Here is a 57,671-nt window from a genome sequence, read left to right as displayed (position 1 = left end):
CCTTCGAAACGAATGGCACGGTTCGTGAGGCACGCGGATTGACCTCCAGAACGAAGACCTCGTCGCCTTTAATGGCGAACTGGGCGTTCATCAGGCCGACAACCCCCAGCCGCAAAGCCATCTCGCGCATCTGCTCACGCAGCCGGTCACTCACCTGCGGCGCAAGGCTGTAAGGCGGCAGCGAGCAGGCCGAGTCACCCGAATGCACGCCGGCCTGCTCGATATGCTCCATGATCCCGCCAATCAGGACGTCCTGGCCATCGCAGATGGCATCCACATCAACCTCGATGGCATCGTCCAGGAAGCGGTCTAGCAAGACCGGTGAGTCATTGGAGACCTTGACCGCCTCGCGCATGTACTGCGCGAGCTCGGACTCTTGATACACGATTTCCATCGCCCGACCACCCAGAACATAAGAGGGACGCACGACGAGCGGGTACCCGATCTCCTCAGCCAGGCGAAAGGCCTCATCCGCACTGGTGGCGGTTCGGTTCGGCGGCTGCTGCAGGGCGGCTGCGTTGATCAGACCCTGAAAGCGCTCGCGATCCTCCGCCAGGTCGATGGAATCGGGCGTCGTCCCGATAATCGGCGCACCGAAGGCCTCGAGATCCCGCGCCAGTTTCAGTGGGGTCTGGCCGCCGTACTGAATGACAATGCCCTCGGGCTGCTCGGTCTCGACGATCTCGAGCACGTCCTCCAGCGTGAGTGGTTCGAAATACAGGCGATCCGAGGTGTCGTAATCGGTCGAAACTGTCTCGGGGTTACAGTTGACCATGATCGTCTCGTAACCGTCCTCGCGCAGCGCAAGCGCCGCGTGGACGCAACAATAGTCGAACTCGATGCCCTGGCCGATCCGGTTAGGGCCGCCCCCGAGGATCATGATCTTGCGCCGGTCGGTCGGCGCGGCCTCGTCCTCTTCTTCGTAAGTGGAGTACATGTAGGCGGTTGCCGTTGCGAACTCGGCCGCACAAGAGTCAACGCGCTTGTAAACCGGGCGCACGCCAAGTCCGCGGCGATGCGCTCGCACGGCATGCTCGTCTTCATCAATGAGTCGCGCAATACGCGCATCCGAAAAGCCTCGGCGCTTCAGCGACCGCATCGCCGCCTCATCGAGATTGGCAAGCGCGCAGCCTGCCAGCGCCTGCTCACGGCTGACCAGGTCCTCAACTTGCGCAAGAAACCAGCGATCAATCCACGTGTGGCCAAAGACGGTGTCCAGCTCGAGGCCCGCGCGAAAACCATCGGCCACCCAGAGCAAGCGCTCGGGTCCCGGCAATCTGAGCTCGCGCGTCACCGTGTCGACGAAGTCGCTATCCGTCGCCGGCAGCCGCGGATCAAGCCCCTCCAGTCCGTTCTCAAGCCCACGCAGCGCCTTTTGCAAAGACTCCTGAAAAGTCCGCCCGATGGCCATGACCTCGCCCACTGATTTCATCTGCGTGGTCAGCACCGGCTTGGTGCGCATGAACTTCTCGAAGGTAAAACGCGGGATCTTGGTGACGACGTAGTCAATGCTGGGCTCAAAAGAGGCGGGCGTCAGGCCACCCGTGATCTCGTTCCGCAGCTCATCGAGGGTATAGCCCACAGCCAGTTTTGCGGCGACCTTGGCAATTGGGAAACCCGTGGCCTTGGATGCCAGCGCTGAGGAGCGGGAGACGCGCGGGTTCATCTCGATCACCACCAGCCGGCCGTTATCCGGGTTGATGGCAAACTGCACATTCGACCCGCCGGTCTCCACGCCAATTTCACGCAGGACAGCCAGCGAGGCATCCCGCATCAACTGATATTCCTTATCGGTGAGCGTCTGCGCTGGCGCCACCGTAATGGAATCGCCCGTGTGCACGCCCATGGGATCGAGATTTTCGATGGCGCAGATAATGATGCCGTTGTCCGCGCGGTCCCTGACCACCTCCATCTCAAACTCTTTCCAACCCAGCACGGACTCTTCAATCAGGAGTTCGTTGGTCGGTGAAAGATCCAGACCCCGTTCGCAAATGTCATTGAATTCTTCTGCGTTATACGCAATGCCGCCACCACTCCCTCCCAGCGTGAATGACGGGCGAATGATCGTGGGAAAGCCAATGTCGCGCTGAGCCTCGGCGGCCTGCTCCATGCTGTGGGCGACATGTGCGCGTGGCGTATCCAATCCGATCCGCGCCATGGCCTGCCGGAACGCCTCCCGATCCTCGGCCATATCGATTGCCGCTTTCGTGGCGCCAATCATCTCAACACCGAACTGTGCCAGCACGCCGTGGCGGTCGAGATCCAGTGCGCAATTCAGTGCGGTCTGCCCACCCATCGTGGGGAGAACCACATCCGGGCGCTCTCGCTCGATGATGTTGGCCACGACCTGCCATTGAATCGGCTCGACATAGACCGCGTCCGCCATCTCGGGGTCGGTCATAATCGTGGCCGGGTTCGAGTTGACGAGGATGACCCGATACCCCTCCTCGCGCAGCGCCTTGCAGGCCTGGGCGCCGGAATAGTCGAATTCACAGGCCTGACCGATGACGATCGGCCCGGCCCCGATGATCAGAATGCTCTGGATGTCAGTGCGCTTGGGCATGTGCAGTTAACCAGTCAGTGCGTCAGGCCGCCGTGCGACGGGCAGCCATCAGATCGACAAAATGGGCGAAAAGGGGTGAGACATCGTGCGGCCCCGGGCTTGCCTCCGGATGGCCCTGAAAACTGAAAGCCGGCCGATCCGTTAACCGAACCCCCTGAAGTGACCCATCGAACAGCGAACGATTCATGACTTCAACATTGTCAGGAAGGCTATCGGCATCGATGGCAAAGCCATGATTCTGGCTTGAAATCATCACCTGCCCACCGGCCATATCAACAACCGGGTGGTTAGCGCCGTGATGACCGAACTTCATCTTCAGACTGTCCGCACCAGCCGCCAACCCCAGTAACTGATGGCCCAGACAAATGCCGAACACCGGCATGTGCCCGTCGAGAAACCGCCGCGTTGCGTTAATCGCATAGTCGAGGGGCTCAGGGTCGCCCGGACCGTTGGAGAGAAAGACCCCATCCGGGTTGAGCGCAAGCACCTCCTCGGCTGAGGTTTTTGCCGGCACGACGGTCACCCGACAACCATGATCCACCAGCTTGCGCAGAATATTGCGCTTGATGCCAAAGTCATACGCGACCACATGCCACGGCAAATCAGCTGATGCCCGCGGCGCAGGCTCCTGCTCCTCATGATCCAGCGACCACGTTCCGAGGTACCACTCATAGGTGCGCTGGGTTGTGACATGCGAGACCAGATCACGGCCCGTGAGCTCGGGATGCGCCCGCGCCGCCTGGATCGCTGCCTCAGGTGCCGGGCTGTTCCCCGAGACAATACAACCGCGTTGAGCACCTTTTTCCCGGAGCAAGCGGGTCAGGCGGCGCGTATCGATATCGCTGATTCCGACCACGCCATTTCGGGCCAGGTAGCCAGGCAGATCTTCTGTAGCACGCCAGCTGCTCATGCGCACGGGCGTATCGCGAATAATGAGCCCGGAGAGCTGAGCCCCTTCCGCCTCTTCATCGAGCGCATTCGCCCCGGTATTACCAATGTGCGGGTAGGTCAGCGTGACCATCTGCCCGTAATAAGAGGGGTCCGTACAGATTTCCTGATAACCGGTCATGGCCGTGTTGAAACACACCTCACCGGTCGTTTGCCCTCGTGCGCCAAGGGCGCTGCCAAGGAATACCGACCCGTCTTCAAGTGCCAGAATTGCGCTATCGGTCAAGCTTGTGATCCCCGTCTGCTCGCAAAAACGGGAGGGATCAAGAGAACCCTCCCGTCGATGACATCAACCTGAAAAGTTTACGCCGGGGCCCGCCCTTGCGCCACCCCCGCGCCAGGGGCTACCTTACCGCTCTTTGGTCGCGATTCGGCGACCGCTCAACCCGGTTTGACCAGAACATGAATGCGCTCTCGCTGCGCCACCTCAACAAGACTTACCCTGGCGGTGTAACCGCGCTCCAAGATATCGACCTTGAGGTCGCTCCCGGCGACTTTTTCGGCCTGCTTGGGCCCAATGGCGCCGGGAAGACGACCATTATCGGGACGGTGGCCTCACTGGTGACCCCGACCAGCGGGACAGTGGAAGTATTCGGCCACGACATCATCAAGAACCCGTGGGAGGCCAAATCCAACATCGGCCTTGTTCCCCAGGAGTTCAACTTCAATCAGTTCGAGACCGTCAATCAGATCGTCACGAATCAGGCCGGTTATTACGGCATTGATCGGCGAACCGCCCAGGATCGGGCCGAGCGATATCTGCGAGAGCTTGATTTATGGGGTAAGCGTGATGCCAGCTCCCGATCACTCTCCGGTGGGATGAAACGCCGGCTCATGATTGCCCGGGCCCTCGTGCACGAGCCCCAGTTGCTTATCCTCGACGAGCCGACGGCCGGTGTCGACATTGAGCTGCGTCGGTCGATGTGGACGTTCCTTCGACAGATGAACGAGCGTGGCACCACCATTATCCTGACGACCCATTATCTGGAAGAGGCGGAGTCACTGTGCCGCAACATCGGCATCATTGACGGCGGCCGCATTGTTGAGAACACGAATGTGCGCGACCTGCTGGCCAAGCTGAAAAGCCAGAGTTTTCTGCTGGACATCAGCACACCGGTCAATCAACTTCCGGAATTACCCGACTTTCATGTTGTCCCGGTAGATGAGCGCACAGTGGAAATTGAAATCCGGGGCGACCAGACGCTCAGCCATCTCTTTGCCGAGCTCAGCGGCAGCGGTGTCGAGGTAACCAGCATGAAAAACAAATCGAATCGCCTTGAAGAGCTTTTCGTGCGGATGCTCGGGAAAAGCGCAACGGCCGCCACCGACGGAGGGCCCTGACATGGCCTCTCTCTACCCGGCCTATCCGCGACAAACCCTGGTCGCCCTTCAAACGCTGGTCTGGAAAGAGACTCAGCGCTACCTGCGCATCTGGGTCCAGACCCTCGTACCACCGGCGATAACCATGTCGCTGTATTTCGTCATCTTTGGCAGCCTCATCGGCTCCCGCGTAGGGCCCATGGACGGCTACAGCTTTATGGAGTTTATTGCCCCTGGCATCATCATGATGTCAGTCATTACCAACTCCTATACCAACGTCGTTTCCTCATTCTTTGGTGCGAAGTTCCAGCGTCATATTGAAGAGCTGCTGGTTTCGCCCACGCCCAATTACGTCATCCTGGCCGGTTACGTCGCCGGCGGTGTGGGACGGGGTCTGTTTACCGGGTTGATCGTAACGATCATTGCGAGCTTTTTTGCTGACCTGAGCATTCACAGCATTCCCGTGACCATCTCCGTCGTTTTCCTGACTGCCGTGCTGTTCTCGATTGGTGGCTTCCTGAATGGCGTATTTGCCAAGAAGTTTGACGACATCGCGATCGTGCCAACCTTTATTCTCACGCCCCTGACTTATCTCGGCGGCGTCTTTTACTCCGTGTCGCTCTTGCCCGACTTCTGGCAGGTCATGTCACTCGCTAACCCGATCCTGTATATGGTGAACGCCTTTCGCTACGGGATCCTGGGCAGTTCAGACATTCCGCTGACGATTGCCTATGCCCTGATTCTTGGTTTCATTGCCCTGGGCACCTGGCTGAGCTTGTGGCTACTGCAGCATGGCACCGGGTTACGCAGCTAATGAATCTGGAGCGCACGCCACTGCTGACGGATCTGTACGAGCTCACCATGCTCCAGACCTACTACGAGCACGACATGACGGGCGACGCCGTGTTCGAGTTGTTCATGCGCCGCACACCCCGACGTGGATTTTTTGTGGCCGCCGGTCTGCAGCAGGCGCTGGAATGGCTGGAGCAGCTGCAGTTCAAGCCCCATGAGCTGGATTGGATGCGCCGCTGCGGCTTCTTCTCGGACGCATTCGTGCAGCGGATGGCGGATTTTCGATTTACCGGGCATGTCTCGGCGTTGCCCGAGGGCACGGTCTTTTTTGCCGAAGAACCGCTGGTTCAGATTGTTGCGCCGCTGCCCGAAGCGCAATTTATCGAGTCTCGCCTAATGAACATCCTGCACTATCAAACGCTGATCGCCAGCAAGGCGGCTCGCTGCCAGATTGCCGCTCGCGACCTGCCTGTCATCGACTTTGGCATGCGCCGGGCCCATGGCGGCGAGGCAGGCACATGGGCTGCGCGCGCCTGCTACATCGCGGGCTTTTCTGCCACGGCGACCTGTCTGGCCAGTGCGCGCTACGACATACCAGCGACAGGCACGATGGCGCACGCGTTTGTCCTGGCCCATGACAGCGAGAGCGAGGCCTTCGAGCGCTTCGCCCGCAGCCACCCGGACAACGTCGTATTGTTGATTGACACCTATGATGTCGCGCGGGGCGCTCGACGGGTCGTCGAACTTGCCGAACGGCTGCAGCCCGAAGGCATCCAGGTACAGGGGGTTCGAATTGACAGCGGCGACCTCGTGGCCAATGCCCGCATGACCCGCGAAATACTCGACGCTGGGGGCCTTACCTCAACCCGCATTCTGGTGAGCGGTGGCCTTGACGAATACCGAATTGCCGACTTAGTGGCGGCCGGTGCGCCCATTGATGGCGTCGGCGTCGGCTCAAGCGTCGATACCTCCGCCGATGTGCCGTTTCTTGATTCGGCTTACAAGCTGCACCAATACGAGGGCAAGCCCCGCGGCAAGCATGCCGAGGGTAAAACCGATCTCCCCGGTCGCAAACAAATCGTTCGCCAGGTTGACCCGAACGGATCACTTTCACGGGATATCCTGTGTCTTACCGACGAGGCAGTCGAGGGAACCGCGCTGCTCAAGCCGGTGATGGATGGCGGTAAGCAACTACCAGGCGTCGATGAAGGGCTGAGCGCCGCCCGGCAACGCTGTGCCGACAGCTTAGGCCAACTCCCAGCGGCATTGAGAGCGCTCAATGAACCAGGGGATCATCCGGTAACACTCAGCGAAGGACTGGTTGCTCTACGCGAGACCCTCATCGCGCGCACTCGCACTGCTGACCATCCCGATCATTGAATAAGCCGGCTCCTAATTTACGAGGCCGGCCAAGCGATCATCTAGTCGACGCGGAGCTCGTCGAGGGAACGGCCACTGCCTTCCCATTCTTTAACCCAGCCGGGCTTGCGGCCGCGACCAGACCAGGTCTTGCTGGCATCGGCGGGATGCTGGAAACGTACTTTACCTTTTGCGCGGGGCCGACTGGGCTGCCCACCCATCAGGTCCGTCAGACTGAAACCATAGCGCTCAGCAACCTGTTTCAGCTCCTGCTGCGCTTTTCTCGCATCCTCCTTGCGGCGACCGTTGATTTCCTTATCGATGTCTTTTTTCAGCTGATTAAGCTGCTCGGTCGTGTAATTGGAGAGATCCATACTAGCCTCGTTTATCGTGCTAAAAAGAGAGTTTTCAACTAATCAAAGTATAGGCGATATCCACCGAATAAAACAAATACCATTGAGCGTAAATTCATTCTTTTTAAGGCCACTTTGATGGAGATTTTCGATGCAGGCAGCGCTTTCCGCAACACCCGGCGTGCTCACAGTGGAGCTCGAGCCATCGGCGATTCTTTCTACACGTCCTCCTGAGCCGCTAAGTCGTGATAATGCCGAATTACTTGCCGGTCCGATTGCCGATGATCTACGTCGAATCATTGGTGACGAGATTGTCGACGCCGGCCTGATCCTGCCAGCGGCCCTGTACGACCTGACAGAAATCCTTCGGCCGGGCTTACCCATGGTGGAAGCGCTGCTCGACATTTACCGCGGCAGCCTGCGCGGCGGCCCATTTATCCCACAGCTACTGGCCCTTGGAAGCTCAGGTGGGCGATTTCCGGAATCAGCGGTGGCACCGGCGCGGCGACCTGGCTCTGGCCCCCTGCTTGTCCTCCCTTTTGCGCTAGTCGCTCCCGGACCCCAATTGGATGCATTGCGAAGTCAACTCGAGCAGGTTCTGCTGGAAAAAGGCCGGGCTGGTCTCCCCACTGACCGAGCGCTCCGCCAGCTGCTGGGCGTTGAACCCGTGCATTTGAGTTATGTCACCTTTCATGACCTGTCCGCTCTTTTGAAAGTGCAGCTAGAGCACGCTGAATTTAGCGGTCTTTGGCAGTTACTCGAGGGCGCCCTCTATCGCCCGGATCAAATTGAGCGCGTAAGCCTTGAAACCCATAATCAATTCATCGGAATGGGCGGTACCGTATGGACTCCGTGGCTAACCTACGATGTCTGGGCTGCTCGCCATCAAGCCAATAACCGGGACGCTGAGGCTGGCTATGTGCAATGGATGCAAATTCAGCGGCAGTATATGGCGGGGCTCGAGAGCCACGGTATCGAAGTGCGTGTGGTGGAGCCAAAGCCCGGCTTGGATGCTGATGACCCCGAGGTCGCACTCGGCATTGCCCAAGCGCATAGCCTCGATAGCGAAGCGAGTTGGTTTCGGGAAACCATTGCCCGAAAAACCGATGCTGGCCCCGTTAGCGTCGTCAGCCTGACCGAGCAGTCAAGCCCACTACTTGGGCCGATCGCCTATACAGCCCTCCTCCAGGCCGAGAATGGAACGCTGATTGAGCTAAGCCATGACTACCCTATCCAGGAGTCCGGTATTCGTGACCTGCAAGCTGACTGGGAGGCTAGAGCTCAGGCGCTGGGCGCGACCTACCACCTGGAGCGCCCAGGCGTTGTGACGGCCAGCGGCGAGCCGGCCAGTCTTCAGCCCTGGCTTGAATTTGGGGGGCGTGCCTAATCTAGCCGATGGAGTCGCATGGGATGTATACGGAATTAGGGATTAAGCAGTACCCAATCCCAATCACCGCTTTCCGCGCGATAAGCCCGCTCGCGATCGTGCAGCCGGCCTTCGCGCCCCTGCCAGAACTCCAGCATGTCAGGACGAAGGCGATAACCGCCCCAGTGGGGTGGGCGGGTCACCGGCTGTCCCTCAAAGCGAGCCTCAATCGCCTCCACTTGGGCATCAAACGCCGCCCGACTCTCCAGCACCTCAGACTGCTGCGAGGCCCAGGCGCCGATCTGGCTCAAGCGAGGGCGACTCGCGAAGTACGCATCAGACTCGGCATCACTGACCGGCTGCACAGCGCCCTCAATCATTACCTGACGCTGCAGCGGCTCCCAGTGGAAGGTCAGGGCCGCACGCGGATTAGCAGCAAGCTGCCGCCCTTTACGACTGCGCCCGTTCGAATAAAAAACGAACCCCGCTTCGTCAAACTGCTTGAGCAGAACCGTGCGCGCGCTCGGGCGACCATCCGCCGTCGCGGTCGCCAGATTCATTGCCGTGGCATCGACAATGCCTTCTGTCTCATGGGCCTCGTCTAACCACTCTCTGAACCGCTGGATCGCGGCCTCATAATTACTCATGCCGTTTGTTATCCCGCTTGTCTGTTGGCTCAACCGTGAGGGTGAGCCCGTCAATATCAGTGACTTTGACCCGATCACCAATCGCGAGATCGTAGTCACTCTGAGCGCGCCAGCGCTCACTCTCAGTCACCACGCGAAGCGCCGGCTCCGTGGCAACCACCTCGGCTTCGGTATCCAGCAGGTGAGAGACACCGGCAACACCGCGTCGTTGGAAGGCCCGCATGGCCAGGGTGGCCGTGCCCATAAAGATAACCAAACTCGCCGCGGTCACGCCGCCCACGAGCATGATCGAGAGCTCAAAACCCGGGCCTTCTGCTTCGAACAACAGCACGGATCCCAACCCGAAGGCGAGGACACCGCCAATACCGAGCGCACCAAAAGAGGGTGCCAGAGCCTCACCGATCATGAACAGCACACCCAGTGCAAGCAAGCCGAGTCCGGCGAAGTTGACCGGCAGCGCCTGGAGCGCAAAAAGCGCCAGCAAAAGCGAAATGCCACCGATCACCCCAGGGACCAGCGCGCCCGGATTGGCGAGCTCAAAGATCAGCCCATAGATCCCCACCAGCAGGAGAATGTAGGCCACGTTGGGGTTGGTGATCGTGGCAAGTAGCTGATCTCGCCAATCAGGCGCCTGATCCTCGATCTGAGCGCCCTGCAGTTCCAGCGTGAGGTCCTCGCCGTTGATTTCGATACCGCGCCCTTCAGCTTGCGCTAAGAGATCTGCGGTGTCGCTCGCGACCAGATCGGCCACATTCTCGTCAACCGCTGCCTGGGCAGAGAGGCTTACCGCGTCTCTAACCGCACGCTCGGCCCAATCCGCATTACGACCGCGCAACTCCGCGAGCGAGCGGATATAGGCCACGGCATCGTTGATCATCTTGCGTTCACTGGCGGACTCTGGGGCGTCGTCAGACGCCTCTTCATCCTCACCCTCATTTGCTGGTCCGGGCAGGCCCCCGCCCCCCACGCGCACGGGCGTTGCCGCGCCCAGATTAGTGCCTGGGGCCATGGCAGCCACATGGGTGGCATACAAGATATACGTCCCAGCGCTCGCTGCCCGCGCCCCGGATGGCGCGACGTGGCCCAATACAGGGATGGGGCTATCAAGGATGGCGCTAATGATGTCGCGCATGGCCGGATCGAGGCCACCTGGCGTGTCCATCCTCAGAACGACCGCATCGACATTCGCTGCTTGCGCTTCCTCCAGCCCATCCACGACGTAATCAGCTGTAGCCGGTCCAATTGGCCCATCAATGATGAGGACATGCACGGTCTGGCCGACAACCGGTCCAGCGAACAGGAGAGCAATCAAGGCGATGAGGCTACGCATGCCTGCTCTGATCACAGGCGCTGAGGGAGGTTCCCGTCAGCGCTCCAGTGCATCGACGATGCGCTGGCGAACGGCCTCGATCGCACCGCGGCCGTCGACCGAGACGTACCGCGGGGCGGTCTCGCCACCCGCGGCGGCACGCTGCTGATAATACTCAACCAACGGCCGTGTCTGCTCATGGTAGACGGCCAGACGCTGGCGAACCGTTTCTTCTCGGTCATCTTCTCGCTGTACCAGCGGCTCGCCGGTGACATCGTCCTTCCCAGCCTCTGCAGGCGGCGCATTGTCGATGTGATATACGCGCCCGGATCCTGGATGACACCGGCGGCCAGCCATTCGAGCCACAATGTCCTCATCGTCGACCTGAATTTCGACCACGGCATCAATCATGACGCCCGCGTCCTGCAGGGCGTCGGCCTGCGCAATCGTCCGCGGGAAGCCATCAAACAAGAATCCATCAGCGCAGTCAGGCTCCGCAATCCGTTCACGCACGAGGCCAATAATGATGTCGTCTGACACTAATTCGCCAGCATCCATGACAGCTTTGGCGGCGCGGCCTAACTCCGTGCCGGCTTTCACCGCAGCCCGGAGCATGTCACCAGTGGAAATCTGCGGAATCCCGTAGGTCTCACAAAGGGCTGCTGCCTGCGTGCCCTTACCCGCGCCTGGTGGACCCAAAAGTATGATGCGCATGCCCCACTCTCCTCTCTTTCCTTTATTGATCGATCTCTACCGCATGGAGTCTACCGTCGAGATCGAGCACGTAAAGCCGGCCTGCGTGCTCAAGAGGTGCTGCGGCAATTTTTGCTCCGCCTACTTGATGTCGGGCAAGCAGTCGCCCATCGTCGGGGCCCAGCCAGGTCACATACCCATCAGAACCCGCCACAGCGATGGTTTCCGCGTGCAAAGCGGGGGCGGTCAGCATCGTTCCCGACAGATCATCCGCCCGCCACACCGAGGCGCCATTCCGGCGGTCTAACGCCCACACCCGCCCTTCGGCATCGGTGGCATACAGGTTGGATGAGTCCACGGCGAGGCCGCCCAGCAAGGAGAGCTCCCTGGCCCACGCAATGTCCCCGCTACCCAGGGAGATACCCGTGAGTCGGCCCTGGTAGGCCCCAGCAAACAGATCGCCGCGCGCCACGAGGGGATCGGCGTCTATATCAATCATGCGCTCTAGATCGGTCCGTCCCTCTGGGACGGCGACGGTGGCTTCCCAGGCTGGGTCGCCATCGGTTAATGCCAACGCGCTCAAACGACCATTATCAAACCCGCTCACAACACCGTTACGCACCAGCACCGGCGCCGAGTGCCCCCGCAGACTGAGCGAGGGCACGCTGCGGCTGTATAGCCACCGCTGCGAGCCATCGCTGGCCTCAAGGGCGAAGACTCGTCCATCTCCGGTGCGGGCAACCACCGTATCCTGACCAACCGCTGGGGGTGCCAGTACTTCACTGCTCACCCGGCTTCTCCAGCGTACTGAACCATCAGACTCAGATAGCAACAGGATCCCGCCATCAGCCGTGCCAAGCGCGATGCCCTCCTCGCCTGCACCCGGACCGCCCGAGATTTGCACGTCGAGGGAGACCTGCCACTGCACTTCACCTGAGGCAGCATCGAACGCTGTAACTTGGCCATCAGCCGCCGCTGCAACAATCAGATCCTCTTGCAGCGCCAGTTCCAGTCGATGATGAGGTGTCCGGGCATCACCGACGTTCGCCGACCACACTACCCGCACCATCGGCCCGTCATCTGCCAGTTCTACCGCCGGGGCATCATCCGCCCGCATTGGGCCGCTGCTTCCACAACCCGCGATCAGAATCGACAGACTAGCGAAAACGGTCCACTTCCACATTGCAGCGTTCATGATGCCGGCTGTCCTCCCAGATCGAGAAGTTTCACCTCGACCAGAGATCGCCGTTGCCCGCCAGCCTCCGACAGAGCACGCTCATAGGCCTCGATGGCACCCTGCCGATCACCGGACTCGGCCAGGAGATCGCCCCGAAGCTCGAAATAGCGAGCGCGCAACGGACCGTCCACGACCGGCTCCAGTGCGGCTAGCGCTGCATCACGCTTGGCAGCGGCAGCCAGTGCCTCTGCCTGGCGTAATCGAGCCAGGTTGGCCAACGGACTCTCTGGCCGCTCCTCACCGACCCAGCCCAGGAAATCGGCTGCTGCCTGCGCACGGCCCTCGGCCATCTCGGCGGTAGCAACGGCCAGGGTTGCCATCACGGCGTAAGGCGTATCGCCATGGGAATCGCGGAGCGCACCGAGCCGATTGGCCGCCGCCTCGGGCTCCCGCTCGTTAATCGCCTGCAGGACGGCGGCATAATCATCAGCGGCCGCGGCGCTCTGGCGGCCCTGCCAGGCCTGCCATTGCTGCCAGCCTACGACCAGCACCAGGGCAGCAACCACACCGATCACCACCCCACGGCCGTGACGCCGCCACCAATCACGCAATGCTTCAAGCTGTTCATCGTCCTCGTATGCCACGCGCCGACTCCTGTGCGTTTACTGTGCGCAAAGTGGACTGAGTGTGTCCTCGAGCGCATCGATGCGGACCCGCCGTTGCGCGGCATCGCCACGCAGATCTTTGATGCTTGCCTCTCCAGCTGCAATCTCATCGCTGCCCCGGATGATGGCGAATGCCGCTCCGCTGCGGTCCGCCCGGCGCAGCTGACTTTTCAGCGATCCACCGCCCATGTGCACTTGCAAACGCAGGGCCGGCAGGCCGTTGCGCAAGCGCTCCGCAAGCGCGATCGCTTGCTGGATGTCCTCGGGGTCTTCAACGACCATGTAGGCGTGTGGCGCTGCTGCCATCGGCGCACTCGCCGCGGCTTCGACCAAAGCGACCAGGCGCTCGATCCCAGCGGCAAACCCAATCGCCGGCGTGGGCTTGCCACCGATCATCTCCACGAGCGTATCGTAACGCCCTCCCGCCAAAACCGTTCCTTGAGCGCCCAATTCGTCACTGACCCACTCGAAAACCGTACCGCCGTAATAATCCAGCCCACGGACCAAGCGGCTGTTGATCGTATACGGCTGTCCAGCGGCATCCAGCATCCCCCGCAGTGCCTCGAAATGCGCCCTTGACGCCTCATCCAGGTAGTCCAGCAGATCAGGGGCGGCTTCGATCACCTGGCGCATGGCAGGGTTCTTACTGTCGAGCACGCGCAGCGGGTTGCTTTCTAGTCTTCTCTGCGCATCAGCATCCAGGCGTGAGGCGTGAGACTGCAAGTGGGTAACCAGTGCATCGCGATAGCTCGCACGAGCGGCAGACGTGCCGAGATTGTTCAATTCCAGGCGCAAATTGGACAGTCCCAATCCAGTGAGAATCCGACCCGAAAGCAGAATCATCTCAGCATCAAGATCCGGACCTTCCAGACCGAAGGCTTCAGCGCCCACCTGGTGGAACTGCCGATAACGGCCTTTCTGAGGCCGCTCATGCCGAAACATCGGCCCGGCATACCATAGACGCGGGCGCGCATTGTGCAGCAAGCCGCGCTGGATGGCCGCACGGACACAGCCTGCCGTACCTTCCGGCCGGAGGGTGAGGCTGTCACCATTCCGATCCGTAAAGGTGTACATCTCTTTCTCGACAATATCGGTCACCTCGCCGATCGAGCGCGCAAAAAGCTCGGTCTTCTCGACAATCGGCAACCGGATTTCGTCGTAGCCGTAGCGTGTCAACTCACGTCGAAACACGGACTCGACAAACTGCCAGCCGGGCGCTTCCTCCGGCAAAACATCACCAAAACCACGGATATTCTGTATCGATTGACTCAAGGCTTCCTCAGGACTCGCCAAGCGTAAAGCGCGCTACATTACCTCGGGCATAGGCATCGAGATCAACCGACTCGCCTTCGAACTCAACAACAACGCTATTGACGTCACCGACCACGACCTCGAACGGTGGCTGACCCCACAGCTGCTCCTCACCCTCACTTTGGAGACCGAATAACAGCCGATCACCATTAGCATCGGAGATCTCCATCCAGGACTCGCCTGTGAAGACGAGCGCAAGGCTTGCGTCATCGGCACGCGGTTCCCGCGTTGCTTGTGGCTCAGGCTGGGTGACCACCGGTGCATCACTCGGTATGACCTCCTCATCGGCATCGGAAGCTGCAGCTGCAGCAGCCGTACCGGCGAGCTCACTATCCGAGGCCAGTGCTGAAGACGGTACCGCCTCAGTCGGCTCTGGCGAGTCGGTCCGCTGCTCGGGTACCTGTGGCTCGGGATCCTGTGACTCGGTGGGCTCATTGACGGGCTCTTCGGTAGGCTCTTTAGTGCGCTCATCAACCTCGGGCTCTGCGAGTGCAGGCGCTGACTCACTCTGTTGAGTAAACCACCAGGCCCCGCCCCCGACCGCAGCGATCACGATGACGAGCGTCACCGCGATAGCGACCAGCATCTTCGCCTCCCGTAAACGGGAGGGCTTACCGGGAGGTGGCGCCGAAGCACCCCCAACCCATCCGTATAGCGGCTCGCTATCGGCCTTCGCCCCCGCGTCCGATAAACTGGCCACCACAGCGTCGGCGTCCAACTCCAGGAGCTGGCTGTAGGCTCGCACGTACCCCCGTACAAACGTCATGGGGGGCAAAGCATCGAAGTCGTTTTGTTCAAGCGAATCGATGGTTGCCCGATTCAAATGCAGACGTTGCGCCACTTGGTCGATAGTCAAATCACGACGAAGCCGCTCGTCTCGTAGCAGCGAGCCGGGAGCCGCCTGACGGTCCACTCCGCGGTCACTCGCTTTCGTCTCTTTACCGGCCATAGCCTTTTCACTCAATCAGTCGTGCGGACTGCTCGGATTCCGGATACCGCTCCCTCAGGCGCTGAGCCAACTGCTCGACCCGCCCGGTATCTCCCTCTGCTTTGGCGATCCGCACCCCAAGCCAAAGCAAAGACGGAGTCTCCGCTGAGGCGGCAGTGTAGCGCGAAAAAAGGACCCATGCGGAATCCGTGTCACCGCGGCTCAAGGCGGTTTCCGCTAGCCCGTGAAGCGCCGGGGGATAATCCGGTCTCCGCTCGAGGGCGCTTCGCCAATACCCCACTGCTTCATCCTGTCGGCCCACGCGAGCAAGACAACGCCCAGCATTGGCGAGCGCCAGCGCCCGCTCGTCATAGAGACGATTGTCTGCGGCCAGGTCGTAAAGCAGTAGCGCTTGTTCGGTGCGCCTCTGTTCACACAAAAAGCTCGCATAATTATTGAGGGCCGCCCCATGAGTTTCATCAATCGCCAACGCAGCCTGGTAATGCGCCTCGGCCCGTTGCGCATCGTCCAGCCTTAGCTCGAGCTCCGCAGCAACGAGATGGGAGTCGATCAACTCAGGATCCTGCTTTAACGCCCGATCGATCTTCTCGCGGGCTGCGCTCAATGCACCCTGGCGAAGATGATGGATGGCGATATTGGTATTGGCCTTCGCAGCCTGATGCGACTGGCTGTCTGTTATCGGCCCGGTTGCCTGCACCGCACAGCCAGCAAGCAGCGCCAGCGCGAAAACGCCGGCGATAAGACGGATCATGATGACGCCTGCGCCTCACTCCGCTTGCCACGGTTACGGCGATTAATGACCTGGCCCACTAACTGACCACAGGCGCCGTCAATATCCTGACCGCGGGTGCGACGGATCGTGGTAATAAAACCCGCCTTCTGCAGATGATCCGCGAATCGCATGATCCGATCCCGCGGGGAGGCGCTGTAGCGCGTGCCCGGGAAGGGATTGAACGGAATCAGGTTGATCTTGGATGGGATACCTCGCAGCAAGTGAGCAAGCTCCTGAGCATTGGCCAGGCTGTCATTTACCCCGTCGAGCATCACGTATTCCCAGTAGATACAGTGATGCGGCGTCTGATCGAGATAATGTTCACAGGCTGGCATCAATTCGCGCAGCGGATATTTACGATTGATCGGAACAATCTCGTCGCGGAGAGCATCATTGGGCGCATGGAGAGAAACCGCCAGACTGATGTTGCTGTGGTCAGCCAAGCGATAGAGCGCGGGCACGACACCAACAGTTGAGAGCGTCACGCGGCGCCGCGAAAGCCCCCATGCGTAGGGGTCAACCATCAGGTTGGTCGCCGCGACGACGTTTTTAAAGTTGGCAAGTGGCTCGCCCATGCCCATCATCACCACATTGGTAATGCGCCGACCTCGGCCCTCCTGTTCCAATGCCCGCGTGGCAAAATGGAGCTGACCAATGATTTCGGCGGCACTCAGATTGCGGTTAAAGCCCTGTTTGCCTGTCGAGCAAAATCCGCAATCAAGCGCACAGCCTACCTGCGAGGACACACATAGGGTCCCGCGATCACGCTCGGGAATGTAAACCGTTTCCACCGCGTTTCCTGACTCAAGCCCGACGAGCCATTTGCGCGTGCCATCGGAGGACTCGCGATCAAAAACGGCGCTGGGCACATGAATCTCAACGCGATCAGCGAGTCCCGCGCGCAGCGACTTCGCCAGATCCGTCATTGCGTCGAGGTCGAACACCTGACGCTGATGCAGCCACTGACGCAGTTGCCGGCCGCGGAACGGTTTCTCACCGATCTCGGCGAGGAACGCTTTGAGGCCCGCCTCATCTAGCCCGAGCAGCTCCACCCGCCCGGACGTTGCGGACACCGGCGTCTCAGCGCCGGCTGTGGAGCTCATCGTCCCCGAAGAAAAAGGCGATTTCCTCGCGTGCAGTCTCGGGTGCGTCCGAGCCGTGCACGGCATTCGCGTCCACCGTCTCTGCGAGATCATGGCGAATGGTGCCGGCCGCCGCTTCAGCGGGGTTCGTGGCGCCCATGATGTCGCGATTCTTGCGGATGGCTTCATCCCCCTCCAGGACCTGCACCAGGACCGGCCCAGAGATCATGAAGTTGACCAGCGCAGAGAAGAAAGGCCGCTCACGATGCACTGCGTAAAATGACTCAGCCTGATCCTGGCTGAGGTGCATCATGCGGGCGGCAATAATCTCAAGCCCAGCGGTCTCGAAGCGCCGATAGATCTCACCGATGTGATTGCCGGCAACGGCATCGGGCTTAATGATGGAAAGCGTACGCTCAATGGTCATTCACAAACTCCTGGTGACAGCCCCGACAATCGTCTGGGCCAGAAAGACAAAAACCCACCGGCCGTGGCGCAGTGGGTCCCGATTCAGCGCCGTAGTCTAGCGAGCCGCCCGGATGGCGGCAATCACTGAACCGCGAAGCTTTCGCCGCAGCCACACTCGGCGGTGACATTCGGGTTTCGGAAGCTAAAGCGCTCGTTCAAACCATCGCGCACAAAATCGAGCTCTAACCCCTCAAGGAAGGGCAGACTTTTGCGATCGACCACCACGGCGACGCCATGCTCTTCGATGATGGTGTCCTCGCTATCCGCCTCTTCGGCGTAATCCACCGTGTACATAAACCCGGAGCAACCGGATGTCCGCACGCCAAGCCGCAGCCCGATCCCGCTGCCATGCCGGGACAGCGCATCACGAATGTGCTCAGCGGCGCGCTCTGTCACTTGTATGGTCATGATCGGTTTCAACCTCCTTCAGTGGGTGGAGCCGCAAGGGCAGCCCGCAAGGCGTCTTCAATGCACAAGGCATCACTGCGTGAGGCATCGGGAAGGTTCGTTGCCTCGGCAATTCCGAGACCGGTCAAACCCTCTGCCTGAGCGATTGCCTGCCCCTGCAACCATTGTACCGTCCAGACCGCCGCTCGCCGCGCCTCGTCGCTGGCAAACACCTCGAAGCGTGCTGCGCGGATACCGCCATCCACAACTTCTAGCCAGCAATCGATCCGGCGATTATCCCGAACCGAGCCGGCAACGCCGTGCTGCCAGCCAACGGGATCGTCGGGGGATCCCAAGCTTTCCTTATCCACATCGTCCACGGCAGTTCGCCATCTTTCAAGCCAGTTCTGGCAGGGTTGCGACGCCGTAGACATCAGACAGTTTCCGACCAGCGCGAATTTCTCGCCAGACCGGCGAAATCGCTCGCAGTGCAGCAACATCCGACGCGACGCGCTCCACGATAAAATCAATATCAGCCGGCGTGGTAAAACGCCCGAGGCTGAAGCGCACCGCCGCATCCGCGAGTGCATCGGGTCTTGCCATGGCCCGAAGCACATGGGAAGCCCCCGCGCGGCCACTGCAGGCCGAGCCGAAGCTGACATTCAGATCCGCCAGGCGTGAGCGCAGCGCATCACCGTGGACACCGGCGAAGGCGACATTCAGGACATGCGGCGATCCATCCACCGCGCCATTCACGACCACTCCACCCAGCGCCGCCAGGCGGTCTCGCAATGCATCGCGCAAGGACACCTGGCGTTCGCGCTCAACCTCATCATCTGCCAGGGCGAGTGCCTCACCCAGGCCCACAATCGAGGCCACCGGCAACGTCCCCGGGCGCAGGCCCTGTTGCTGTCCTCCCCCGTGAAGCAGCGGTGCGAGGCGGACGTTGGCGTGATGAACCAGCGCACCGATGCCCTTGGGTCCATAGAACTTGTGAGCGGACAGCGAGACGAGATCAGCCCCGAGCGTCGATGCATCCAGGGGCAGTCGCCCCGCGCCCTGCGCGGCATCGATATGAAAGAGCGCACCCGCGGCCTGGATGAGCGGAGCCAGTGAGGCCAGCGGCTGAACCACACCGGTCTCATTGTTCACGTGACCCACTGAGACAAGGGCCACGTCATCATCCAGCGCCGCATCCAGCGTGGCCGGCGCGAGTCGGCCATCGGCTTCTACCGGCAGCTGCTCAAGGGAGAACCCCAACGCCTCCGCGGCCTGGGCCGCTGCCAAGACCGCCGCATGTTCAGTGGCAGCCACCAGAAGTCGGCGGCGCTCACGCCCCCGACGAAGCTGAGCTGTTACATGCCCAAGAATGGCCAGGTTATTGGATTCAGTCGCCCCACTCGTCCATGTCACCCGATAATCAACCGCGTTGATGCATCGACGCACCTGCTCACTCGCCCGCTCAACGGCGGTTGCTGCCAGACGCCCGGCCGGATGGTCGCTGGATGGATTAGCGAAGACCCCCCCTAGCGAGGACGCACGGCCCATTGCCGCCTCAACCCGGGGATCGAGCGGCGTCGTGGCGGCGTAGTCAAAATAGGGAGTCATCGCAGGCATGCGCTAACGTTTGTCGGCCGAAGACGTCCTATCGTCCGTCGATGCTTCATCGATCCCACAGTGCTCGATATCCGGTATCTCACTGTCGTTAACCTGAGCGCCAAGTGCTCGCAGCGCGCTGCACATCTCCTGCAGGCGGGCATCGGTATGATGCACGTGATCAAGGATCGCGTTGATCGCATTGGCCACCGGATCAGGCATATCCCGGGTGGCGCCGTAGGCCTCGAACCCAATACGCCGTGCGGTCTCGGCGCGGCGCTGATCGGCCTCGCTCATCGGCGCCGATTCAGCCGCAATGCGCGCCACCCGCGCTGGAATACCCACCATGGTGGCGTGCTCAGGCACGTCCTTTACAACCACCGCGTTCGAGCCAATGCGCGCACCCGTCCCGACGGTCAGCGGACCGAGCACCTTTGCACCTGCGCCCACGACGACGTCATCTCCCAGCGTTGGATGCCGTTTCCCGGCCTCCCATGAGGTCCCGCCCAGGGTCACACCCTGATAAAGCGTACAGTCATCACCCACTTCAGCCGTTTCACCAATCACCACGCCCAGGCCGTGATCGATAAAAAATCGCCGCCCAATCCGCGCGCCAGGGTGGATCTCGATGCCCGTGAGCAGTCGTGCAAAAACCGAGAGAAACCTGGCAAGCCAGCGCAGCCCGTGGCGCCACAGCCAGTGGTTCATTCGGTGCAGCATCAGCGCATGCACGCCGGGATAACTCGTGAGCACCTCAAAATGGTTTCGAGCCGCCGGATCACGATCAAAAACGCAACCGACATCCTCTCTTAAACGCTGGAACATGATCTGCAATCCATTCGTTACGGATCGGGTTCGCCCCTAATCTTCCCAGTATACGCCCGGCACCAGAGAGGCCGCCAACCACGGCCTAGCGAAGAATCCGTTTGAGAATACCCCGCAGCAGATTGACCTCCTCGACACTGGGCCGACTGCGGTTGATGAAATTTCGCAGGCGTCGACCCAGGACTTCGCGCGGCTGATTGGCCGAGTAGCCACTTTGCTCAACCAGGGCGGCAATCTGTTCATGGAGGCCCTCTAAATGCGCACCCGCGGCCAGGGGCGCGCCATCCCCTGCCTCGGGCGTTGGCGTCGACCCATGGCGATAGATTTCATACGCCATCAACTGAACAGCTGCTGCGAGATTAAGCGATGGATAATCCGGATTCGCCGGGATATGAATCAGACGATGACACCCACCAAGCTCTTCATTGGTCAGACCACTGCGCTCACGCCCAAAAAGCACCGCCGTGCTGCCACGCTCTGCGTGGATCATTGCCGCCGCCTCAGCTGGGTCAAGGGCCGGCACACCATCCCGGCGCGGCCGTGCGGTGAGCCCAAGCACCAGGGTGTGCTCAGCCAACGCTTCATTCAGGCCGTTGAATGATCGCGCGGCCTCCACGACATCAACGGCATGACTCGCCATCGCCCGGGCCTGATCATCAACCTCGCAGGTTGGCGCAACCAGATCCAGGCCAGTGAGTGCCATGGTCTTCATCGCACGCGCCGCCGCCCCGATATTGCCGGAGTGACTGGCGCCCACCAGTATGAATCGGCAATCGTCCGGTGTTTTCCGCGCCAAGGCACCACCCCCTATGATGGTTTGCTGGTATGATCCCCACCCAAATTCTACGACATGCCTGGCATGTCGCGGGTCAGCTCGGGATAAATCAATGCACCCCATGGTCAACATCGCCGTGCGCGCCGCGCGCAGCGCCGGCAACGTCATCGTCCGCAACATGGACCGCCTGGACCGACTCACCGTCGAGAGCAAGGGCGAGAACGATTTCGTCAGCGAAGTCGATCGCATGGCTGAAGCCGAGATACGCGCGATTCTCCTGCAGGCGTACCCGGATCATGCCTTTGTCGGCGAAGAGAGCGGCGGCACCGAAGATGCGGAGTATGTCTGGCTGGTTGACCCGCTGGATGGCACCACCAACTTTCTGCGCGGCTTTCCGCAATTTGCCGTTTCCATCGCATTGAAACATCGCGGGGCACTCGAGGCCGGCGTGATCTACGATCCGGTGCGCCAAGAGCTCTGGACGGCCAACCGCGGTGGTGGCTGCACTTTCGAAGGCCGCCGGATGCGCATCACTCCCCGCCCCGGGATCGACAACGCCCTGCTCGGGACCGGCTTCCCCCTTCGACTGCGCCAGTATCACGCGGCCTATCTCGGCATGTTTGGTGATGTTTTCGAGCGCGCCGGTGACCTGCGAAGGGCGGGGGCGGCCGCACTGGATCTGGCCTATGTAGCGTGTGGACGGCTGGATGGCTTCTGGGAAATCGGCCTGCAACCCTGGGACATGGGCGCCGGCGCGCTGATGATCCGCGAAGCGGGCGGCATCGTGGGTGATTTTGCAGGGGGGGATCGTTACCTGGAGACCGGCAACATCATCGCCGGCAGCCCGAAACTCTTTGCCGATCTGGTGCGAACCATTGGCCCACACCGTGTTGAAGGGATTCGCGCTTAGCCGCTTCCTCAGGGGCGTTCTTCTTCCGCGTCCTCGCCTTCCTTCGGTGGCGGAATGAGATCCTCCTTACTGACGCCCAGCGCCAATGCCGCGGAGCTCGCGACATAGATGGAAGAATACGTGCCCACCAGCACACCGATGATGAGCGCTACCGCAAAGCCCCGAATCAGCTCACCGCCCAGGGCAACCAGGGCAAATAGCACAAGCAACGTGGTCAAACTGGTCACCAGCGTCCGGGGAAGCATCTGATTGATAGACCGGTTGGTCACCTCAGTCGCTGATCCTTTGCGGATACGGACGAAGTTCTCACGAATTCTGTCGAACACCACGATGGTGTCGTTCAACGAATAGCCGATCACCGCAAGCAAGGCCGCCAGCACGGTCAGGTCAAAGGTGAGCCCCGTCGCCGCGAAGATGCCCACTGTGACCACCACATCGTGCAGCACGGCCGCGACGGCGCCAATGGCGAACCGGTACTCAAAACGGAAAGCGACGTAGATCAGAATGCCGCCAAGCGCGTACAACAAAGCGAGGCCGCCTTTCTCAGTCAGCTCCTCGCCAATTTGCGGGCCGACAAACTCGACCCGCCGCAATTCGGCATCCGGATTGTCCTCGCGCAGGGTATCGAGGACCGCGTTACTCAGCGCATCACCACTGCCGGCATCAGGCGCAAGACGAATAACGATGTCCCGTGCCGTGCCAAAATTCTGCACCACGGCATCCTCATAGCCGGCCTCTGACAGCGTAGAACGGACCTCGGGTAGGTTAACCGCCTCGGCATAGCCCACCTCGACGAGGGTGCCGCCGGTAAAGTCGAGCCCGGGATTGAGGCCACGCAGCCAGAGCACAGCCAAGGCACCGAGCACCAGCAACACGGTAACCAGTGCCGCGCGGAGGCAGTGGCTCATGAAGTCAAAACGGGTCTCGCGCTTGAAAAAGTCCAAGACCGCCTCCTCAAATCGCCAGGCGCACGCCGCGGCGCCCGCCATAAATCAGGTTCACGATCGCGCGGGTACCGAGGATGGCCGTGAACATCGAGCTCACAATGCCGATCGACAAGGTAACGGCAAAGCCTTTGACCGGCCCCGTCCCGAAAACAAACAGCACCACGGCGGCGATCAGCGTGGTCACGTTGGCATCGGCGATGGTGGACAGCGCTTTCCCATAGCCAGCTTCAATAGCCTGCTGCGCACTCGTCCCCGACCGGAGCTCCTCGCGTATCCGCTCGAAGATCAGGACGTTGGCATCCACCGCCATGCCCACGGTCAGCACGATGCCGGCGATGCCGGGGAGCGTCAGCGTGGCCTGCAACGCGGAAAGTGCGGCAACAATCAGCACTAGGTTCACGAACAGCGCCACATTGGCGACGAGCCCGAATACCTTGTAGTAGACCGCCATGAAGCCCACCACCAGAAGGAAACCAATCGCCACGGCCGCGATGCCCTGGTCAATGTTCTCCTGGCCAAGGCTCGGGCCAATGGTCCGCTCCTCAATGATCTGCATCGGAGCGGCCAGAGAGCCAGCGCGCAGCAGCAGCGAGAGATTTCGGGCTTCCTGACTACTTTCCAGGCCCGTGATGCGGAATTGACTGCCCAGTTGCTCCTGGATACGCGCAATGTTGATGACCTCTTCAACCTGCACCTGCTCGCGGACGACTTCATCCCCAACGCGTTCAGCCTGAATTTCGGTCTCTTTGAATACGACGGCCATGTGATCGCCGACCCGATCGCCAGTCACCCGATTCATCATGTTCCCACCAGCGCCGCTCAGCCGAATATTGACCTCCGGCTGACCGGTCTGGGTGTCCAGCCCGGACTGGGCATCGGTGATCGCTTCACCCGTAATAATGACCTCGCGCTCCAGCAGGACATGGCCGCCATCCCGTTCGGGAAAGCGCTCCGTGCCAGGTGGAGGTGGCGAGTCATCACCGCCGCGGTAAGGAAAATTATCGGCATCCACCATGCGGAACTCGAGTGTGGCAGTCGCACCAATGATGTCCTTGGCACGGGCGGTGTCCTGGACGCCTGGCAGCTGGACAACCACTCGCTCTGCGCCCTGGCGCTGAATAATCGGCTCGGCCACGCCCAACTCGTTGACGCGATTACGCAGTGTTGTTATATTCTGCTCAACGGCGAAGTTGCGAACTTCCTGACGCTCTTCATCCGTCAGCGTCGCCGTCAAACGCGCTTCCTCTTCATCCTCGTCGGTCGCAAATACCAGCTCGGGATATTCGTCGCGAAGAAGGCTGATACCCGCATCTCGAGTATCCGGGCCCGCAAAGCGAATCACCATGTCGGCCTCGGTGTCCGCCGCTGCGTCTGCAACCTCCCGATAGCGGATGTCCGACTCGCGCAACAAACGCCGGAACTCATCGCCATACCGAGACAGCGTTTGCTCCATTACCGCATCCATATCCACCTCCATCAGGAAGTGAACCCCGCCGCGCAGATCGAGGCCGAGATACATCGGCTGCCCGCCCAGATTACGGAGCCAGTCGGGTGTGGCCGGCGCCAGATTCAGCGCCACTGTGAAGTCACGCCCCAACGCCACGTCCAGCTCATCGGCCGCACGGACCTGGGCATCGGTATCCGGTAGCCGCAGGAGATACTGCTCATCGAGTACCTCAGCCTCACCGAGGTCGATGCCCTCATCGGCCAGAAGGGTCAGGATTTCGCTCTGCGTGCGCTCGTCCGGTGGTGATCCGTCGGCCGTGGTGACCTGCAGGGCCGGATCCTGCCCAAACAGGTTTGGCAAGGCGTACAGGCAGCCGGCCGCAATGACAGCCACCAGCAGCACGTACTTCCAAAGCGGATAACGGTTCATAATCAGAGACTTGGACTAATAATGCCTATTTGGACTTCTTGTTGTCCTTGGCGCTGTCATCCTTCGAGGCAGCCTCAGCCTTCTCGATGCTCTGCTTGAATGCGCCCTTCGGCAGAACCTGGGCAACGGCGCTCTTCTGAAGCCGGACCTCAACGCCATCGGCCAGCTCGAGATTGGCAAAAGTGTCTCCAACATCGCCGACTCGGCCGACCAGACCGCCGGTCGTCAGAATCTCGTCGCCTTTGGCCAGGTTCTCAACCAGCTTCTTGTGCTCTTTGGCGCGTTTCTGCTGCGGGCGAATCAACAGAAAATAGAAGATCACGATCAGTGCAATCGGAAAGAGCAACCCGGTCAGACCGGCCCCGGCGTCGCCACCCTGAGCGAGCGCATCGCTGATGAAGAAATCCATGGCAGTCTCCCTAATCATTAAAAACGCGGCATTATGTCACACCCGTGCGCCGGGCATAGAACTCGCGTGTGAATTCTTCGAGACACCCCGCCGCGATCGCCTCACGCAAAGACGCCATCAGCCGCTGAAAGTAGCGCAGGTTGTGAAGCGTGTTCAGCCGCGACCCCAGCATTTCCCCGCACCGGTCGAGGTGCCGGAGATAAGCTCGGCTGTAATGGGCGCAGGTCGTACAGTCGCAGCCTGGCTCTATGGGCCTCGTGTCATGGGCAAAGCGGGCGTTGCGAAGCCGCAGTGTTCCCGCATCGGTAAAAAGAAATCCATTGCGGGCGTTGCGCGTGGGCATGACGCAGTCGAACATATCGATGCCACGGGCCACACACTCCACCAGATCCTCCGGCCGCCCCACACCCATGAGATAGCGCGGCTTGTTCGCCGGCAGCGACGGCGCCAGGGCATCAAGCACCCGCAATCGATCCTCTGGTGGCTCACCAACCGACAGGCCGCCCACCGCAAAGCCATCAAACCCGATGTCCATCAACCCGGCAAGCGAATCGGCCCGCAAGTCCTCGTACATACCGCCCTGGACAATGCCGAACAAGGCGGCTGGATTATCCCCGTGAGCTTCCTTGCTCCGTTCTGCCCAGCGCAAGGACAGCGCCATGGACTCTTGCGCACCCTGATGGTCGATTGGCCATGGCGTGCACTCATCAAAGATCATGACAACATCCGATCCAAGGGCACGCTGCACCGCCATGGAGCGCTCCGGATCCAGGAAGACCTCTGAGCCATCCACCGGCGAGCGAAAGCGCACGCCTGCCTCAGTAATGCGCCGGCCTTCAGTGAGACTGAACACCTGAAATCCGCCAGAGTCGGTCAGGATCGGATTTGGCCAGTGCATGAAATCATGCAGATCACCATGCTCGGTGATGATCTCCGTGCCCGGGCGCAGCATCAGATGAAATGTGTTGCCGAGGAGGATTTGCGCGCCCGATGCGGCCACCTCCTCCGGGGTCACACCTTTGACGGTGCCGTAGGTCCCCACCGGCATGAACGCCGGCGTATCGACAACCCCTCGGCCAAAGTGGAGCTGACCCCGGCGCGCCAGGCCATCATGCGCTAATGACTCGAAGCGAAGCGTCATGTCGACACCTGCGGGAGGATCAGCATTGCGTCCCCATAACTAAAGAATCGGTATTCCTTAGCGACTGCATGGCGATAGGCCGCCAGGATATGCTCTCGGCCCGCCAGCGCACTCACCAGCATCACGAGCGTAGAACCAGGCAAGTGAAAGTTGGTAATCAATCCATCCACGACCTGAAACTCAAAGCCTGGGTAGATGAAAATCTCGGTTTCTCCCTCGTAGGGGGCCAGCTGCCCGGCCTGTGCCGCGGCCTCCAGCGAGCGCACAACCGTGGTACCGACCGCAAAGACTCGTCCCCCACGTGCGCGGGTGGCGGCCACTGCCTCGCACACCGACTCGGACACGGATAGCCATTCGGCGTGCATCTGATGGCCACTAACCGTTTCACTGCGGACTGGCTGAAAGGTCCCCGCCCCGACATGCAGCGTCAGTGTGGCCGTCTCGATGCCAGCAGATCGCAGGTCATCGAGGAGTGGCTCATCAAAATGCAGCCCTGCCGTCGGCGCGGCCACAGCCCCTGGCTTTGCCGCAAATACGGTTTGATATCGCGCCCGGTCGGCCGCTGTATCCTCACGACGAATGTAGGGCGGCAGCGGCATATGGCCGTGGCGCTCGAGGAGCTCGGGCAATGGGCGTTGATCAGAGAAGCGGAGGCGAAAAAATTCGCCCGCACGCCCTGTCACCTCGGCCTCAATGCCGCCTTCAAGTTTCAACTGGGTGCCCGCGCGCGGTGTTTTACTAGCGCGAATCTGCGCCAGCGCTTCTGTGCCACCGGTGAGACGTTCGAGCAGAATTTCGATGGCACCCCCGGTGTCCTTGTGACCGTAGAGGCGTGCCGGGAGGACGCGGGTATCGTTCAACACCAGCAAGTCGCCGGGCTGAAGCCATTGCCGGATGCCCGGAAACCGATCATCCGTAATGGCGCCGGTGGCCGGATCAAGAACAAGCAAGCGGCTGTCGGTGCGCCGAGGTAATGGCTCGGAGGCGATCAGCGACTCGGGCAGATCGTAGTGGAAATCGCTGACTTTCATCAGAGCCTGTTATACTTTCCTGCGTTCTGGCCGGGGTGGCGGAACTGGTAGACGCGCCGGACTCAAAATCCGGTTCTCGCAAGAGAGTGCGGGTTCGATTCCCGCCCCCGGCACCATCACGACAATGCTCAATCGTCTTTGGTCGAGGACTCCTCGAGCACCTTCCCAAGTCCCTGAACGTCCTTGCCGAGGCCTTCCATTGTATTGCAGCCCATCAGCGGCAGGACCATTGCGATGAGCAATAGCCATCGGAGGGTGTGTTTTCTCAATCCACCAGACACGGCGTTGGCTCCTTTAGACCCAAATTCTAGTTGCCATCATACGCAGGGATCGCACGCGGGCGCCACGCAACGTTCGCACCCACCCTGCGCCGCCAGCTTTTGAGATCAGCGACGTCATCCAGGTCCGTCGCAGTCGGCAATAGGTAGAGGCTTAACCCAGCCCGATTCGCCTGGCGGAGGGTACGCCGCAACACATCCGGTCCGCCCCAGGGAATGCCAAGGAAAAGCTGACGAGCGGACGACCGCAAACCAATGAGCGTGTAGCCGCCATCACCGGCGGGCGCTAAAACGACATCCTCACCCTCATGCAGCTTGTCAAAGGCCCTATGCAGGTGCTCCGGTGATAGCCCAACGCAGTCTCCACCGATTATCACCAATGCATCCATGCCGACCAGCTCACGATGGGCGATCCATCTGAGCCGAGCCCCCAGATCCCCCAAGGGTTGCGCATGCTGCGTGAAACCGTGGCGATGAGACAGGCGATCAAGCACCGGATGGCGACGCGGTGAAAAGTACACGCCCACCGACACCCGCTCATCCATGGATGCCGTCGCCGCCCCGACGCATGCCACTTCCGCGAGCATGCGCTGATACCGCCTGGCGGCGGCCGACGCGCCCACACTCGCTGCCAGGCGGCTTTTTACTCGACCGGGCACGGGGGTTTTGGCAAGGATCACAAGCCGCGCCCGTTTCATACGGTCTCTTGATGGTATTGGCGGGCCAGCACGCGTGGATCGGCTCCACACCAGTAGCGCCAGCGCAGCCACCACATCAAGCCAATTGTGCGCCACACGCCGTTGGCCTCCCACCGGCGACCCGCCGTACCCAAAGGCCCCTTGCAACACGCAGGCGGTCCGGCTTTGTCCTTCAATGCCGCGCTCATCGCAATGTCCTCCATCAGCGGCTGGTCCGGGAACCCGCCGACTGCATCAAAAACCGCACGCGTCATGAACAGACCCTGATCTCCGGTCGCGACCCCACTGAGGCGCGAACGCGCATTGATTGAGGCCGCGATAACCGGGAGCATCCAGTGCGTCCCGTCAAGTCGAAGATCAAACCGCCCCCAGACATGACCCTGATGAAGGGTCTCAAGAACTGACCGGATTATGCCCGGCTCGAGCCGGGCATCGGCATGCAGAAACCAGAGCCCAGGGCTTTGGGTGGCAACAGCGCCTGCGTTCATCTGCCGCGCCCGGCCCATCGGACTGTGGATGACCTGATCGGCCAGTGGCTCGGCCAGTGTCGCGGTTTCATCAACACTGCCACCATCAACAACCACGATGTGAATAGGGGCTGAGGCGCCCGCACGCGCTTGCGTCAGATCCCGCAGCAGCGCCGGAAGATGTTGGCGCTCGTTTAGCGCAGGGATCACAACCGCCAGTTCAGCAGACAAGGACAGCACTCCCGCTGTGGTACACCGCAAACCCCTGATGCTACACTTTCGATCTTTCGATGGGGCCGTAGCTCAGTTGGGAGAGCGCTAGAATCGCACTCTAGAGGTCAGGGGTTCGACTCCCCTCGGCTCCACCATCCTCCCCAATTGGTTTGTGATAGCGTTCGGGTTCATACGGTCGATACCGTGGCCCCGGTAGCTCAGCTGGATAGAGCAATCGCCTCCTAAGCGATAGGTCGCAGGTTCGAATCCTGCCCGGGGCACCATTTTTTTGCCTCGGCTAACCTCCATGCCGGCGGCGCTTGACCACCCGCTCGCGCTTGCGCTGCTGGCGCGGCGTCAGTTTATTGCGCCGTCCCGCAAACGGGTTCTCGCCAGTTCGAAGCTCCAGGCGAATCGGCGTCCCCCACAGCCCAAGCTCACGCCTGAATCGATTCACCAGATAGCGCCGGTAAGCGGAGGGGAGCGCTGTCGTCTGGTTGCCATGAACAATGATGGCCGGCGGATTACGCCCACCCTGATGGGCATAGCGCAGTTTGATTCGCCGCCCTCGAATCAGCGGTGGCTGATGGGCCTCCGTGGCCTCGGCAAGGATACGGTTAAGCTGCGGTGTCGGCAGGGTTTTGTGGGCAGCACGGTAGACCTGCGCAACCTCTTCAAGAAGGCGGCCAACGCCCGTGCCATGCAGCGCCGAGATAAACCGTGGCCGAGCAAAATCGAGAAACCCGAGTTTTACGTCAAGCTCCCGACGAATCCGATCCCGCGCACCGGTCTCGAGGCCATCCCATTTATTGACAGCCAGCACAAGGCCTCGGCCCGCCTCAATGACATGTCCGATCAAATGCGCATCCTGTTCGGAAATCTCCTGGCGCGCATCCAGCACCATGATGACCACCTGCGCCGCCTCGATCGCCTGCAGTGTTTTCACCACACTGAACTTTTCGATCGACGCCTTGACTCGACTGCGCCGTCGCACACCGGCGGTATCAACAAGCGTGAAGGCCTGGCCGTCGCGCTCGAAAGGGACATGAATGGCATCCCGAGTGGTCCCCGGCATGTCATAGACCAGCAAGCGCTCCTCACCAATCAGGCGATTCACCAGTGTTGATTTGCCCACATTGGGGCGCCCGACGATTGCGACCTCAATGGGCCGATCGGGCGCCTCCTCCGCGTCGGCGTCGGCCGCCTCGACTGCCTCAGCCGCGGCAATAAGCGCTGGGCAGTGATCCTCCAGAACCGCGGTCATGAGCTGCTGGATACCCCGGCCATGCACGGCGGCGATGGGCCAGGGCGTATCCAGGCCGAGGGCATGAAAATCTGCGGCCGCCATCGCCGGGTCAACGCCGTCGATTTTGTTCATGACCAGCCAGACCCGCTTGCCGCGCTGCCGAAGCTCACGCGTTAAGGTCTCATCGCCCGGCGTGACCCCGGTGCGTGCATCCACTAAAAAGAGAATGACATCCGCTTCATCCAGCGCTCGCATCGCCTGACGCTGCATGTGGTGATACGTCACGTCGTCCGGCTCACCCAGCCCACCCGTATCAACCAGCACATAGGGGGCCGGCCCCATTCGGCCGACTCCGTACTGACGATCGCGCGTCAGCCCCGGGAAATCGGCCACCAGCGCGTCCCGGGTGCGTGTGAGCTTGTTGAAAAGGGTCGACTTGCCGACGTTGGGCCGACCGACCAGGGCAATAACAGGCTGTTCCATGGTCGGATGATAGCAGCGCGGACCCACCAACGGGGCGCCAATCAGGCGAATCAGCCGGTCTCGAGGGCCGCTGCGAGCAGTCGTTGGGTGTAGGCCTCCTGTGGCGCAGTGAAAACCTGCTCCGCCGAACCCGCCTCAACCACTTGCCCAGCCTGCATGACGAGCATTCGGTGGCTCATCGCCCGCACAACCGCTAAGTCATGACTAATGAACAGATACGACAGACCATGCCGAGCCTGGAGTGTGCGAAGCAGCTCGACCAACTGCATTTGGACGGAGCGATCGAGCGCGGAGGTCGGCTCGTCCAGTACGACCAGCCGGGGTTTGAGCACGATCGCCCGGGCCACAGCGACTCGTTGCCGCTGGCCGCCCGATAGTTCGTGTGGGAATCGCTCCGCTAACACCGGATCCAGTCCCACTTCGGCCAGGGCCTCGCGTGCAAGCGCGGCGCGCTCGACCTCATCGCGCCCAATGCGGTGGACGCTTAACCCCTCACCGATAATCTGGCCTACCGACAGGCGCGGACTTAGACTCCCGAAAGGATCCTGAAAGACCACCTGCAGTTCCCGGCGGAGCGGCCGAAGGGCCCGCTTGCCAAGACGCGCGATATCCTGGCCATTGAAAACGATCTCGCCGCGGGCGCTTTGCAGCCGCAGAACGGCCATCCCGAGCGTGGTCTTACCCGAGCCACTCTCGCCCACCACACCCAGGGTCTCGCCTGGACGCACCCGCATGTCCACGCCATCCACCGCCTTGAGATGACTGGTTACGCGCTTGAGTAGCCCGCCACGGCGGGGAAACCAGACCTGAAGCCCACGGGTTTCGAGGAGCGGCGGCCCATCCGAGACCGGGACCGGCCGACCTTCAGGCTCAGCCGCCAGCAACATCTGGGTGTAAGCATGCACCGGCGCGCTAAACACCCGGGTTTTCGTCCCAGCCTCGACCACCTCACCGGCCTGCATAACCGCCACGCGATCGGCAATGCGCCGGACGACGTTGAGGTCGTGACTGATGAACAGCATCGCCATCCCCAGGCGCTGCTTCAAATCGGCGAGCAGATCAAGGATCTCCGCCTGAATCGTGACATCCAATGCGGTAGTGGGCTCGTCAGCAATAAGCAGCCGGGGATGATTGGCAATGGCCATCGCAATCATCACGCGCTGACGCTGACCGCCCGACAGCTGATGCGGGAACGCGCCCAGCCTCGCGCGCGCCTCAGGCAGACGCACGAGCTCCAGCAGCTCAATCATCCGCGCTCGGGCCTGGGTTGCCGTGAGCCCCTGATGAATCCGCAAGGTCTCACCGATCTGCTTTTCAATAGTGTGCAGCGGGTTAAGCGAGGTCATGGGCTCCTGAAAGACCATGCCGAAGCCACGCCCACGCAGGGCCCGCAGCCGCGCTGGCGGCGCATTCAGCAACGACTCGCCTTCAAAGCGGATCGTGCCGGTGGGATGCCGCGCCAGGGGGTAAGGCAGGAGCTGCGGAATCGACAGGGCCGTCACCGATTTGCCCGAGCCACTCTCCCCGACCAGGGCGAGTGTCTCTCCGGCAGAGAGCGCCAGGCTCACCCCACGGACCGCGGTCACGGCCTCTTCACCCTGCCCGAAGGACACGGTCAGATTATCAATCTCGAGCAGCGGCGCGGACATCAGGACGCGCCACCCATCGTTTTGCGCGGATCGAAGGCATCCCGCGCCGCCTCGCCAATGAACACGAGGAGCGAGAGCATGATTGCCAGGGTAAAGAATGCGGTCAGACCCAGCCACGGAGCCTGCAAATTGGCCTTGCCCTGCGCCAGCAACTCACCCAGAGAGGGCGAGCCAGGGGGCAGGCCAAAGCCCAGGAAGTCCAGGGAAGTCAGCGTGGTAATTGATCCGGTAAGGATAAACGGCATGAACGTCACGGTGGCCACCATCGCGTTCGGCAGCGCATGGCGCACCATAATCACACTGTCGCTCACACCAAGGGCACGGGCCGCTTTAACATAGTCAAAGTTGCGCACCCGCAGAAACTCCGCTCGCACCACCCCGACCAGCTGCGTCCAGCTGAAGAGCAGCATGATCCCGAGCAGCCACCAGAAGCTGGGTTGGACAAAACCCGCCATGATGATGAGCAGATACAGCACCGGCAATCCGGCCCATACCTCAATGAAGCGCTGACCGAGAAGGTCCACCCGACCGCCGAAGTAGCCCTGGACCGCCCCCACCGCCACGCCAATGACAGAGCTCGCGAGTGTGAGCGCCAGCCCGAACAGCACGGAAATCCGAAACCCGTAAATCAAGCGGGCCAGCACATCGCGGCCCTGGTCATCGGTGCCGAGCCAATTCTCGGCTGACGGCGGCGCTGGTGCCGCAGACTCGCTCTCATAGTTGATGGTGTCGTAGTAATAGCGCACCGGCGGCCAGAGCATCCAACCCTCCGCCTCAATCAACTCGGCAACAAACGGATCGCGGTAATCTGCCTCGGTCGGAAAGTCGCCCCCAAAGGTTGTTTCTGGATAGCTGACGACCACCGGGACGTACCAGTCGCCATCGAAGTGCACAAGCAAGGGGCGGTCGTTGGCCACGAACTCGGCGAACAAGGTCACCGTAAACACCACCAGAAATAACCACAGCGACCACCAGCCCCGACGGTTTGCCCGGAATTGTGCCCAGCGGCGCTGGTTGATCGGGTTGAGCCGGGGCATCTGCGCTTAGCCCTCCCGGGTCTCGAAGTCGATGCGCGGGTCGACCAGCACGTACATCAGATCACCCAAGAGATTGAGCAGCAGCCCGACCAGCGTGAAAATAAACAGGCTGCCAAAGACCACGGGATAGTCGCGGTTCACCACGGACTGGAAACCCAGCAGGCCCAGGCCATCCAGCGAAAAGATCACCTCGATCAGCAACGCACCGGTAAAGAGCACGCCCACAAACGCAGCGGGAAATCCGGCAATGACAATCAACATGGCGTTACGAAAGACATGGCCATAGAGCACACGACGCTCCGTGACGCCCTTTGCACGTGCAGTCATGACGTACTGCTTGTTGATCTCCTCGAGAAACGAATTCTTGGTGAGCATGGTTAACCCGGCGAAGCCGCCAATGACCATGGCGAGCACGGGCAGGATCAGGTGCCAGAGGTAATCCAGAATGCGCTCTGGCCAGCTCATCGACGCCCACCCCTCGGAGACGAGGCCGCGTAGCGGGAACCAGTCAAGGTAGCTGCCACCAGCGAAGACCACGATCAGCAGGATGGCAAACAGAAACCCGGGGATCGCGTAGCCGACGATCACCACGGCGCTACTCCAAACATCAAACGCAGAGCCATCGCGGACCGCTTTGCGGATACCCAACGGTATGGAGATCAAATACGTAAAAAAAAGCGTCCAAAGGCCAAGGGAGACCGACACAGGCAACTTGTCGGCGATGAGCTCGACGACGGATTCGTCTCGATAAAAGCTTTCGCCAAAATCGAGCTGGGCGTAGTCGACCACCATTTTGAAAAAGCGCTCATGCGCCGGACGATCAAAACCGAACTGCGCCTCCAGCTCAGCCACGAATTCGGGATCAAGCCCCCGTCCACCTCGGCTGTCGCCAGCCACCTCATCGGCGGCCACCCCAGAAAAGCGACTGGTGGATAGATCCGCGGTGCCCTCTACCTGGGACATCACCTGCTCGATGGGGCCACCCGGGGCGAACTGCACGATCACGAAGTTGATCAACAGCACCCCAAGCAGCGTGGGGATCATCAGCAGCAAACGCCGGGCGATGTAGGCGTACATCGCAGCTCCTCAGTGCTCGTGCATCAGCGATTATCGACCCGCTCGGCCCGATCGGGATCAACCCACCAGGTGTCGAGGGCCAGCCCATAAGGGGGATTATCTGGTGGGCGACCAAAGCGATCCCAGTGCACCACCCGGAACCGATCAATGTACCAGTTCGGGATGGCGTAAAAGCCCCATTGCAACACCCGATCCAGTGCTCGAGTGCGTGTAACCAGCGCCTCGCGGTCGGGCGCATCGATCACCGCTTCGACCAGCTCATCAATCACCGGATCGCAGACACCCGCCACATTCCGGCTCCCGCTGACGGCGGCGGCCTCGCAGCTCCAGAAATCCCGCTGTTCATTGCCCGGCGATAGCGACTGACCCGCCACGTTCACGGTCATGTCGAAATCGAATTCGTTCAGGCGATTCTGATACTGGGTTGGATCCACCGTGCGCACAGAGACCTCGGCACCCAGCCGCTCCAGGTTACGCCGAAACGGCAACACCACACGCTCAAACGAGGGGCTAACCAGCAGAATCTCGAAATCCATCTCCCGACCCGACTCAGCATGGGTCAGCACGTCGTCCTGAACGGCCCAGCCGGCTTCTCGGAGCAACTTGAGCGCCTGGCGCAGGTTGCCCCGCCGGTCGCCGTTTTTCGTACTGGGGGGCTCATAGGCCTCGGTGAATACGCGCTCGGGTAACTGATCGCGATAGGGCGCCAGCAACGCGAGCTCGTCATCTGAAGGCGTTCCAGTCGCCGCGAGCTCAGAGTTCTCGAAATAACTGCGGGTTCGGGTGTAGGCCCCGTAGAACAGATTTTCGTTTGTCCACTCGAAGTCAAAGGCGTAAGCCAGGGCCTCACGGACCTTGGGGTCAGAGAAAATGGCCCGACGGGTGTTGTAGAAAAACCCCTGCATGCCAGCTGGCCGGTTATGGGGGATCGCCTCAAGCTTGAGTAACCCCTCAGAGACTGCCGGGGTGTCATAGGCGGTTGCCCAATTACGCGCCACATTCTCCTGGCGCAGATGGTATTCGCCGGCCTTGAGAGCCTGTACCGCCACCGTGCCATCTCGGTAGTAGTCGTAACTGATCTCGTCGATGTTATGTCGGCCGCGCTTGAGGGGTAGATCCGCTGCCCAGTAATCCTCTACCCGGCGATAGACCACGCGGCGGCCCTGGTCGACCTCCTCAACCTGATACGGTCCACTGCCGAGTGGCGGCTCAAGTGTGGTGCGGTTGAAATCACGGTCACGCCAGTGGTGCTCGGGCAACACCGGTAACTGACCAAGAATCAGCGGCAACTCCGCGTTTTCAGTGGTTGCGAAGTGAAACACCACCTCGCGCTCGCCGGTAACCTCCACGCGATCCACATCCCGGTAGTACGCGCGATACTGAGGATGGCCGTCCTCACGTAAACGCCGAAAAGTCCAGACAACGTCATTGGCCGTGACGGGCTCGCCGTCATGGAAACGGGCGGCTTCGCGGAGGGTGAAGCGCACAGAGCCGTGGTCATCGGCTACCTCGATTTGCTTGGCAAGCAGCCCGTATTCGGTGAACGGCTCATCAAGAGAGCGCTCGGTCAGCGTGTCATAAACGAGGCCGATACCCTCGGCAGCCGTACCGCGCAAAATAAACGGATGCAGGCTATCGAAGGTGGAGGCCGCCACATTAGCCCGCTTGAGCGTCCCGCCCTTGGGCGCCTCCGGATTGACATAGTCCAGGTGCTCGAAACCGGGTCCGTATTTTGGCTCGCCATGCAGCGCCAGGGCGTGCTCGGCCGCTAGCGATGGCCCGCTGACAGCCAGTGCCAGAAAAGGCATGAGCGTCAGAGCAAGGACGCGGGATCGTGGCATTTTCTCCATCCCTTTCATTCCGGATTATCCTGGCCGCTTGGCCGCTTGCGTGGTTTTGAGTAACGTACTCGGGATTCATTCAGGGGCAAAGGGGTTTCCATGGGTTTTCTCACCAATCGTAAAGCGCTCGTCGTGGGCGTTGCCAGCAACCGCTCCATCGCCTGGGGTATTGCCGAAGCCATGGCACGCGAGGGGGCGGACATTGCCCTCACCTACCAGAACGACAAGCTCAAGGGCCGCGTTGAGCAATGCTCGGAGGCCTGCGGTGGTGGCCCGGTCATGCCACTGGACGTCACCGACGATAACCAGATTGACGCGGTGTTCAGTGAACTCAAGCGCACCTGGGGCCATCTGGACATCGTTGTGCATGCCGTCGGCTTCGCCCCACGGGAAGAGCTTGAAGGCTCTTTTGTCGATAATACGACCCGGCAGGGCTACGCCATGGCCCATGACATCAGCGCCTACAGCTTCGTAGCGCTGGCCCGCGGTGCTCGCCCCCTCATGCAGGGTCGCAACGCCAGCCTGCTGACCCTGAGCTACCTGGGCGGGGAGCGGGCTTTACCCAACTACAACGTGATGGGCCCGGCAAAGGCGAGTCTGGAGGCGACGGTACGGTATATGGCCCATGACCTCGGACCCGAGGGCATCCGCGTCAACGCGGTCTCCGCTGGTCCGATTCGTACCCTGGCTGCCTCAGGGATCGGCGATTTTCGCAAAATGCTCGATTACAACGCCGCCTGTGCACCGCTTCGGCGAAATGTGGGCATTGAGGAGGTCGGCAACACCAGCGCGTTCCTGTGCTCCGATCTGGCGTCGGGCATTACCGGCGAGCTGGTTCATGTCGACGCGGGATTCCACTCCGTAGCGCTCTCCGGCGCCGCACTCGGCGAAGATTAGTCGATCACCCGTGGTGGACAGCCTTAGAGGCTGTCCTCACGGATTTCCACATCGGCGTCAGCTCGCAGCGCAGCCAGCACTGAACGGAAGCCATCCCGGCTATCGAGACCGTTGATCGTCGAGCGTAACTGCTCGCGTTGTTCTGCATCCGCGGCGTCCGGATCACCGGCCTCGATGTCTGTCAGAAGGACCGCCGCCCAGCCACCGGAGGCTGAGGCCACACCGACCGCCCGTTCATTCGAATCTCCCAGGTACAGCCGAAAGGCCCGTTCCCGAACCCCGCCAGGCAAGTCGCGATTATTCCGGCTCGCCAAGCGTGGTGCATGGCCCTCCGCCCCTCGGACACCATTCGCGACGGATACCGGATCGCTTCCGGATCGGAGATCGCCTGCCAACGATTCCGCCTGCGCTTTTGCCAGCGTCAACGCGCGTTCGTTCCTGAATGCCTCCCGCGCCTCGTCGCGAACATCGCTAAGGGGCGGGACGCGTTCATCTTCGTACTGATCAACGCGAAGCACCACATAGGTCTCGTCGTTTAGTTCGATCAAATCACTGTTTTCCCGATCCTCAAGCAACGCATCGCTGAACGCCGCATCTAAAACCGCCGGCTCGCTGCCAATACCGGATTCGGTGCCGCCCTGCGGTATCCAGTCACTCTGCGAGACATCAACGCCTAGTGCCTCAGCCGCCGGCGCCAGGGTGTCCGGGTTCTCGAACGCCAGGGTCTCCAGCTGGTTGCCTCGCTCGAACACGGCGCGCTCGGCTTTATCCAGTGCAACTTCTTGTCGCAATTCATCTTCAAGCGCCGCCAGGCTCGGCTGATCGCTACCCGGGGCATTGGTGACTTCAATCAAATGAATGCCGAAGTCGGTGCGAACAGGATCGCTGAGTTCCTGCGGATCCAGCGACCAGGCAGCTTCTGCAAACGCCGGCGCGAGATCGTCTCGAGCGACCCGACCCAGATCACCGCCCCGCCGCGCAGAGCCCGTATCGTCCGAAACGGCCTCGGCGACTGCCTCGAAGGGTTCACCGCCCTTAATGCGCGCACGGGCAGACTCTATGGCCTCCCGGGCCTCCGCAACCTCGGTCTCATCCGCATCGCGAGGCACCTGCACGAGTATGTGGCGAACCGTCCGTTCACCGGACGCCTCTAGCGAAGCCAGACGCTCATCGTAAGCCGCCTGAATCTCCTCTTCACTGACCGTCATTTCTTCAGCGAGCGCTTCCGGATCCAAAGAGAGATAGCGCAACTTCACCCGCGCAGGGCGCCGGAATCGCTCCGCGTTGTCCGCATACCAGGCCTCGAGTTCATTTTCGGTGAGCTCAACCGCGTTCTGGTAGGCATCAGCGTCCACGCTCACCCAGCCAATCTCACGCCGCTGCTGCTGCAGCGCAATGAGCCGGTCAAGCTCCCAATCAGATGTGTAGGCACTGGACTCCACCACCCGGCGAAGCAGATTGGTTGTGAGATCTTGACGGACCTGCGCTTCGTAACGGTCGGGAGTCAATCGATTCTGCTGGAGAACATCCCGGTAACGGTCTACCGAGAAAGCGCCGTCGCTTTCGAAGAATTCGCGACTGCGAATGTAGGTGGCAACGTCCGCATCGCTGACCTGTATCCCCGTCGCCTCGGCATGGTTCAGCAAAAGCTGACGGTCAATGAGCTGATCCAGTGCTTCGCGCCGGATCTGATCGCTGTCAAAAAGTCGGGAGTCAAACCGGTCACCCAGCACTTCCCGCAATTCGGACTGGCGCGCCTGAAACGCCTCGTCAAGCTGAGTGCTGGTGATTTCCTCACCGTCGACGGTGGCAACGGTTCGCTCACCGCCGCCGTTGCCGACATAGTTGTAGAGGCCAAAGAGGGCGAACGGGACGACCAGCAGGGCAACGATCAGGTAGGCAATCCAACCGCGGGTGCGATCTCTGATAGCTAGCAGCATGTTCAACTACCGTAAAATCAAAAAGGCGCCATTGGCGCCTTCCTGATGATGGGATTAATGGCGGAGCGGACGGGATTTGAACCCGCGACCTCCGGCGTGACAGGCCGGCATTCTAACCAGCTGAACTACCGCTCCGTATCCGGTCTTGGTGGGTGGTGAGGGGCTCGAACCCCCGACATTCGCCTTGTAAGGGCGACGCTCTCCCAACTGAGCTAACCACCCCAGAAAGCAGCGCTTAGTTTACGGCATCCTTAAGCGCCTTGCCAGCCTTGAAGCCAGGCACTTTGGACGCGGGAATGTTGATGGAAGCGCCGGTGCGCGGGTTGCGGCCGGTGCGAGCGGCGCGCTCGCGCACAGTGAAGGTGCCAAAACCAACCAGCGTGACCTGATCGCCCTTTTTCAGTGCGCCAGAAACCGTGGAGGCAAAAGCGTCAACTGCTTTCGTGGCGTCGGCTTTGGAAAGACCAGCCGAATCGGCCACTGCGTCGATGAGTTCGGATTTGTTCATTTAACTTCCCCTTAAAAGGTTTTTCTCTGGTTCATCGTCGGTCTCGACGAATCTGTTGCATGCTACTGCCTGATTGTGGCCCCGACAATGAACGCTCGCGCGTGCCCGGCCATCCGATGGCGCAGCCGTCTCAACATGCAGCCTGTCTTGTAGCAACACCAGCCAAAGCCTGTCAAATGGGCTCAGTGCGGGCGCACCGCCTCTGACCGGTCACCGGCACCCCCGACTGCCTCTTTTGACCCAGCCTCATCACTCGACAGCGGCACTGGCTGACTCACCAGGGCTACATCCAGTACTTCATCGATCCAGCGCATGGGCCGAATATCCAGTTTCCCCTTGATATCGCGGCTGATGTCAGCGAGATCCTTGCGGTTTTCCTCAGGAATAACGGCAGTTTGAATACCGCCCCGAAGCGCCGCCAACAGCTTTTCTTTCAGCCCGCCAATCGGCAAAACCTCACCGCGCAGGGTGATTTCGCCAGTCATGGCCACATCAGCCCGCACCGCGATACCCGTCAGCGCCGAGACAAGTGCCGTGCACATCCCGATGCCCGCGCTGGGACCATCCTTGGGGATCGCGCCCTCCGGGACATGCACGTGAATGTCATGGGTTTGATGGAAACCCGGATCAATACCGAGCGCCTGTGAGCGACTCCGGACCACGGTCAGCGCAGCGTGGATGGACTCTTTCATGACATCACCGAGCTGACCGGTGTTCTGCAAGCGTCCCTTGCCCGGAACGATGGCGCCTTCAATGGTCAGCAGCTCGCCACCAACCTCTGTCCAGGCGAGGCCCGTGACTCGTCCCACCTGATCGTGAGATTCCGCCATGCCGTAGCGAAAACGTCGAACACCCAGGTACTTATCCAGATTCTGCGTGCTGACCTGCACGGCACGATCACGGGGCTTGACGAGCACTTCCTTGACGACGCGCCGGGCTACTTTGGCAACCTCGCGCTCCATGTTCCGTACGCCCGCCTCACGCGTGTAATAGCGCGCCATGTCGCGCAACGCGTTATCGCTCACCTCAAGCTCACCTGTCTTGAGCCCGTTCGCTTTAACCTGTTTCGGCAGCAAATAATTCCGGGCGATATTCACCTTCTCCTCTTCGGTGTAACCCGCCAGCCGAATCACTTCCATGCGATCAAGCAGCGGACCCGGGATATCCAGTGTGTTGGCCGTGCAGACGAACATCACATCGGACAGATCAAAGTCCACCTCAAGGTAGTGGTCGTTGAAGGTGGCGTTCTGCTCGGGGTCGAGCACTTCCAGCAGAGCCGAAGCTGGGTCACCCCGGAAATCCATCGCCATCTTGTCGATTTCATCGAGCAGGAACAGCGGGTTACGCGTGCCTACCTTGGAGAGTTTTTGCACAATTTTCCCGGGCAGGGAACCAATGTACGTGCGACGGTGCCCGCGGATTTCGGCTTCGTCACGCACACCACCCAGCGACATCCGCACGAACCGACGATTAACCGATCGGGCAATGGACTCTCCAAGGGAGGTCTTGCCCACGCCGGGCGGGCCCACAAGGCACAGAATCGGCCCTTTGAGCTTGCGGACACGCTGCTGGACCGCCAGGTACTCGAGAATCCGCTCTTTGACCTTCTCAAGGCCGTAATGGTCGGTATCCAGGATCGATTCCGCCCGCGCCAGGTCGTGCCGGACTCGCGTGCGCTTTTTCCAGGGCAGCGCCAGCATCCACTCCAGATAACTCCGCACGACCGTCGCTTCAGCCGACATCGGCGACATCATGCGCAGCTTGTTCAGCTCCTGATCCGCCTTTTCTCGGGCCTCGCTGGACATACCTGAGGCCTCGATCTTCTTCTCGAGGTCCTCAAGTTCATTCGGCGCGTCCTCCAGCTCACCCAGTTCTTTCTGAATAGCCTTCATCTGCTCGTTCAGATAGTACTCGCGCTGCGATTTCTCCATCTGCTGCTTGACGCGCCCGCGAATGCGCTTTTCGACTTGGAGGATATCGAGCTCGCCCTCGATCAGCGCCATCAGATGCTCAAGCCGCGTGCGGGGGTCCTCCATTTCGAGGATTTTTTGCTTTTCCTCGATTTTGAGGCTCATGTGCGCCGCCACGGTATCCGCCAGACGTCCTGGCTCAGAAATACCTTGTAACGAGGAGAGAATCTCCGGGGGCACTTTCTTGTTGAGCTTTACGTACTGCTCAAAGGCCGAGAGCAACGAGCGTGTCATGACGTCGACCTCCTGGTCCTCCGTCACGTCAGGCTCTGTCAGTGGCGTCGCCAGCGCCGAAAAATACTCGCCATCGACGTCCAACCCCTCGACAGACGCCCGCTCTCCACCCTCAACGAGCACCTTCACCGTGCCGTCGGGCAGTTTCAGCATCTGCAGAATATTCGCCATCGTGCCGACGCCGTAGATGTTGTCGGCGGCGGGCTCGTCAACCTCGGCGCTGTGCTGGGCGACCAGCAGGATCCGCTTGTCTTCGGCCATGGCCGCTTCAAGCGCCTGGATCGACTTCTCCCGGCCAACGAACAGCGGGATCACCATGTGTGGATAGACCACCACATCACGAAGGGGCAGCACCGGCGTTTTCACGCCAGTGCCCAGGCTGGTTTGATCACTCATAGGATTCCTCTCGAGGCCGGCGTGCCGGTCTGCGCCTCAGTCAGAGGCGACAGCCGGCTGTTCCGAGCCGTCATAGATCAGGTAAGGCGCACTTTCTCCACGGATGACCGCGTCATCCACCACGACCTTACTGACGTTATCCAGCGATGGGAGATCGTACATCGTGTCGAGCAGGACATGCTCGACCAAGGTTCGCAGGCCGCGTGCCCCCGTATTTCGGGCGATCGCCTTGCGCGCCACCTCATGCAGCGCCTCGTCGCGGAACTCGAGCTCAACGCCCTCCATGTCAAAGAGACGCTGGAACTGCTTAACAAGCGCGTTTTTCGGCTCACGCAGGATTTGGACGAGGGCTTCCTCATCGAGTTCGTTGAGTGTGGCCACAACGGGCAGCCGGCCCACAAACTCAGGGATCAGCCCGTAACGCACCAGGTCTTCCGGCTCGACATCGCGCAGGGTCTCTCCTACGCCACGCCGCTGCGCCTCGCCTTTGATCTCGGCAGAAAAGCCAATCCCGCCCTTTTCAGAGCGCTGCTCGATCACCTTCTCCAGGCCCGCGAACGCCCCGCCACAGATGAACAGGATGTTACCGGTATCCACCTGCAGGAACTCTTGCTGCGGATGCTTACGGCCACCCTGCGGTGGCACTGAGGCCGTTGTCCCCTCGATCAGCTTGAGCAGGGCCTGCTGCACCCCTTCACCCGAGACATCCCGGGTGATGGACGGGTTCTCCGCCTTGCGCGAGACCTTATCGATTTCGTCGATGTAGACGATGCCCTGCTGGGCTTTTTCGACATCGTAATCGCACTTCTGCAGCAGCTTCTGGATGATGTTCTCGACGTCCTCACCCACGTAACCCGCTTCTGTCAGCGTCGTGGCGTCTGCAATGGTAAAGGGCACATCGAGCAGGCGCGCCAGGGTCTCAGCGAGCAGGGTCTTGCCGGAGCCGGTCGGACCGATCAACAGGATGTTGCTCTTGGTGAGCTCGACATCTTCACGGCCCTGGGGCGCCTGCATGCGCTTGTAGTGGTTGTACACGGCCACCGAGAGCACTTTTTTGGCGTGCTCCTGACCGATGACATGCTCATCAAGCGCTGTGTTGATCTCGTAAGGCTTCGGCAGACGGGCATTGCCCTCCGAAGTCTTTTCTTCCATTTCCTCGCGGATGATGTCGTTGCACAACTCCACGCATTCGTCGCAGACGAACACAGAGGGCCCTGCAATCAGCTTGCGGACTTCGTGCTGGCTTTTGCCACAGAACGAGCAGTAGAGGAGCTTCCCGCTATCGTCGCCGCGACCGTTGTCTTTGTCAGTCATTGGCTACCCTTACGCATGCGAGTAAGTGATGGATTCGACGATGCCCGGTTTTTCCGGGCCACGCAACCGGCCTTACTCAAGCGGCAGGCTGCTGCGATCAGCCAGAACCCGATCGATCAAGCCATAGTCGCGCGCCGCCTCCGGGGCCATGAAATTGTCACGCTCGGTATCCTGAGCAATCGTCTCGAGCTTCTGCCCTGTGTGATGGGCCAGGATCTGATTGAGACGCTCACGCATGCTCAGGATCTCGCGGGCATGGATATCAATATCCGTCGCCTGCCCCTGGAAGCCGCCCAGCGGCTGATGAATCATGACGCGTGAATTAGGCAATGCGTAGCGTTTGCCCGCTGCGCCGCCAGCCAGCAGCAAAGAACCCATGCTCGCGGCCTGCCCGATGCACACCGTGCTGATGTCCGGCTTAACGAACTGCATCGTGTCGTAGATCGCGAGGCCCGCTGTCACGACGCCGCCGGGGCTGTTGATATAAAAGTGGATATCCTTGTCTGGATTCTCTGATTCCAGAAAGAGTAACTGGGCAATCAGCAGGTTGGCCTGGTAGTCCTCGACGGGGCCGACCATAAAGACGACGCGCTCTTTGAGCAGCCGCGAGTAGATGTCATAGGCACGCTCACCGCGGGAGGTCTGCTCCACAACCATGGGGACCATGCCCGTGGCCATGGGGGTGTCGTCGTGGTGATTGTCGCTCATTAGCTGTCGTTCTCCTGACCGTTACCCGGCCTCGGCGTTTTCATCATCCTCAACCCCACTCGTCAGGGCATCGAGGCTCATCGGCTTGTCGGTCACCTGGGCCTGCTCCATGACCCAGTCAACCACCTGGTCTTCCATAACCTGCAGCTGCAGGCTCTGCATCAGCTCCTGGTTCTGGAGGTAGTGCTGCATGATCTGTTCAGGTTGCTCATAACCCGCCGCCACCCGCTGAAGGGCCTGTTGCATTCGCTCGTGATCCAGCTCGATTTCGTTGCTACGCACGATTTCATTGACGAGCAAGCCAAGCGATACCCGACGGCGCGCCTCCTGCTCAAATTGATCTGACGGGAGGTCGGGCTCATCGTCGCCAGCCCCGGCTTGCTTCATCCGCTCCCGCGTCTGCTCGCGCAGCTGCTCGATCTCACCATCCACCAGCGTTTGCGGTAGATCGATCTCGTTTTTCTCGACCAGCGCCTCCATCACTTGGTTTTTGACCCGCGCACGAACTGCCTGTTCCCGCTCGCGCTCAAGACTGTCGCTGATGCGCTCACGCAAAGCCTCCAGCCCCCCTTCAATTCCCAGCGTCTCGGCGAATGTGTCATCCGCCGCCGGCAACTCCGGGGCCTCCACCTTTTTCAGGGTGACGCTAAACACCGCCTCTTTACCGGCGATCGTTTCATCAGGAAATCCTTCGGGGAACGTGTACTTGACCGTTTTTTCGTCGCCGGCCTTCATGCCGATCAATTGTTTCTCGAACGGCTCCGGCATCTGGCCTTCACCCAACGGCACAGGCACATCCTCACCGCTGTTACCGTCGAAGTCCTCACCATCCACCTTGCCTTCGAAATCAATGGTGACCTGATCGCCGGACTCGGCGGCTCGCTCCACTTCCACATGCTCGGCATGCTGTTTGCGCAGGCGCTCGAGAATCCGGTCAACATCGGCCGTTTCAATATCAACCGCAGGGCGTTGAAGTTCGATGGACTCGATGCCCGAGACTTTGATGTCCGGCATCACCTCGAAGTTGGCCTCGTACTCGAGGTCCTCGCCTGCTTCAACCTTCAGAGGCTGGATATCGGGGGCGCCGGCTGGCCGCAACGACTCTTGCTGCAAGGCCTCGGCGTAGGTTGTCCTGACAACCTCGTCCAGGACCTCGCCGCGCACCTGCGGGCCATAGCGCTTCTGCACCACTTTCATCGGCACTTTACCCGGGCGGAAGCCCTGCAGCCGGACCTGCCCGCGCATCTCGCGGAGCTTTTTGTCCACCTGCTCATCCACCCGCTCGGAGGGGACCTGCACTTTTATTTTGCGCTTCAGCCCCTCACCCGACTCCACCGATATTTGCATTACTCACCTCTAGTGACTGGTGCGAAAGGCGAGACTCGAACTCGCACGGGGGGTTAACCCCACTGGGACCTAAACCCAGCGCGTCTACCAGTTCCGCCACTTTCGCGCTTTACAACTGTAATCCTGCAGTATACCGGCATGACTCACTGGGCAAAAGCGACGCCCCGGGATTCGTGAACGCGTCCTATGCTGTCACCACAGCGACGAGCCAGCTCATCCGGCGTTGACGGCGGCTCACTGGGCGACAACGCTGCACCCAGTCGTCAGACATTAGGGAGGGGCAGCGCATGGCAACACTGGCCCTGGAGGCATTCCAGCGACAGCCGGGTGAGATCACCGGCAGCATACTCGAAGCTATCGGCAATACACCGCTGGTCGTTGTCGACGGTATCTATTGCAAGTTTGAATTTCTGAATCCGTCAGGATCCATTAAGGCGAGAATCGCGCACTACATTATCTCGCGCGCCGAACGGGAGGGCCTGCTCAACCCGGGGGACACGATCGTCGAGGCCTCGAGCGGCAACACGGGGAACGCACTCGCCATGGTCGCCGCCGTAAAGGGCTATCGGATGCAGGTTGTCATGCCAAACGGCATGAGCTCAGCGCGCGTCGCGATATCAAAGGCCCATGGCGCTGAGGTCACGCTGACGGGCAATTTCCACGTTAACGATGCACTGGCGCTCGCCGAGGAGCTGGGGCAACAACCCGGCTATTTTTGTCCCCGACAATTCGCCAACGAATGGAACATTGAAGAAAACCGCCATTGGCTGGGTGACGAGGTTCTCCGGCAGCTGCCAGCAGAGGCACGCCCTGATGCCTTGATCAGCGGCGTCGGCACGGGCGGCACGCTCATCGGCCTCGGCCAGGCACTGCGGGCCCGTAACCCCCGCTGCCAGATCATCGGCCTCGAGCCCCGGGAGTCCTGCACCATTGCCTGCGACGAAGTGGGACACCATCGGATCGAGGGGATTTCGGACGGATTTATCCCGGATATTGTCCGCAACCACCGCGACGAGGTGAATGGGCTGGTCAGCGTGGATAGCGACGCCGCCATTACTGAAATGCGACGACTCGCCCGTGACCATGGCATTTTCGCTGGCCCGAGCTCCGGTGCGCATCTCCTCGCCGCGCGGCGGCTCCGCGAGGAAAACCCGGACATGGAGACAGTGATTACGCTTTTTTGCGATGAGGGCGAAAAATACCTCACGGAGTATTACGCGGACTGACTCGGCCCCATTGCATCCTCAAGGATCATGGCGGCGGCTTTCTCGGCGATCATCAGCGTCGGCGAGTTCGTGTTTCCGGAGGTAATCGTCGGCATGATTGACGCGTCCACCACGCGTAGCCCAGGGACACCATGGACGCGCAGTCGCGAGTCCACCACAGCACCGGCGCCGGCATCCGGCCCCATGGCACAGGTACCGACCGGATGGAATATTGTCGTTCCGACATCACCGGCAGCGCTTGCTAAGGCGTCGTCTTCATCAATGGCTGGTCCCGGTAGGATCTCCTCGGGCTGATGAGGCGCTAATGCATTCGTGGCCATGATCCGACGCGTCAGCCGAATGGCATCTATTGCCACCTGACGGTCGCCCGGCGTCGCGAGGTAGTTCGTCTCAATCCGGGGTGGCGAGGCCGAATCTGCATCGCGAAGGCTAATCCGCCCCCGGCTTTCCGGGCGCAAGTTACAGACGGATGCGGTGATTGCCGGAAAAGGGTGCAATGGATCGCCGAGCCGGTCTGTACTGAGCGGCTGGACGTGGTATTGCAAATTCGCCCGATCACGGTCCGGCCGACTGCGGGCAAAGCAACCGAGCTGGCTCGGCGCCATTGAAAGCGGCCCAGTGCGTCGGAGTGCATACTCGATACCCATCGCCATGCGACGGTGGAGCCGGTGCACCCGCTCGTTAAGCGTGCCAGCGTTTTGAACCTGAAAAACTGTGCGCAACTGCAGATGGTCCTGCAGGTTTTCACCAACACCCGGCAGGTCACGCATGGGCTCGATGCCCAGTGACTGAAGCGACTCGGCCGGACCGATCCCCGAGCGCTGCAGCAGGGCGGGACTGTGCACCGCCCCGGCTGAGACGACGACCTCCTGCCCGGCAATAGCGCGCATCGCGACACCCTGCTGAGTCCATTCAACGCCCATTCGGCCATCAGATCCACGGGTGAGACGCGTCACCTCCGCCTGCTTCAGTATCGTGAGATTACTGCGGCTACGAACCGGACGCAGAAACGCACGGGCCGCACTCACCCGCACCCCACGGCGCTGATTGACATGGAAGTAGCCGCAGCCCGTGTTATCACCGGTATTGAAATCATTGACAGGCGGGATACCAGCCTCGGCCGCTGCCCGCTGAAACGCCGCCAGAATCGGCCAGGACAGGCGCTGCTGCTCAACGCGCCATTCACCGCCCTGGGCATGCCAGGCATCACGCAGGAATCCGTGATCCTCGTGGGCGAGAAAGGCCGGCACCACGTCCTCCCAGCCCCAACCGGGGTTGCCCTGATCACGCCATCCATCATAGTCAGCAGCCTGACCCCGCATGTAGATCATGCCGTTAATGGCACTACTACCTCCCATCACCCGCCCACGCGGATAATTCAGCGTTCGGTCGTTCAGTCCGGGGTCCGGTTCAGTTTTTAGGCACCAGTCCGTTCGCGGATTGTTCAGCGTGTAGAGATAGCCTACGGGGATGTGAATCCACAGATAACGATCTGAACCGCCCGCCTCGAGCAAGAGCACTCGCCGACGCGGATCAGCGCTCAGCCGGTTGGCCAGCAAACAGCCCGCTGTCCCAGCCCCGACAACAATGTAGTCGTATCCCTCAAGCTCCTCAGCGGGTGACGCCTGCACCATGCCGCTCTCCCCATGGACACCTACCGCAGAGGATGCATGGAAGCAGACCCGTTTGCACCCCAGGCCTTGTGGCCCTCCGCCACGGCAATGACGGGGAGGCTGACGCCAAGCGCCAGCAGCCAGTCGCGCCAGCCGAGCGGACGGGTGTCGAACAAAAACTGCATCATCGGCGTGTAGATCAGTACCAGCTGCGCCAAGATGGTGGCTGCACCCGCGAGCAGCACATAGGGGTTGGCCAGCAGCCCGCTCCAGTTCAAAGAGCTTGCATGCAGACGCCGCGCCGAGAGCAGAAACCACATTTCAAACAGCACAAGGGTATGGAGTGCCAGTGTGCGTGCCTCGGCAAGATCACGACCGCCCGCCCGCTCCATTAGGAATACCCCAAGCGTTCCGCCCACCATCACCGCTGCGACCAGGACGATGCGTGCGCGCTGTGTTTTCGGGATGAGTGGCGCATTGGTGGGCCGCGGCGATCGCCGCATCACATGGCGCTCCGGTGGCTCGAGCGTCAACGCGAGCGCCAATGTGACCGCCGTAATCATGTTGACCCAGAGGATCTGCGCCGGCGTGATTGGTAGCTGTAGCCCACCAAGCACCGCAAACACGAGTAGCAGGGCTTCGGCCGCGTTGGTCGGCAAAATAAATAGGATCGACTTCACGATGTTGTCGTAGATCACTCGGCCCTGCCGCACGGCAGCCTCGAGCGTGGCAAAGTTGTCGTCAGCCAGGACGACGGCCGAGGATTCCCTGGCCGCGTCGGTGCCGCTCTGCCCCATGGCAACACCGACATCCGCGCGTTTGAGTGCCGGCGCGTCGTTCACACCGTCACCGGTCATGGCCACGACTTCGCCTTTCGCCTGCAGCGCACTCACAAGATCGAGCTTGTGTCTGGGGGAAACCCGCGCAAACACGGCGCTGTCCGATGCCACCCGAGAAAATGTCTCGGCGTCCATGGCATCCAGGTCACTGCCCGTCACCCCGCGATCCGCTTCACCAAGACCGATCTGTCGGCCGATCGCCGCCGCTGTCACGGCATGATCCCCGGTAATCATTTTGATCCGAATGCCCGCGCGCTGGCAGGCAGCCACCGCCGAAATCGCCTCGTCACGCGGTGGATCAATAATCGCCACAAGGCCCAGAAGAACGAGTCCCGACAGGCCCTCAGATGTTTCGAGATCAACCGGGTCATCTCCCAGAGACCGTTCAGCAATGGCGAGCAAGCGCAGCCCTCGCCGGGCCATCGCCTCGGCACTGGTGTGCCAGGCTGCCTCGTCAAGCGACGCGTCACCCGTGCGGGTTCGCGCCGAGCTGCATAACGGCACAACAACCTCTGGCGCCCCCTTGACGACCAGTTTGCGATCGTCCTCCACTGAATTAACCGTGGCCATATAACGACATGCCGAGTCGAAGGGAATACCCGTCTCGCGTGGAGCGGCATCGCGAAGCGCCTCCACGTCAATGCCCATCGAGGCCGCGAAATGCAGGATCGCCGCCTCCATTGGATCCCCACTGATACCCTTGGACCCATCTGCCTGCTCATAAACCGATGCGTCGCAACACAGCGCCGCTGCCTGGGCAAGCGGCCGACTTTCCGCTGGCGGGGCCTCTTTGGCGGCTGAAGAATCGGCGGGATCGGCATCCTGCCCATCAACGCGGTAAGCGCCATCCGCGAGGAGCACCTCCTGCACGGTCATCTGATTCAACGTCAGTGTGCCCGTCTTGTCCGAACAGATGACCGTCACCGCACCGAGGGTTTCCACCGCGGGCAAACGCCGCACGATAGCGTTACGCTTGGCCAAGCGTTGCACGCCAAACGCAAGTGTAATGGTCACGATGGCCGGCAGCCCCTGCGGAATGGCGGCTACCGCGAGACCCACCGCCGCCATGAACATCTCGAGCACGGAAAAGCCGTGCAACAGGATCCCGGCAAGGGCCGTGAGGATACTGCCCGCGACAATCAGCACGGCCAGTTTCCTGCTGAGTTGGTTCAGATGCCGCAGTAGCGGCGTAGTGACCTGCTCGACCTCCGCGAGCATTTCCGTGACCTGCCCCAGCTGCGTGACCAGACCCGTCGCCGCCACAACGCCAACGCCCTCTCCCCGGGTGACCAGCGTTCCCGCAAAGGCCATGGAGTGCTGATCGGCGAGATTGGCGCCCGCGGGCACCGACGCCGGCGCCTTTTCCGCCGGAACCGATTCGCCGGTGAGGGAGGATTCGTCGACCTCGAGCCCTCGGGCACTCAGAATCCGTACATCTGCCGTAATCTTGTTGCCTGGCTCGAGAATGAGAATATCGCCGGGCACCAGGCGAGCCGCTTCAATTGTTCGACGTCGCCGACCGCGGCGGACAACGGCTTGAGGCGCCAGTAGCCCACGAATCGCGTCCATCGCATTTTCCGCTTTCCCCTCCTGGATATAGCCGATCAACGCATTGATCAGCACGACAGCGACGATGGCGCCGGTATCAATCCAGTGACCTAACAAGGCGGTTACAACGGCCGCCCCGAGCAATATGTAGATCAGCAGGTTGCGGAACTGGGCAAGGAAGCGCATCAGTCGCGAGCGCTTTTCAGGCGGCCGCTGCCGGTTCTCACCGTAGGTTTGTAGACGCGCCTGCGCCTCCGCCTCGGTCAGGCCCTCTAGGGTGGTGTCGAGCACCTCCAAGACTTCGTCGGTTTCGAGTGCGTGCCACGCACGAGGATGCTGTGCCATGCCTAACCGACCGGAAAAACGGATGCCGAGTTCGAATCGTCAGTAAAGGGGGCGAAGAAATGGTGGGCCGTGAAGGACTCGAACCTTCAACCAACTGATTAAGAGTCAGCTGCTCTACCAATTGAGCTAACGGCCCATTCAAGCGATATGGGGTGAGCGATGGGACTTGAACCCACGACCACCGGAGCCACAATCCGGAGCTCTACCAACTGAGCTACGCCCACCATTGAACGGACCCCTACAGCATACTGGTCGGGGTGGAGGGATTCGAACCCCCGACATCCTGCTCCCAAAGCAGGCGCGCTACCAGACTGCGCTACACCCCGCCTCGATACCGCAGGCGCTCTCGCGGTGAGACCGCAAAGAGACGCGAGATAATACTCAGCGCCCGCTCGGCGGTCAATGTGCGTATACTCCGCCGCAGTCCAAGGAGTAAAGACTACATGACATTTGCTGATTTCGGCCTGCGCGCCGAGCTGCTCGAGGCCGTACAGGCGTCGGGCTACACCACCCCGACCCCCATACAAGACCAGGCAATTCCCGCCATATTGAACGGCGATGACCTGCTCGCTGCAGCCCAGACCGGAACCGGCAAGACCGCTGCATTCACCCTGCCCCTGCTGCATCGACTGGCAGCCTCCGAACCGGCTGCCAAGCGCCGCCCGGTCCGGCTACTCGTGATTGCGCCGACCCGAGAGCTGGCCGCGCAGATCCATGAGAGCGTCAAATCCTATGGCGGCAGCCTCCCGCTGCGATCCGGCGTTATCTTTGGCGGCGTCGGCATGCAGCCCCAGATCGACCGGTTACGCAAGGGCGTTGATGTCCTGATCGCGACCCCGGGTCGGCTACTGGACCATCTCCAGCGCGGCAACGCGCGGTTGGATGGCGTGGAAACGGTTGTATTGGATGAAGCGGATCGCATGCTGGACATGGGATTCATTCACGACATCCGCAAGATCCTGAAGATGCTGCCCGCCAAACGGCAGACGCTGCTGTTTTCAGCGACCTTCTCTGCGGAAATTCGCCGGCTTGCCTCGGGCATGCTCACCCAGCCCACCGAGATCGACGTCGCACCTCGCAACAGTGCCGCTGAAACGGTTGCTCAGCGCGTCTACCGGCTTGAAAAGGCCGAAAAGCGCCGCGTTCTCAGCCGTCTGATCCGGGATGGCGACTGGCAGCAGGTTCTCGTGTTCACGCGAACCAAACACGGCGCCAACAACCTGAGCCGGCAACTCGATCAGGATGGCCTCAGCGCTGAGGCCATTCATGGTAACAAGAGCCAGGCAGCCCGCACTCGGGCACTGGACGGGTTTAAACGCGGCAAGGTCCGAGTGCTGGTCGCCACCGATATCGCGGCCCGTGGCCTCGATATCGACCACCTGCCCCATGTGGTCAACTACGACCTGCCCCATGTTGCCGAGGACTATGTCCACCGCATTGGCCGCACCGGCCGGGCGGGCAATGCGGGTGAGGCCATTTCCCTGGTCGCTCCGGATGAGGCCAGGCTGCTGAAAGGCATCGAGCGGCTGTTGAAACGGCCGCTCGAGCGCGCTGACGCAAACGCCTAACGGGCGCGAGCCAGCGGTCGGCGCGTCAGTCAATCTGGCGCGCCCGGCAGGACTCGAACCTGCAACCCTCGGCTTAGAAGGCCGATGCTCTATCCGTTGAGCTACGAGCGCACGACCCGGATTGTAACCGAAAGGTGAGGCAAGTTAATGCCGCTCCCTGACTGGATTGGTGTATCGGGCCGGGTTAGAGTGCCGCTTTTTCCAGCGCCCAATTCAGGCATCGGGGAGCATCAATGAGCGCGCGCATCATCGACGGCAAGACTATTGCCGCCTCCATCCGCGACGATATTCGGGAACAGGTGGCTGAGCGAACGGCCTCAGGTCGCGCGGCACCCGGCCTTGCGGTGGTTCTGGTGGGCGACGGGGCCGCTTCGTCCGTTTACGTTCGAATGAAACGCCGTGACTGCGCGGAAGTCGGATTTGTATCCCAGGATTACGACCTCCCGGCCGCCACAACACAGGCGGAACTGCTGGCGCTCATCGACACGCTTAATGCCAATCCGGCAACCCACGGCATCCTTGTTCAGTTGCCCTTGCCCGAGCATATCGACGAAAACGCGGTCATTGAGCGCATTGATCCCGCCAAAGACGTCGATGGTTTTCATCCCCGCAATGTTGGCCGGCTGGTCCTGCGGCTACCGGGGCTGCGCTCCTGCACACCCCATGGCGTTATGACATTACTCAAGCGTGCTGAAGTCCCGCTTGAAGGCGCTCACGCGGTGGTTATCGGGCAATCCAATATTGTCGGCCGACCGATGGCCCTGGAATTACTGAACGCCCGTTGCACCGTTACGATCTGCCATAGCCGCACGCGTGACCTGCAAAGTGAGGTTGAGCGCGCAGATATCCTGGTTGCAGCCGTTGGCCGGACCGAATTCGTTCCGGGCGCATGGATTAAGCCGGGCGCGGCCGTCATCGACGTGGGGATCAACCGCCTCGACGACGGCCGGCTGGTGGGCGATGTCGACTATGCCGGAGCACGAGAGCGGGCTGGCTGGATTACGCCAGTGCCGGGTGGTGTTGGGCCGTTGACACGGGCAACCTTGCTCGAGAACACGATCGAGGCCGCTGAAGCGCTCGATGGTTAGACGTCCGCCTCGCGGATGATCTCAAGGGCGGCATCCAGCCGCTCGACACCCAGTACATCAAGCCCCTTTGGTGCCTGACCGGCGGCTGGGCAATTCTTCATGGGCACGAGCGCTCGACGAAAGCCATGGCGAGCCGCCTCGGCCAGCCGGTCTGCGCCATTGGGCACTGGCCTGATTTCTCCGGCCAGTCCAACTTCACCAAAAATCACCCAGTCCTGCGGGATCGGCCGATCCCGAAGGCTTGAGACCACGGCTAGCAAGGCAGGCAGATCACTGGCCGTCTCCGCTACCCGCACGCCCCCCACGACGTTGACAAACACGTCCTCGCCATAGGTGCTGACCCCGGCGTGACGCTGGAGCACGGCGAGCAACATGCCCAGGCGATTGCCATCCAGGCCCACCGCCAGTCGTCTGGGGTTGGACAACGGACTCTCGGCCACCAGCGCCTGGAGCTCGAGCAGCAACGGGCGCGTGCCCTCACGGGTTACCAGGATGGCACTGCCCGGTACCGGTTGTTCGTGGCGTGACAGAAAGATCGCAGACGGGTTTTTAACCTCTTTCAGTCCCGTATCGAGCATCGCAAACACACCCAGCTCGTTGGCTGCGCCAAAGCGGTTCTTCACGGCGCGCAATAGCCGGTAACGGCTGCCCGAATCGCTTTCGAAGTACAATACGGTGTCGACCATGTGCTCGAGGACGCGGGGACCCGCGAGCTGACCTTCCTTGGTAACATGGCCGACGAGAAACAGCACCGTGCCGCTGCGCTTGGCAAACTGGACGAGCTGAGCGGCGGACTCGCGGACCTGCGCCACCCCCCCGGGCGCCGAGCCCAGGGCATCGCTATGAATGGTCTGGATCGAATCCACGACGAGCACCTCAGGCCGCTCCCGCGCCGCCATCTCGATAATCGCCTCAACCCGCGTCTCGGCCAGCAGCTTGAGGCCATCATCCTCAACGCCCAGGCGTTCTGCGCGCATCCCGACCTGCCGGAGTGACTCCTCACCAGTGACATACAGGGCGCCATGCCGCCCTGCCACGCGCGCGACAGCCTCAAGCAGCAGCGTCGACTTGCCGATGCCGGGATCACCCCCGAGCAGGACCACGCCCCCGGCAACAAGCCCACCGCCAAGCACCCGATCAAACTCGCCAATGCCCGTCGGAAAGCGCGTCTCCGCATCCCTGGGCACCTCAGATAGGCTGACGACCCCACTGTCGCCCGCATACTGACTACCACCACGAGCCGACCCCCGACTGGTTGCAGCCGTCGGTGCCTGAACCTGCTCCTCCAGCGTGTTCCATTCACCACACTCGGCACACTGCCCGGCCCACTGGGGCGAGCTCGCCCCACAGGCGGTACACACAAACAGGGTTTTGACACGACTTTTAGCCATCGGCGCCTCCATGGCGATACACCCGCTGCACCCGCGGGGTCAGCCGGCAGAAAAGCTCATAGCTGATGGTATCGCAGGCCTCAGCGACCTCCCCGGCATGCGGATGCTCACCCCAGAGAATAACGGGCTCCCCCACGCTCGCCTGCGGCACCGTGCGCAAATCCACCGCGATCATATCCATCGAGACCTTGCCGATGAGCGGCACGCGCTGGCCATGGATCCAGACGGGCGTGCCATCGGGCGCATGACGGGGATAGCCATCGCCGTAACCGATCGAGACCACACCCACGGGCATGGCCTCCGGGCACACAAAACGGCTGCCATAACCCACCCCGTGGCCGGCCGGTAGCTGTTTAACGGAAATCAGCCGTGCCTCCAGCTGCATCACGGGCTGCAATGGTCCATGCCGACTGCTGTCGCTGAACGGCGAGGCGCCGTAGAGCATGATGCCCGGGCGGACCCACTGGGCATGCGCCTGCGGCCAGGAAAGGGTGGCCGCTGAGTTGGCGGCAGTGGCCTCGGTGCTCACGCTGGCCGCGCTGGTCGTGCTGGCCAACTCGCCAAACCGCATGAGCTGGGTCTCGGTCTCCGCGCGATCCGGCTCATCCGCACTAGCCAGATGGGTCATCCAGCGGACCGTCCCCACAGACGGCAACGCGGCAAGGCGCTGTGCGGCTGCCTTGGCGTCTGCCGGTGCGAACCCCAGCCGTCCCATGCCGGTATCCACCTTGAGCCAGCAGTCGATCGGGTGCGGGAGGTCCGCAGCGGCCAGCGCCTCGATCTGCCAGGGCTGGTGAACGACCGCATCCAGACGCCGGGCGCTAAACAGGGCGAGCTCCGTGGCGTCAAAAAAGCCTTCCAACAGGATGATTCGATGCTGCAGACCGGCCTCGCGAAGCGGCAGGGCCTCTTCGGTGCAGCTAACAGCAAAGGCTTGAATACCAGGGGCCAGTGTATGCGCCACCGGGAGCAAGCCATGGCCATAGGCATTGGCCTTGAGAACGGCCATCACATTCGTGTCAGGCGCCGAGCGCCGCACAACCGCCAAGTTGTGACCAAGGGCATCGAGATTGATCGTCGCGCGGGCGACCCGGCTCACTGCCAGCCCCCGCCCCCATAACCGGCATCGGCAATGAAGTTCTCAAAGCGTGTGTAGTGGCCAAGGAAGGTCAACCGTAGCGTTCCCACCGGGCCATTACGCTGTTTGCCGATGATGATCTCTGCGGTGCCCGCATCCGGGCTGTCCTCGTTGTAAACCTCATCACGGTAAATGAACACGATGACGTCGGCATCCTGTTCTATCGCGCCCGATTCACGAAGATCAGACATGATCGGCCGCTTGTTGGGACGCTGTTCGAGACTGCGGTTGAGCTGGGAGAGGACCATCACGGGCACCCCGAGCTCCTTCGCCATCCCCTTCAGTGAACGAGAGATTTCCGAGATCTCAGCCGCCCGGTTTTCCTTAAACCCGGGGAGCTGCATGAGCTGCAGGTAGTCCACCAGGACTAAGCCCAGGCCGTGCTCGCGTTTGAGCCGCCGGCACCGTGCCCGCATTTCAGTCGGTGTGAGGCCGGGCGTATCGTCAATGAAAAGCTGCGCCTGCGAGAGCAGGTTCATGGTGCTGGTCAGCCGCGGCCAGTCGTCATCATTCAAACGCCCCGAGCGAATCTTCTGCAATTCAACCCGCCCGAGCGAGGCCAGCATGCGCATCGCCAACGCATCGGCCGGCATTTCCATGCTGAATACAGCGGTCGGCGGGCCCTGCTGTAGCGCCGCTGTCTCGGCAATGTTCATCGCAAAGGTCGTCTTACCCATGGACGGGCGCCCGGCCACGATGACCAGGTCCCCGTTCTGCAGGCCAGACGTCATGCGATCCAGGTCGGTGAAGCCCGTTGCGAGCCCCGTAATATCACTGTCCTGGTGGTAGAGGGTATCGATGCGATCAACCACATCCGGAAGCACATCCCGCACACCCACAAAGCCCCGGCGGTTGCGCCCGGATTGTTCTGCAATCTCGAAGATCCGCCGCTCTGCGTGATCAAGGAGGTCGGCAGAGGACTGCCCCTCGGGATTGAAACC

Annotated in this window: 50 protein-coding genes and 10 tRNA genes (2 of these 60 cut by a window edge); 12 read left to right on the top strand and 48 right to left on the bottom strand. The window is 61.2% G+C overall.

Translation table 11 applies throughout. From position 1 onward, the window contains the following. On the bottom strand, positions 1–2,563 hold the 5' portion of the coding sequence (gene carB / locus SPISAL_RS03100; RefSeq protein ID WP_016353012.1) for a carbamoyl-phosphate synthase large subunit. Its footprint begins 659 nt before the window's first position; only the first 2,563 of its 3,222 coding nucleotides appear in the window; the start codon lies at positions 2,561–2,563; the stop codon falls past the left edge of the window. Between the two features lie 22 nt (positions 2,564–2,585). Then, positions 2,586–3,737: a glutamine-hydrolyzing carbamoyl-phosphate synthase small subunit gene (gene carA, locus SPISAL_RS03095; RefSeq protein ID WP_016353011.1), complete on the bottom strand. Its 1,152-nt coding sequence runs from the start codon at positions 3,735–3,737 to the stop codon at positions 2,586–2,588. A 176-nt stretch (positions 3,738–3,913) separates the two neighbouring features. Between carA and SPISAL_RS03090 the strand changes: the two genes are divergently transcribed. From SPISAL_RS03090 to SPISAL_RS03080, 3 genes are read left to right on the top strand one after another with little or no spacing between them, the layout of a single operon-like run. Next, the gene (locus tag SPISAL_RS03090) at positions 3,914–4,852 is read left to right on the top strand and encodes an ABC transporter ATP-binding protein (protein ID WP_016353010.1); all 939 of its coding nucleotides are present in this window, start codon (positions 3,914–3,916) and stop codon (positions 4,850–4,852) included. Between the two features lies 1 nt (position 4,853). Beyond that, positions 4,854–5,645: an ABC transporter permease gene (locus SPISAL_RS03085; protein WP_016353009.1), complete on the top strand. Its 792-nt coding sequence runs from the start codon at positions 4,854–4,856 to the stop codon at positions 5,643–5,645. Beyond that, positions 5,645–7,003, top strand: a complete 1,359-nt coding sequence (locus tag SPISAL_RS03080; protein WP_016353008.1) for a nicotinate phosphoribosyltransferase — start codon at positions 5,645–5,647, stop codon at positions 7,001–7,003. The genes SPISAL_RS03085 and SPISAL_RS03080 overlap by 1 nt, the downstream gene beginning before the upstream one ends. Before the next feature lie 41 nt (positions 7,004–7,044). On the opposite strand, the gene SPISAL_RS03075 is transcribed toward SPISAL_RS03080, so the two are convergent. Beyond that, positions 7,045–7,356 carry an H-NS histone family protein gene (locus SPISAL_RS03075; RefSeq protein WP_016353007.1) on the bottom strand — a complete coding sequence of 104 codons (312 nt, stop codon included), beginning with the start codon at positions 7,354–7,356 and terminating at the stop codon, positions 7,045–7,047. A gap of 130 nt (positions 7,357–7,486) precedes the next feature. On the opposite strand from SPISAL_RS03075, the gene SPISAL_RS03070 reads away from it, so the two are divergent. Further along, on the top strand, positions 7,487–8,722 hold the full coding sequence (locus SPISAL_RS03070) for a hypothetical protein (RefSeq protein ID WP_016353006.1): 1,236 nt from the start codon (positions 7,487–7,489) through the stop codon (positions 8,720–8,722). A 35-nt stretch (positions 8,723–8,757) separates the two neighbouring features. On the opposite strand, the gene pdxH is transcribed toward SPISAL_RS03070, so the two are convergent. The 15 genes from pdxH to SPISAL_RS02995 all read right to left on the bottom strand — a co-directional run bounded on the left by pdxH (position 8,758) and on the right by SPISAL_RS02995 (position 21,378). Further along, positions 8,758–9,348 (bottom strand): pyridoxamine 5'-phosphate oxidase, encoded by a 591-nt coding sequence (pdxH, locus tag SPISAL_RS03065; RefSeq protein ID WP_016353005.1) that lies wholly within the window; start codon positions 9,346–9,348, stop codon positions 8,758–8,760. Beyond that, complete coding sequence (locus SPISAL_RS03060; protein ID WP_016353004.1) at positions 9,341–10,678, bottom strand: NfeD family protein; 1,338 nt, start codon at positions 10,676–10,678, stop codon at positions 9,341–9,343. The genes pdxH and SPISAL_RS03060 overlap by 8 nt, the downstream gene beginning before the upstream one ends. Positions 10,679–10,714: 36 nt before the next feature. Continuing rightward, on the bottom strand, positions 10,715–11,371 hold the full coding sequence (gene adk / locus SPISAL_RS03055; protein ID WP_016353003.1) for an adenylate kinase: 657 nt from the start codon (positions 11,369–11,371) through the stop codon (positions 10,715–10,717). Positions 11,372–11,393: 22 nt separating this feature from the next. Further along, positions 11,394–12,533: an outer membrane protein assembly factor BamB gene (gene bamB, locus SPISAL_RS03050; RefSeq protein WP_081633209.1), complete on the bottom strand. Its 1,140-nt coding sequence runs from the start codon at positions 12,531–12,533 to the stop codon at positions 11,394–11,396. 8 nt (positions 12,534–12,541) lie between these two features. Continuing rightward, a complete protein-coding gene (locus tag SPISAL_RS03045; RefSeq protein WP_016353001.1) occupies positions 12,542–13,171 on the bottom strand; it encodes a YfgM family protein in 630 nt (209 codons plus the stop codon). Positions 13,172–13,189: 18 nt separating this feature from the next. Then, entirely contained in the window at positions 13,190–14,464 is a 1,275-nt protein-coding gene (gene hisS / locus SPISAL_RS03040; protein WP_016353000.1) for a histidine--tRNA ligase, read from the bottom strand. Between the two features lie 7 nt (positions 14,465–14,471). Further along, positions 14,472–15,467: a RodZ domain-containing protein gene (locus tag SPISAL_RS03035; RefSeq protein ID WP_144060372.1), complete on the bottom strand. Its 996-nt coding sequence runs from the start codon at positions 15,465–15,467 to the stop codon at positions 14,472–14,474. After that, positions 15,460–16,203 carry a type IV pilus biogenesis/stability protein PilW gene (gene pilW / locus SPISAL_RS03030; RefSeq protein WP_016352998.1) on the bottom strand — a complete coding sequence of 248 codons (744 nt, stop codon included), beginning with the start codon at positions 16,201–16,203 and terminating at the stop codon, positions 15,460–15,462. The genes SPISAL_RS03035 and pilW overlap by 8 nt, the downstream gene beginning before the upstream one ends. Beyond that, positions 16,200–17,327 (bottom strand): dual-specificity RNA methyltransferase RlmN, encoded by a 1,128-nt coding sequence (gene rlmN, locus SPISAL_RS03025; RefSeq protein WP_016352997.1) that lies wholly within the window; start codon positions 17,325–17,327, stop codon positions 16,200–16,202. The genes pilW and rlmN overlap by 4 nt, the downstream gene beginning before the upstream one ends. Continuing rightward, positions 17,305–17,733, bottom strand: a complete 429-nt coding sequence (gene ndk, locus SPISAL_RS03020; protein WP_016352996.1) for a nucleoside-diphosphate kinase — start codon at positions 17,731–17,733, stop codon at positions 17,305–17,307. The genes rlmN and ndk overlap by 23 nt, the downstream gene beginning before the upstream one ends. 122 nt (positions 17,734–17,855) lie before the next feature. Then, positions 17,856–18,182 (bottom strand): HesB/IscA family protein, encoded by a 327-nt coding sequence (locus SPISAL_RS03015; RefSeq protein ID WP_016352995.1) that lies wholly within the window; start codon positions 18,180–18,182, stop codon positions 17,856–17,858. Positions 18,183–18,190: 8 nt separating this feature from the next. Then, a complete protein-coding gene (locus SPISAL_RS03010) occupies positions 18,191–18,517 on the bottom strand; it encodes a hypothetical protein (RefSeq protein WP_187287975.1) in 327 nt (108 codons plus the stop codon). Positions 18,518–18,557: 40 nt separating this feature from the next. Further along, positions 18,558–19,769 carry a cysteine desulfurase family protein gene (locus SPISAL_RS03005; RefSeq protein ID WP_016352993.1) on the bottom strand — a complete coding sequence of 404 codons (1,212 nt, stop codon included), beginning with the start codon at positions 19,767–19,769 and terminating at the stop codon, positions 18,558–18,560. Between the two features lie 12 nt (positions 19,770–19,781). Beyond that, the gene (cysE, locus tag SPISAL_RS03000) at positions 19,782–20,582 is read right to left on the bottom strand and encodes a serine O-acetyltransferase (protein ID WP_016352992.1); all 801 of its coding nucleotides are present in this window, start codon (positions 20,580–20,582) and stop codon (positions 19,782–19,784) included. A gap of 85 nt (positions 20,583–20,667) precedes the next feature. Further along, positions 20,668–21,378 (bottom strand): RNA methyltransferase, encoded by a 711-nt coding sequence (locus SPISAL_RS02995; protein ID WP_016352991.1) that lies wholly within the window; start codon positions 21,376–21,378, stop codon positions 20,668–20,670. 91 nt (positions 21,379–21,469) lie between these two features. On the opposite strand from SPISAL_RS02995, the gene SPISAL_RS02990 reads away from it, so the two are divergent. After that, positions 21,470–22,267, top strand: a complete 798-nt coding sequence (locus SPISAL_RS02990; RefSeq protein WP_016352990.1) for an inositol monophosphatase family protein — start codon at positions 21,470–21,472, stop codon at positions 22,265–22,267. An 8-nt stretch (positions 22,268–22,275) separates the two neighbouring features. Here the strand turns inward: SPISAL_RS02990 and secF are convergent, their stop codons facing one another. From secF to queA, 5 genes are read right to left on the bottom strand one after another with little or no spacing between them, the layout of a single operon-like run. Further along, entirely contained in the window at positions 22,276–23,211 is a 936-nt protein-coding gene (secF, locus tag SPISAL_RS02985) for a protein translocase subunit SecF (protein WP_041389517.1), read from the bottom strand. Between the two features lie 10 nt (positions 23,212–23,221). Further along, the gene (gene secD / locus SPISAL_RS02980) at positions 23,222–25,090 is read right to left on the bottom strand and encodes a protein translocase subunit SecD (RefSeq protein WP_016352988.1); all 1,869 of its coding nucleotides are present in this window, start codon (positions 25,088–25,090) and stop codon (positions 23,222–23,224) included. Between the two features lie 25 nt (positions 25,091–25,115). Next, positions 25,116–25,499 (bottom strand): preprotein translocase subunit YajC, encoded by a 384-nt coding sequence (gene yajC / locus SPISAL_RS02975; protein ID WP_016352987.1) that lies wholly within the window; start codon positions 25,497–25,499, stop codon positions 25,116–25,118. A gap of 31 nt (positions 25,500–25,530) precedes the next feature. Continuing rightward, positions 25,531–26,640: a tRNA guanosine(34) transglycosylase Tgt gene (gene tgt, locus SPISAL_RS02970; RefSeq protein ID WP_016352986.1), complete on the bottom strand. Its 1,110-nt coding sequence runs from the start codon at positions 26,638–26,640 to the stop codon at positions 25,531–25,533. Beyond that, positions 26,637–27,671: a tRNA preQ1(34) S-adenosylmethionine ribosyltransferase-isomerase QueA gene (queA, locus tag SPISAL_RS02965; protein ID WP_016352985.1), complete on the bottom strand. Its 1,035-nt coding sequence runs from the start codon at positions 27,669–27,671 to the stop codon at positions 26,637–26,639. Before queA ends, tgt begins: the two co-directional genes overlap by 4 nt. Positions 27,672–27,700: 29 nt before the next feature. Here queA and SPISAL_RS02960 point away from each other — a divergent pair. Continuing rightward, a tRNA-Leu gene (locus SPISAL_RS02960) sits at positions 27,701–27,787 on the top strand. A gap of 191 nt (positions 27,788–27,978) precedes the next feature. Here SPISAL_RS02960 and SPISAL_RS02955 read toward each other — a convergent pair. Both SPISAL_RS02955 and SPISAL_RS02950 read right to left on the bottom strand, forming a co-directional pair. Then, positions 27,979–28,647 carry a TIGR04282 family arsenosugar biosynthesis glycosyltransferase gene (locus SPISAL_RS02955; protein ID WP_016352983.1) on the bottom strand — a complete coding sequence of 223 codons (669 nt, stop codon included), beginning with the start codon at positions 28,645–28,647 and terminating at the stop codon, positions 27,979–27,981. Continuing rightward, positions 28,644–29,345 carry a TIGR04283 family arsenosugar biosynthesis glycosyltransferase gene (locus SPISAL_RS02950; RefSeq protein WP_016352982.1) on the bottom strand — a complete coding sequence of 234 codons (702 nt, stop codon included), beginning with the start codon at positions 29,343–29,345 and terminating at the stop codon, positions 28,644–28,646. The genes SPISAL_RS02955 and SPISAL_RS02950 overlap by 4 nt, the downstream gene beginning before the upstream one ends. A 61-nt stretch (positions 29,346–29,406) precedes the next feature. Between SPISAL_RS02950 and SPISAL_RS02945 the strand changes: the two genes are divergently transcribed. Both SPISAL_RS02945 and SPISAL_RS02940 read left to right on the top strand, forming a co-directional pair. Beyond that, positions 29,407–29,482, top strand: a tRNA-Ala gene (locus SPISAL_RS02945). 52 nt (positions 29,483–29,534) lie between these two features. Then, a tRNA-Arg gene (locus SPISAL_RS02940) sits at positions 29,535–29,611 on the top strand. A 14-nt stretch (positions 29,612–29,625) separates the two neighbouring features. Here the strand turns inward: SPISAL_RS02940 and der are convergent. Genes der through SPISAL_RS02915 form a run of 5 tightly spaced genes read right to left on the bottom strand, consistent with a single transcriptional unit; the run spans position 29,626 to position 36,660 of the window. Beyond that, a complete protein-coding gene (gene der, locus SPISAL_RS02935; protein WP_041389513.1) occupies positions 29,626–31,056 on the bottom strand; it encodes a ribosome biogenesis GTPase Der in 1,431 nt (476 codons plus the stop codon). A gap of 50 nt (positions 31,057–31,106) precedes the next feature. Further along, on the bottom strand, positions 31,107–32,705 hold the full coding sequence (locus tag SPISAL_RS02930; protein ID WP_016352980.1) for an ABC transporter ATP-binding protein: 1,599 nt from the start codon (positions 32,703–32,705) through the stop codon (positions 31,107–31,109). Beyond that, positions 32,705–33,742: an ABC transporter permease gene (locus SPISAL_RS02925; protein ID WP_016352979.1), complete on the bottom strand. Its 1,038-nt coding sequence runs from the start codon at positions 33,740–33,742 to the stop codon at positions 32,705–32,707. Before SPISAL_RS02925 ends, SPISAL_RS02930 begins: the two co-directional genes overlap by 1 nt. Before the next feature lie 6 nt (positions 33,743–33,748). Next, positions 33,749–34,819 carry a microcin C ABC transporter permease YejB gene (locus tag SPISAL_RS02920; RefSeq protein WP_016352978.1) on the bottom strand — a complete coding sequence of 357 codons (1,071 nt, stop codon included), beginning with the start codon at positions 34,817–34,819 and terminating at the stop codon, positions 33,749–33,751. Between the two features lie 23 nt (positions 34,820–34,842). Further along, entirely contained in the window at positions 34,843–36,660 is a 1,818-nt protein-coding gene (locus tag SPISAL_RS02915; protein ID WP_144060371.1) for an extracellular solute-binding protein, read from the bottom strand. 99 nt (positions 36,661–36,759) lie between these two features. On the opposite strand from SPISAL_RS02915, the gene SPISAL_RS02910 reads away from it, so the two are divergent. Next, entirely contained in the window at positions 36,760–37,557 is a 798-nt protein-coding gene (locus SPISAL_RS02910) for an enoyl-ACP reductase FabI (RefSeq protein ID WP_016352976.1), read from the top strand. 23 nt (positions 37,558–37,580) lie between these two features. Here the strand turns inward: SPISAL_RS02910 and SPISAL_RS02905 are convergent, their stop codons facing one another. From SPISAL_RS02905 to SPISAL_RS02865, 9 genes are all read right to left on the bottom strand, one after another. Beyond that, entirely contained in the window at positions 37,581–39,497 is a 1,917-nt protein-coding gene (locus SPISAL_RS02905) for a SurA N-terminal domain-containing protein (RefSeq protein WP_016352975.1), read from the bottom strand. A 58-nt stretch (positions 39,498–39,555) separates the two neighbouring features. After that, positions 39,556–39,632, bottom strand: a tRNA-Asp gene (locus SPISAL_RS02900). An 11-nt stretch (positions 39,633–39,643) separates the two neighbouring features. Further along, a tRNA-Val gene (locus tag SPISAL_RS02895) sits at positions 39,644–39,719 on the bottom strand. 13 nt (positions 39,720–39,732) lie between these two features. Then, positions 39,733–40,005, bottom strand: coding sequence for an HU family DNA-binding protein (locus tag SPISAL_RS02890; RefSeq protein ID WP_016352974.1), 273 nt, complete (start codon positions 40,003–40,005; stop codon positions 39,733–39,735). A gap of 182 nt (positions 40,006–40,187) precedes the next feature. Then, a complete protein-coding gene (lon, locus tag SPISAL_RS02885) occupies positions 40,188–42,605 on the bottom strand; it encodes an endopeptidase La (RefSeq protein WP_016352973.1) in 2,418 nt (805 codons plus the stop codon). A gap of 36 nt (positions 42,606–42,641) precedes the next feature. Further along, positions 42,642–43,919, bottom strand: coding sequence for an ATP-dependent Clp protease ATP-binding subunit ClpX (gene clpX, locus SPISAL_RS02880; RefSeq protein ID WP_016352972.1), 1,278 nt, complete (start codon positions 43,917–43,919; stop codon positions 42,642–42,644). 72 nt (positions 43,920–43,991) lie between these two features. After that, entirely contained in the window at positions 43,992–44,627 is a 636-nt protein-coding gene (clpP, locus tag SPISAL_RS02875; RefSeq protein WP_016352971.1) for an ATP-dependent Clp endopeptidase proteolytic subunit ClpP, read from the bottom strand. Between the two features lie 21 nt (positions 44,628–44,648). Beyond that, on the bottom strand, positions 44,649–45,974 hold the full coding sequence (gene tig, locus SPISAL_RS02870) for a trigger factor (RefSeq protein ID WP_016352970.1): 1,326 nt from the start codon (positions 45,972–45,974) through the stop codon (positions 44,649–44,651). A gap of 17 nt (positions 45,975–45,991) precedes the next feature. Beyond that, a tRNA-Leu gene (locus SPISAL_RS02865) sits at positions 45,992–46,080 on the bottom strand. Between the two features lie 181 nt (positions 46,081–46,261). Here SPISAL_RS02865 and SPISAL_RS02860 point away from each other — a divergent pair. After that, a complete protein-coding gene (locus tag SPISAL_RS02860; RefSeq protein ID WP_016352969.1) occupies positions 46,262–47,200 on the top strand; it encodes a PLP-dependent cysteine synthase family protein in 939 nt (312 codons plus the stop codon). Here SPISAL_RS02860 and SPISAL_RS02855 read toward each other — a convergent pair. From SPISAL_RS02855 to SPISAL_RS02835, 5 genes are all read right to left on the bottom strand, one after another. Next, positions 47,188–48,834: a GMC family oxidoreductase gene (locus SPISAL_RS02855; protein WP_016352968.1), complete on the bottom strand. Its 1,647-nt coding sequence runs from the start codon at positions 48,832–48,834 to the stop codon at positions 47,188–47,190. The genes SPISAL_RS02860 and SPISAL_RS02855 overlap by 13 nt on opposite strands. A 20-nt stretch (positions 48,835–48,854) precedes the next feature. Next, positions 48,855–51,545: a cation-translocating P-type ATPase gene (locus SPISAL_RS02850; protein ID WP_016352967.1), complete on the bottom strand. Its 2,691-nt coding sequence runs from the start codon at positions 51,543–51,545 to the stop codon at positions 48,855–48,857. Positions 51,546–51,605: 60 nt separating this feature from the next. Next, positions 51,606–51,681 (bottom strand) — tRNA-Lys (locus SPISAL_RS02845). Positions 51,682–51,693: 12 nt separating this feature from the next. Beyond that, positions 51,694–51,769: transfer RNA gene (locus SPISAL_RS02840), tRNA-His, on the bottom strand. Positions 51,770–51,794: 25 nt separating this feature from the next. Continuing rightward, positions 51,795–51,871: transfer RNA gene (locus tag SPISAL_RS02835), tRNA-Pro, on the bottom strand. A gap of 117 nt (positions 51,872–51,988) precedes the next feature. On the opposite strand from SPISAL_RS02835, the gene SPISAL_RS02830 reads away from it, so the two are divergent. Beyond that, a complete protein-coding gene (locus SPISAL_RS02830; RefSeq protein ID WP_016352966.1) occupies positions 51,989–53,113 on the top strand; it encodes a DEAD/DEAH box helicase in 1,125 nt (374 codons plus the stop codon). Between the two features lie 35 nt (positions 53,114–53,148). Here the strand turns inward: SPISAL_RS02830 and SPISAL_RS02825 are convergent. Then, a tRNA-Arg gene (locus SPISAL_RS02825) sits at positions 53,149–53,224 on the bottom strand. A gap of 122 nt (positions 53,225–53,346) precedes the next feature. Here SPISAL_RS02825 and folD point away from each other — a divergent pair. Then, on the top strand, positions 53,347–54,201 hold the full coding sequence (gene folD / locus SPISAL_RS02820; protein WP_016352965.1) for a bifunctional methylenetetrahydrofolate dehydrogenase/methenyltetrahydrofolate cyclohydrolase FolD: 855 nt from the start codon (positions 53,347–53,349) through the stop codon (positions 54,199–54,201). Here folD and radA read toward each other — a convergent pair. The 3 genes in view from radA to dnaB are tightly spaced (each overlapping or abutting the next) and all read right to left on the bottom strand, a layout consistent with a single transcriptional unit that may run on beyond the window. Beyond that, positions 54,198–55,592 carry a DNA repair protein RadA gene (gene radA, locus SPISAL_RS02815; protein WP_016352964.1) on the bottom strand — a complete coding sequence of 465 codons (1,395 nt, stop codon included), beginning with the start codon at positions 55,590–55,592 and terminating at the stop codon, positions 54,198–54,200. The genes folD and radA overlap by 4 nt on opposite strands. Next, positions 55,585–56,691 carry an alanine racemase gene (gene alr / locus SPISAL_RS02810; protein ID WP_016352963.1) on the bottom strand — a complete coding sequence of 369 codons (1,107 nt, stop codon included), beginning with the start codon at positions 56,689–56,691 and terminating at the stop codon, positions 55,585–55,587. The genes radA and alr overlap by 8 nt, the downstream gene beginning before the upstream one ends. Then, positions 56,688–57,671, bottom strand: the 3' portion of a protein-coding gene (gene dnaB, locus SPISAL_RS02805) for a replicative DNA helicase (RefSeq protein ID WP_016352962.1). The gene runs 405 nt beyond the window's last position; the window shows 984 of its 1,389 coding nt (coding positions 406–1,389); its start codon lies beyond the right edge, outside the window — the gene reads right to left on this strand; its stop codon occupies positions 56,688–56,690. The genes alr and dnaB overlap by 4 nt, the downstream gene beginning before the upstream one ends.

It is taken from the genome of Spiribacter salinus M19-40 (assembly GCF_000319575.2).
Taxonomy (GTDB): Bacteria; Pseudomonadota; Gammaproteobacteria; order Nitrococcales; family Nitrococcaceae; genus Spiribacter; species Spiribacter salinus.
The sequence above is the reverse complement of the archived record's forward strand: the minus strand, read 5'-3'. Positions and strand labels throughout refer to the sequence as shown.

Bases quoted from the DNA above. Each gene is read 5' to 3' on its own strand.
- clpP (WP_016352971.1), bottom strand. From the start codon at position 44,627: ATGAGCGACAATCACCACGACGACACCCCCATGGCCACGGGCATGGTC.
- tgt (WP_016352986.1), bottom strand. From the start codon at position 26,640: ATGACGCTTCGCTTCGAGTCATTAGCGCATGATGGCCTGGCGCGCCGG.
- SPISAL_RS03080 (WP_016353008.1), top strand. From the start codon at position 5,645: ATGAATCTGGAGCGCACGCCACTGCTGACGGATCTGTACGAGCTCACC.
- SPISAL_RS02915 (WP_144060371.1), bottom strand. From the start codon at position 36,660: ATGCCACGATCCCGCGTCCTTGCTCTGACGCTCATGCCTTTTCTGGCA.
- SPISAL_RS02890 (WP_016352974.1), bottom strand. From the start codon at position 40,005: ATGAACAAATCCGAACTCATCGACGCAGTGGCCGATTCGGCTGGTCTT.
- SPISAL_RS02830 (WP_016352966.1), top strand. From the start codon at position 51,989: ATGACATTTGCTGATTTCGGCCTGCGCGCCGAGCTGCTCGAGGCCGTA.
- SPISAL_RS02920 (WP_016352978.1), bottom strand. From the start codon at position 34,819: ATGTACGCCTACATCGCCCGGCGTTTGCTGCTGATGATCCCCACGCTG.
- SPISAL_RS03070 (WP_016353006.1), top strand. From the start codon at position 7,487: ATGCAGGCAGCGCTTTCCGCAACACCCGGCGTGCTCACAGTGGAGCTC.
- tig (WP_016352970.1), bottom strand. From the start codon at position 45,974: ATGCAAATATCGGTGGAGTCGGGTGAGGGGCTGAAGCGCAAAATAAAA.
- SPISAL_RS02860 (WP_016352969.1), top strand. From the start codon at position 46,262: ATGGCAACACTGGCCCTGGAGGCATTCCAGCGACAGCCGGGTGAGATC.
- lon (WP_016352973.1), bottom strand. From the start codon at position 42,605: ATGAGTGATCAAACCAGCCTGGGCACTGGCGTGAAAACGCCGGTGCTG.
- ndk (WP_016352996.1), bottom strand. From the start codon at position 17,733: ATGACCATTGAGCGTACGCTTTCCATCATTAAGCCCGATGCCGTTGCC.
- SPISAL_RS03090 (WP_016353010.1), top strand. From the start codon at position 3,914: ATGAATGCGCTCTCGCTGCGCCACCTCAACAAGACTTACCCTGGCGGT.
- SPISAL_RS02955 (WP_016352983.1), bottom strand. From the start codon at position 28,647: ATGAAACGGGCGCGGCTTGTGATCCTTGCCAAAACCCCCGTGCCCGGT.
- SPISAL_RS02910 (WP_016352976.1), top strand. From the start codon at position 36,760: ATGGGTTTTCTCACCAATCGTAAAGCGCTCGTCGTGGGCGTTGCCAGC.
- yajC (WP_016352987.1), bottom strand. From the start codon at position 25,499: ATGGATTTCTTCATCAGCGATGCGCTCGCTCAGGGTGGCGACGCCGGG.
- SPISAL_RS02930 (WP_016352980.1), bottom strand. From the start codon at position 32,705: ATGTCCGCGCCGCTGCTCGAGATTGATAATCTGACCGTGTCCTTCGGG.
- clpX (WP_016352972.1), bottom strand. From the start codon at position 43,919: ATGACTGACAAAGACAACGGTCGCGGCGACGATAGCGGGAAGCTCCTC.
- folD (WP_016352965.1), top strand. From the start codon at position 53,347: ATGAGCGCGCGCATCATCGACGGCAAGACTATTGCCGCCTCCATCCGC.
- queA (WP_016352985.1), bottom strand. From the start codon at position 27,671: ATGAAAGTCAGCGATTTCCACTACGATCTGCCCGAGTCGCTGATCGCC.
- bamB (WP_081633209.1), bottom strand. From the start codon at position 12,533: ATGTGGAAGTGGACCGTTTTCGCTAGTCTGTCGATTCTGATCGCGGGT.
- SPISAL_RS03075 (WP_016353007.1), bottom strand. From the start codon at position 7,356: ATGGATCTCTCCAATTACACGACCGAGCAGCTTAATCAGCTGAAAAAA.
- SPISAL_RS03005 (WP_016352993.1), bottom strand. From the start codon at position 19,769: ATGACTCCCTATTTTGACTACGCCGCCACGACGCCGCTCGATCCCCGG.
- SPISAL_RS03085 (WP_016353009.1), top strand. From the start codon at position 4,854: ATGGCCTCTCTCTACCCGGCCTATCCGCGACAAACCCTGGTCGCCCTT.
- cysE (WP_016352992.1), bottom strand. From the start codon at position 20,582: ATGTTCCAGCGTTTAAGAGAGGATGTCGGTTGCGTTTTTGATCGTGAT.
- pilW (WP_016352998.1), bottom strand. From the start codon at position 16,203: ATGATCCGTCTTATCGCCGGCGTTTTCGCGCTGGCGCTGCTTGCTGGC.
- SPISAL_RS03060 (WP_016353004.1), bottom strand. From the start codon at position 10,678: ATGCGTAGCCTCATCGCCTTGATTGCTCTCCTGTTCGCTGGACCGGTT.
- SPISAL_RS02925 (WP_016352979.1), bottom strand. From the start codon at position 33,742: ATGCCCCGGCTCAACCCGATCAACCAGCGCCGCTGGGCACAATTCCGG.
- SPISAL_RS02905 (WP_016352975.1), bottom strand. From the start codon at position 39,497: ATGCTGCTAGCTATCAGAGATCGCACCCGCGGTTGGATTGCCTACCTG.
- pdxH (WP_016353005.1), bottom strand. From the start codon at position 9,348: ATGAGTAATTATGAGGCCGCGATCCAGCGGTTCAGAGAGTGGTTAGAC.
- der (WP_041389513.1), bottom strand. From the start codon at position 31,056: ATGGAACAGCCTGTTATTGCCCTGGTCGGTCGGCCCAACGTCGGCAAG.
- SPISAL_RS03015 (WP_016352995.1), bottom strand. From the start codon at position 18,182: ATGACCATACAAGTGACAGAGCGCGCCGCTGAGCACATTCGTGATGCG.
- SPISAL_RS02850 (WP_016352967.1), bottom strand. From the start codon at position 51,545: ATGGCACAGCATCCTCGTGCGTGGCACGCACTCGAAACCGACGAAGTC.
- radA (WP_016352964.1), bottom strand. From the start codon at position 55,592: ATGGCTAAAAGTCGTGTCAAAACCCTGTTTGTGTGTACCGCCTGTGGG.
- SPISAL_RS02990 (WP_016352990.1), top strand. From the start codon at position 21,470: ATGCACCCCATGGTCAACATCGCCGTGCGCGCCGCGCGCAGCGCCGGC.
- secD (WP_016352988.1), bottom strand. From the start codon at position 25,090: ATGAACCGTTATCCGCTTTGGAAGTACGTGCTGCTGGTGGCTGTCATT.
- rlmN (WP_016352997.1), bottom strand. From the start codon at position 17,327: ATGAGCTCCACAGCCGGCGCTGAGACGCCGGTGTCCGCAACGTCCGGG.
- adk (WP_016353003.1), bottom strand. From the start codon at position 11,371: ATGCGCATCATACTTTTGGGTCCACCAGGCGCGGGTAAGGGCACGCAG.
- SPISAL_RS02855 (WP_016352968.1), bottom strand. From the start codon at position 48,834: ATGGTGCAGGCGTCACCCGCTGAGGAGCTTGAGGGATACGACTACATT.